This window comes from Enterococcus sp. AZ119, from assembly GCF_050546175.1.
GTDB classification, from domain to species: Bacteria; Bacillota; Bacilli; order Lactobacillales; family Enterococcaceae; genus Enterococcus; species Enterococcus faecalis.
This window is the reverse complement of the sequence record NZ_CP172951.1, coordinates 1,383,547-1,441,217: the sequence shown is the minus strand read 5'-3', so window position 1 is coordinate 1,441,217 and position 57,671 is coordinate 1,383,547. Positions and strand designations below refer to the sequence as shown.

General features: G+C 38.1%; 60 protein-coding genes and 1 tRNA gene (2 of these 61 only partly in view). 51 read left to right on the top strand and 10 right to left on the bottom strand.

Annotated features, from left to right (window positions below):
• The 7 genes from IGL37_RS07015 to IGL37_RS06985 all read left to right on the top strand — a co-directional run.
• Positions 1 to 429, top strand: the 3' portion of a protein-coding gene (locus IGL37_RS07015) for a distal tail protein Dit (protein WP_002357387.1). Its footprint begins 333 nt before the window's first position; the window shows 429 of its 762 coding nt (coding positions 334–762); its start codon lies off the left edge, out of view; it ends in the stop codon at positions 427 to 429.
• Positions 426 to 2,693 (top strand): phage tail spike protein, encoded by a 2,268-nt coding sequence (locus tag IGL37_RS07010; protein WP_002381843.1) that lies wholly within the window; start codon positions 426 to 428, stop codon positions 2,691 to 2,693. Before IGL37_RS07015 ends, IGL37_RS07010 begins: the two co-directional genes overlap by 4 nt.
• Positions 2,693 to 4,165: a BppU family phage baseplate upper protein gene (locus IGL37_RS07005; RefSeq protein ID WP_002357389.1), complete on the top strand. Its 1,473-nt coding sequence runs from the start codon at positions 2,693 to 2,695 to the stop codon at positions 4,163 to 4,165. Before IGL37_RS07010 ends, IGL37_RS07005 begins: the two co-directional genes overlap by 1 nt.
• A 63-nt stretch (positions 4,166 to 4,228) precedes the next feature.
• Positions 4,229 to 4,627 carry a phage holin family protein gene (locus IGL37_RS07000; protein WP_010773973.1) on the top strand — a complete coding sequence of 133 codons (399 nt, stop codon included), beginning with the start codon at positions 4,229 to 4,231 and terminating at the stop codon, positions 4,625 to 4,627.
• Positions 4,624 to 4,806: a hypothetical protein gene (locus IGL37_RS06995; RefSeq protein WP_002357391.1), complete on the top strand. Its 183-nt coding sequence runs from the start codon at positions 4,624 to 4,626 to the stop codon at positions 4,804 to 4,806. The genes IGL37_RS07000 and IGL37_RS06995 overlap by 4 nt, the downstream gene beginning before the upstream one ends.
• On the top strand, positions 4,793 to 5,620 hold the full coding sequence (locus IGL37_RS06990) for a lytic exoenzyme target recognition domain-containing protein (RefSeq protein WP_010773972.1): 828 nt from the start codon (positions 4,793 to 4,795) through the stop codon (positions 5,618 to 5,620). Before IGL37_RS06995 ends, IGL37_RS06990 begins: the two co-directional genes overlap by 14 nt.
• A gap of 212 nt (positions 5,621 to 5,832) precedes the next feature.
• Positions 5,833 to 5,906 (top strand) — tRNA-Ile (locus tag IGL37_RS06985).
• 41 nt (positions 5,907 to 5,947) lie between these two features.
• Here the strand turns inward: IGL37_RS06985 and IGL37_RS06980 are convergent.
• Positions 5,948 to 6,196 (bottom strand): hypothetical protein, encoded by a 249-nt coding sequence (locus IGL37_RS06980; RefSeq protein ID WP_002357393.1) that lies wholly within the window; start codon positions 6,194 to 6,196, stop codon positions 5,948 to 5,950.
• A 223-nt stretch (positions 6,197 to 6,419) separates the two neighbouring features.
• Here IGL37_RS06980 and IGL37_RS06975 point away from each other — a divergent pair, with 223 nt between their 5' ends.
• The 9 genes from IGL37_RS06975 to ybaK all read left to right on the top strand — a co-directional run bounded on the left by IGL37_RS06975 (position 6,420) and on the right by ybaK (position 14,203).
• Positions 6,420 to 6,599 (top strand): hypothetical protein, encoded by a 180-nt coding sequence (locus tag IGL37_RS06975; protein WP_002365741.1) that lies wholly within the window; start codon positions 6,420 to 6,422, stop codon positions 6,597 to 6,599.
• Positions 6,596 to 7,258: a YdeI/OmpD-associated family protein gene (locus IGL37_RS06970; RefSeq protein WP_002371904.1), complete on the top strand. Its 663-nt coding sequence runs from the start codon at positions 6,596 to 6,598 to the stop codon at positions 7,256 to 7,258. Before IGL37_RS06975 ends, IGL37_RS06970 begins: the two co-directional genes overlap by 4 nt.
• Positions 7,258 to 7,725: a DUF1801 domain-containing protein gene (locus IGL37_RS06965; protein WP_033917923.1), complete on the top strand. Its 468-nt coding sequence runs from the start codon at positions 7,258 to 7,260 to the stop codon at positions 7,723 to 7,725. The genes IGL37_RS06970 and IGL37_RS06965 overlap by 1 nt, the downstream gene beginning before the upstream one ends.
• A gap of 10 nt (positions 7,726 to 7,735) precedes the next feature.
• On the top strand, positions 7,736 to 8,629 hold the full coding sequence (locus tag IGL37_RS06960; protein ID WP_002357396.1) for a deoxyribonuclease IV: 894 nt from the start codon (positions 7,736 to 7,738) through the stop codon (positions 8,627 to 8,629).
• A gap of 193 nt (positions 8,630 to 8,822) precedes the next feature.
• Complete coding sequence (locus IGL37_RS06955) at positions 8,823 to 9,041, top strand: YneF family protein (RefSeq protein WP_002357397.1); 219 nt, start codon at positions 8,823 to 8,825, stop codon at positions 9,039 to 9,041.
• Positions 9,042 to 9,238: 197 nt separating this feature from the next.
• On the top strand, positions 9,239 to 10,990 hold the full coding sequence (locus tag IGL37_RS06950; protein ID WP_033917924.1) for an ABC transporter ATP-binding protein: 1,752 nt from the start codon (positions 9,239 to 9,241) through the stop codon (positions 10,988 to 10,990).
• Positions 10,990 to 12,774 (top strand): ABC transporter ATP-binding protein, encoded by a 1,785-nt coding sequence (locus tag IGL37_RS06945; protein ID WP_033917925.1) that lies wholly within the window; start codon positions 10,990 to 10,992, stop codon positions 12,772 to 12,774. The genes IGL37_RS06950 and IGL37_RS06945 overlap by 1 nt, the downstream gene beginning before the upstream one ends.
• A 155-nt stretch (positions 12,775 to 12,929) precedes the next feature.
• Positions 12,930 to 13,691: a type I 3-dehydroquinate dehydratase gene (gene aroD, locus IGL37_RS06940; RefSeq protein ID WP_080296908.1), complete on the top strand. Its 762-nt coding sequence runs from the start codon at positions 12,930 to 12,932 to the stop codon at positions 13,689 to 13,691.
• Positions 13,688 to 14,203, top strand: coding sequence for a Cys-tRNA(Pro) deacylase (ybaK, locus tag IGL37_RS06935; protein ID WP_002382387.1), 516 nt, complete (start codon positions 13,688 to 13,690; stop codon positions 14,201 to 14,203). The genes aroD and ybaK overlap by 4 nt, the downstream gene beginning before the upstream one ends.
• Before the next feature lie 129 nt (positions 14,204 to 14,332).
• Here the strand turns inward: ybaK and IGL37_RS06930 are convergent, their stop codons facing one another.
• Positions 14,333 to 14,740: a ribonuclease HI family protein gene (locus IGL37_RS06930; protein WP_010820864.1), complete on the bottom strand. Its 408-nt coding sequence runs from the start codon at positions 14,738 to 14,740 to the stop codon at positions 14,333 to 14,335.
• A gap of 100 nt (positions 14,741 to 14,840) precedes the next feature.
• On the opposite strand from IGL37_RS06930, the gene IGL37_RS06925 reads away from it, so the two are divergent.
• Complete coding sequence (locus IGL37_RS06925) at positions 14,841 to 15,302, top strand: EbsA family protein (protein WP_002357403.1); 462 nt, start codon at positions 14,841 to 14,843, stop codon at positions 15,300 to 15,302.
• A gap of 104 nt (positions 15,303 to 15,406) precedes the next feature.
• Here the strand turns inward: IGL37_RS06925 and IGL37_RS06920 are convergent, their stop codons facing one another.
• The gene (locus IGL37_RS06920) at positions 15,407 to 15,613 is read right to left on the bottom strand and encodes a cold-shock protein (RefSeq protein ID WP_002357404.1); all 207 of its coding nucleotides are present in this window, start codon (positions 15,611 to 15,613) and stop codon (positions 15,407 to 15,409) included.
• 178 nt (positions 15,614 to 15,791) lie between these two features.
• Between IGL37_RS06920 and IGL37_RS06915 the strand changes: the two genes are divergently transcribed.
• The 16 genes from IGL37_RS06915 to IGL37_RS06840 all read left to right on the top strand — a co-directional run bounded on the left by IGL37_RS06915 (position 15,792) and on the right by IGL37_RS06840 (position 33,331).
• Positions 15,792 to 17,462, top strand: a complete 1,671-nt coding sequence (locus IGL37_RS06915) for a formate--tetrahydrofolate ligase (protein ID WP_002384453.1) — start codon at positions 15,792 to 15,794, stop codon at positions 17,460 to 17,462.
• Between the two features lie 104 nt (positions 17,463 to 17,566).
• Positions 17,567 to 18,271: a CBS domain-containing protein gene (locus IGL37_RS06910; protein WP_002360173.1), complete on the top strand. Its 705-nt coding sequence runs from the start codon at positions 17,567 to 17,569 to the stop codon at positions 18,269 to 18,271.
• Positions 18,272 to 18,276: 5 nt separating this feature from the next.
• Entirely contained in the window at positions 18,277 to 18,753 is a 477-nt protein-coding gene (gene lspA, locus IGL37_RS06905; protein WP_002360174.1) for a signal peptidase II, read from the top strand.
• A complete protein-coding gene (locus tag IGL37_RS06900; RefSeq protein ID WP_002357408.1) occupies positions 18,740 to 19,645 on the top strand; it encodes an RluA family pseudouridine synthase in 906 nt (301 codons plus the stop codon). Before lspA ends, IGL37_RS06900 begins: the two co-directional genes overlap by 14 nt.
• 338 nt (positions 19,646 to 19,983) lie before the next feature.
• Positions 19,984 to 20,523, top strand: a complete 540-nt coding sequence (gene pyrR / locus IGL37_RS06895) for a bifunctional pyr operon transcriptional regulator/uracil phosphoribosyltransferase PyrR (RefSeq protein ID WP_301280621.1) — start codon at positions 19,984 to 19,986, stop codon at positions 20,521 to 20,523.
• A gap of 16 nt (positions 20,524 to 20,539) precedes the next feature.
• Positions 20,540 to 21,820, top strand: coding sequence for a solute carrier family 23 protein (locus tag IGL37_RS06890; RefSeq protein WP_002357410.1), 1,281 nt, complete (start codon positions 20,540 to 20,542; stop codon positions 21,818 to 21,820).
• Between the two features lie 13 nt (positions 21,821 to 21,833).
• Positions 21,834 to 22,760 carry an aspartate carbamoyltransferase catalytic subunit gene (locus IGL37_RS06885; protein WP_002357411.1) on the top strand — a complete coding sequence of 309 codons (927 nt, stop codon included), beginning with the start codon at positions 21,834 to 21,836 and terminating at the stop codon, positions 22,758 to 22,760.
• 8 nt (positions 22,761 to 22,768) lie between these two features.
• The gene (locus tag IGL37_RS06880; protein WP_002364044.1) at positions 22,769 to 24,052 is read left to right on the top strand and encodes a dihydroorotase; all 1,284 of its coding nucleotides are present in this window, start codon (positions 22,769 to 22,771) and stop codon (positions 24,050 to 24,052) included.
• Between the two features lie 2 nt (positions 24,053 to 24,054).
• Complete coding sequence (locus IGL37_RS06875; protein ID WP_002360175.1) at positions 24,055 to 25,134, top strand: carbamoyl phosphate synthase small subunit; 1,080 nt, start codon at positions 24,055 to 24,057, stop codon at positions 25,132 to 25,134.
• Positions 25,134 to 28,316, top strand: coding sequence for a carbamoyl-phosphate synthase large subunit (carB, locus tag IGL37_RS06870; RefSeq protein WP_002361908.1), 3,183 nt, complete (start codon positions 25,134 to 25,136; stop codon positions 28,314 to 28,316). The genes IGL37_RS06875 and carB overlap by 1 nt, the downstream gene beginning before the upstream one ends.
• A gap of 107 nt (positions 28,317 to 28,423) precedes the next feature.
• Complete coding sequence (locus IGL37_RS06865; protein ID WP_002397350.1) at positions 28,424 to 29,215, top strand: dihydroorotate dehydrogenase electron transfer subunit; 792 nt, start codon at positions 28,424 to 28,426, stop codon at positions 29,213 to 29,215.
• Positions 29,212 to 30,150 (top strand): dihydroorotate dehydrogenase, encoded by a 939-nt coding sequence (locus IGL37_RS06860; protein ID WP_010710300.1) that lies wholly within the window; start codon positions 29,212 to 29,214, stop codon positions 30,148 to 30,150. The genes IGL37_RS06865 and IGL37_RS06860 overlap by 4 nt, the downstream gene beginning before the upstream one ends.
• A complete protein-coding gene (gene pyrF / locus IGL37_RS06855; RefSeq protein WP_002357417.1) occupies positions 30,140 to 30,853 on the top strand; it encodes an orotidine-5'-phosphate decarboxylase in 714 nt (237 codons plus the stop codon). The genes IGL37_RS06860 and pyrF overlap by 11 nt, the downstream gene beginning before the upstream one ends.
• A gap of 1 nt (position 30,854) precedes the next feature.
• A complete protein-coding gene (gene pyrE, locus IGL37_RS06850; RefSeq protein ID WP_033917927.1) occupies positions 30,855 to 31,487 on the top strand; it encodes an orotate phosphoribosyltransferase in 633 nt (210 codons plus the stop codon).
• 182 nt (positions 31,488 to 31,669) lie between these two features.
• Positions 31,670 to 32,383: a carbonic anhydrase gene (locus IGL37_RS06845; RefSeq protein ID WP_002382382.1), complete on the top strand. Its 714-nt coding sequence runs from the start codon at positions 31,670 to 31,672 to the stop codon at positions 32,381 to 32,383.
• Between the two features lie 18 nt (positions 32,384 to 32,401).
• Complete coding sequence (locus IGL37_RS06840) at positions 32,402 to 33,331, top strand: LysR family transcriptional regulator (RefSeq protein ID WP_002361904.1); 930 nt, start codon at positions 32,402 to 32,404, stop codon at positions 33,329 to 33,331.
• A gap of 48 nt (positions 33,332 to 33,379) precedes the next feature.
• Here IGL37_RS06840 and IGL37_RS06835 read toward each other — a convergent pair whose 3' ends face one another.
• Positions 33,380 to 34,426 (bottom strand): GntR family transcriptional regulator, encoded by a 1,047-nt coding sequence (locus IGL37_RS06835; RefSeq protein ID WP_002414039.1) that lies wholly within the window; start codon positions 34,424 to 34,426, stop codon positions 33,380 to 33,382.
• Positions 34,427 to 34,582: 156 nt separating this feature from the next.
• Here IGL37_RS06835 and IGL37_RS06830 point away from each other — a divergent pair, with 156 nt between their 5' ends.
• The 4 genes from IGL37_RS06830 (at position 34,583) to IGL37_RS06815 (ending at position 40,915) form a co-directional block, all read left to right on the top strand.
• On the top strand, positions 34,583 to 35,872 hold the full coding sequence (locus IGL37_RS06830; RefSeq protein ID WP_002357422.1) for a glycoside hydrolase family 125 protein: 1,290 nt from the start codon (positions 34,583 to 34,585) through the stop codon (positions 35,870 to 35,872).
• Between the two features lie 11 nt (positions 35,873 to 35,883).
• Complete coding sequence (locus IGL37_RS06825) at positions 35,884 to 38,574, top strand: alpha-mannosidase (RefSeq protein WP_033917928.1); 2,691 nt, start codon at positions 35,884 to 35,886, stop codon at positions 38,572 to 38,574.
• 161 nt (positions 38,575 to 38,735) lie between these two features.
• Positions 38,736 to 39,914, top strand: a complete 1,179-nt coding sequence (locus IGL37_RS06820; RefSeq protein ID WP_033917929.1) for a pyridoxal phosphate-dependent aminotransferase — start codon at positions 38,736 to 38,738, stop codon at positions 39,912 to 39,914.
• A gap of 110 nt (positions 39,915 to 40,024) precedes the next feature.
• Complete coding sequence (locus IGL37_RS06815) at positions 40,025 to 40,915, top strand: phosphate ABC transporter substrate-binding protein PstS family protein (RefSeq protein WP_002357425.1); 891 nt, start codon at positions 40,025 to 40,027, stop codon at positions 40,913 to 40,915.
• Positions 40,916 to 40,956: 41 nt separating this feature from the next.
• On the opposite strand, the gene pnpS is transcribed toward IGL37_RS06815, so the two are convergent.
• Both pnpS and IGL37_RS06805 read right to left on the bottom strand, forming a co-directional pair.
• Positions 40,957 to 42,732, bottom strand: coding sequence for a two-component system histidine kinase PnpS (gene pnpS, locus IGL37_RS06810; protein ID WP_033917930.1), 1,776 nt, complete (start codon positions 42,730 to 42,732; stop codon positions 40,957 to 40,959).
• Positions 42,729 to 43,439, bottom strand: coding sequence for a response regulator transcription factor (locus tag IGL37_RS06805; protein ID WP_002360193.1), 711 nt, complete (start codon positions 43,437 to 43,439; stop codon positions 42,729 to 42,731). The genes pnpS and IGL37_RS06805 overlap by 4 nt, the downstream gene beginning before the upstream one ends.
• Before the next feature lie 162 nt (positions 43,440 to 43,601).
• Between IGL37_RS06805 and IGL37_RS06800 the strand changes: the two genes are divergently transcribed.
• The 3 genes from IGL37_RS06800 (at position 43,602) to ffh (ending at position 45,911) form a co-directional block, all read left to right on the top strand.
• A complete protein-coding gene (locus tag IGL37_RS06800) occupies positions 43,602 to 44,066 on the top strand; it encodes a DUF523 domain-containing protein (RefSeq protein WP_002357428.1) in 465 nt (154 codons plus the stop codon).
• Positions 44,067 to 44,149: 83 nt separating this feature from the next.
• Positions 44,150 to 44,488, top strand: a complete 339-nt coding sequence (locus IGL37_RS06795) for a putative DNA-binding protein (protein WP_002357429.1) — start codon at positions 44,150 to 44,152, stop codon at positions 44,486 to 44,488.
• A gap of 4 nt (positions 44,489 to 44,492) precedes the next feature.
• Positions 44,493 to 45,911, top strand: a complete 1,419-nt coding sequence (ffh, locus tag IGL37_RS06790; protein WP_002360194.1) for a signal recognition particle protein — start codon at positions 44,493 to 44,495, stop codon at positions 45,909 to 45,911.
• 74 nt (positions 45,912 to 45,985) lie between these two features.
• Here ffh and IGL37_RS06785 read toward each other — a convergent pair whose 3' ends face one another.
• Entirely contained in the window at positions 45,986 to 46,741 is a 756-nt protein-coding gene (locus IGL37_RS06785) for a MerR family transcriptional regulator (protein ID WP_002357431.1), read from the bottom strand.
• 117 nt (positions 46,742 to 46,858) lie between these two features.
• Entirely contained in the window at positions 46,859 to 47,413 is a 555-nt protein-coding gene (locus IGL37_RS06780; protein WP_002366757.1) for an NADPH-dependent FMN reductase, read from the bottom strand.
• A 139-nt stretch (positions 47,414 to 47,552) separates the two neighbouring features.
• Between IGL37_RS06780 and IGL37_RS06775 the strand changes: the two genes are divergently transcribed.
• From IGL37_RS06775 to IGL37_RS06735, 9 genes are all read left to right on the top strand, one after another.
• Positions 47,553 to 48,356 (top strand): GNAT family N-acetyltransferase, encoded by an 804-nt coding sequence (locus IGL37_RS06775; protein ID WP_033917931.1) that lies wholly within the window; start codon positions 47,553 to 47,555, stop codon positions 48,354 to 48,356.
• 146 nt (positions 48,357 to 48,502) lie between these two features.
• Positions 48,503 to 48,778 (top strand): 30S ribosomal protein S16, encoded by a 276-nt coding sequence (gene rpsP / locus IGL37_RS06770; RefSeq protein ID WP_002357434.1) that lies wholly within the window; start codon positions 48,503 to 48,505, stop codon positions 48,776 to 48,778.
• 11 nt (positions 48,779 to 48,789) lie between these two features.
• Positions 48,790 to 49,035: a KH domain-containing protein gene (locus tag IGL37_RS06765; protein WP_002357435.1), complete on the top strand. Its 246-nt coding sequence runs from the start codon at positions 48,790 to 48,792 to the stop codon at positions 49,033 to 49,035.
• 119 nt (positions 49,036 to 49,154) lie between these two features.
• The gene (locus tag IGL37_RS06760; protein ID WP_002357436.1) at positions 49,155 to 49,721 is read left to right on the top strand and encodes a hypothetical protein; all 567 of its coding nucleotides are present in this window, start codon (positions 49,155 to 49,157) and stop codon (positions 49,719 to 49,721) included.
• A gap of 214 nt (positions 49,722 to 49,935) precedes the next feature.
• Positions 49,936 to 50,877: a ribonuclease Z gene (gene rnz, locus IGL37_RS06755; RefSeq protein ID WP_002361891.1), complete on the top strand. Its 942-nt coding sequence runs from the start codon at positions 49,936 to 49,938 to the stop codon at positions 50,875 to 50,877.
• A complete protein-coding gene (locus IGL37_RS06750; protein ID WP_002357438.1) occupies positions 50,878 to 51,666 on the top strand; it encodes an SDR family NAD(P)-dependent oxidoreductase in 789 nt (262 codons plus the stop codon). It abuts the gene before it with no gap.
• Between the two features lie 16 nt (positions 51,667 to 51,682).
• Positions 51,683 to 52,150: a LapA family protein gene (locus IGL37_RS06745; protein WP_002357439.1), complete on the top strand. Its 468-nt coding sequence runs from the start codon at positions 51,683 to 51,685 to the stop codon at positions 52,148 to 52,150.
• Positions 52,151 to 52,304: 154 nt separating this feature from the next.
• Positions 52,305 to 54,617, top strand: coding sequence for a single-stranded-DNA-specific exonuclease RecJ (gene recJ / locus IGL37_RS06740; protein ID WP_033917932.1), 2,313 nt, complete (start codon positions 52,305 to 52,307; stop codon positions 54,615 to 54,617).
• Between the two features lie 2 nt (positions 54,618 to 54,619).
• Entirely contained in the window at positions 54,620 to 55,132 is a 513-nt protein-coding gene (locus tag IGL37_RS06735; RefSeq protein WP_002357441.1) for an adenine phosphoribosyltransferase, read from the top strand.
• Between the two features lie 105 nt (positions 55,133 to 55,237).
• Here the strand turns inward: IGL37_RS06735 and IGL37_RS06730 are convergent, their stop codons facing one another.
• Positions 55,238 to 55,435, bottom strand: coding sequence for a hypothetical protein (locus IGL37_RS06730; RefSeq protein WP_002360203.1), 198 nt, complete (start codon positions 55,433 to 55,435; stop codon positions 55,238 to 55,240).
• A gap of 193 nt (positions 55,436 to 55,628) precedes the next feature.
• Positions 55,629 to 56,282 (bottom strand): PAQR family membrane homeostasis protein TrhA, encoded by a 654-nt coding sequence (gene trhA, locus IGL37_RS06725; protein WP_002357443.1) that lies wholly within the window; start codon positions 56,280 to 56,282, stop codon positions 55,629 to 55,631.
• Positions 56,283 to 56,413: 131 nt separating this feature from the next.
• Between trhA and IGL37_RS06720 the strand changes: the two genes are divergently transcribed.
• Together IGL37_RS06720 and IGL37_RS06715 are read left to right on the top strand one after the other, a co-directional pair.
• A complete protein-coding gene (locus IGL37_RS06720; protein WP_002357444.1) occupies positions 56,414 to 57,256 on the top strand; it encodes a DegV family protein in 843 nt (280 codons plus the stop codon).
• A 103-nt stretch (positions 57,257 to 57,359) separates the two neighbouring features.
• A protein-coding gene (locus IGL37_RS06715; protein WP_002380349.1) for an SGNH/GDSL hydrolase family protein crosses the window boundary here: on the top strand, positions 57,360 to 57,671 show its start. The gene runs 588 nt beyond the window's last position; 312 of the gene's 900 nt are visible here — the first part of the coding sequence; the start codon lies at positions 57,360 to 57,362; its stop codon lies off the right edge, out of view.

Sequence of the window (57,671 nt, the reverse complement as noted above, 5' to 3'; positions counted from 1 at the left end):
GTAGATGCAGCAGACAAAACAAGAAGTTGGTTAGATGTTGATTTTGTTTTTAAGTGCCAGCCGTTCGTTTTTCGTCTTGATGGTGATGATGAAAGAGATATAAAAAGTGGAGGTGGTATTAGGAATCCAGAAGCTTTTTCTAGTCTGCCAATTATAACTTTCAATAAAACTAGTAGTACACAAGATAGTAATATTTATATTAATGGCCAACAATTCAGGATTGCAAAAGAAGCTGGAACAGGAAAAATTACGCTAGATTGCGAAGAAGGCATTGCTTATAAAGATGGTGGCCTTAATATCACAAAATATTGCTTTTTAAATACAGATGGTTATAACCCAATCACTCTGCCCCCAGGCGAAAGCATTATCAATTATACCTATATCACTGATTTTAAAATTAAGCCAAAATGGAGGACTTTAGCCGTATGAGCACGATTATTTTACATGATAAGAAAAATAACAATTGGAACTCCCTAGGCATAGGTCCTTTACAAGATGCAATAAATCCTCTTTCTACAAGGGAACGTAATGGTATTTATGATATGACATTCCAGTATCCAGTGGTAGGGAATTTGTTTCATGAGCTGAAAGTAGGAAGATGGATAGTCGCTGATGCTGGACCGACATTGGTCGCTAAAAGTCAACGGTTTGAAATTGCACAAATTACAAAACCAATCAAAGGGATTGTCACTGTTTACTGTGAGCATTATCGCTATAAATTGTTGCGCACAATGGTAAAAATCGGTTCCAAATATTCTAATATTTCGGCACAAACAGCATTGAATCAATTAAGAAGTCAGATGGAGCCTAAAAGTGATTTTACTTTTTACAGTGATGTGGGGACTACATCTTCAATTGATTTTACAGACCCCGCAAAATATAAAAATGCGCAAGAAGTTTTAGGCGGTGTCGCTGGTTCAATTTTAGATAATTTCGGTGGGGAATATCTTTTTAATAATAATCAAGTTCGCTTGTTAGCAAAAGCCGGTACCGATACGAATGTAGTCATTGCCTACGGTAAAAATTTAACAGATATTAATCAAGAGGAATCCATTGAAAATACGTATACTTCAATATATGGCTGGGCTAAAATTGGTAATGGCGATGATGAAAAAGTAATCACTCTACCAGAAATATATATTGATAGTGACTATGTCAGTAATTATACGGAACGTAGAATACAAATGGTTGATTTTAGTGATAAAGAGCCAAAAGATGTTGAAGCTTTACGCGGCATGGTTAAATCGTTTATTAAGTCTAATAATGTGGGGATTCCTCGTGTGAGTATAAAAGCTAGTTATGTAGACTTAGCGAGTTCCGTCTCAGATGAACAACTTAAAAGCCTTGAGGTTGTAGATTTATGTGATTGGGTAACGGTTGCGTTTAATCAATTAAACATTAATACAACGGCACAAATTGTAAAAACTGTGTGGAATATTTCTTTAGATCAATATGAGTCAATCGAATTAGGTGAAGCGAGAACTGATTTTGCTAAGGTAATTGAAGACTCAAAAGAAAATATTAATGATTTGTCAGACAAAATAGATTGGCTTGAACAAGCGCAAAAAGAAGCATCTGATATTATCAAAAATCCAGGAAAAGGTCATGTGCTCATATATCCGTCGCTTGCAGATCCTCAAGAACTATTAATTATGGATACGACAAGTATAAATACTGCTAGAAAAGTCTGGCGATGGAATATTGGAGGGCTGGGATTTAGCTCAACTGGATATAACGGTAACTATGAGTTAGCAATGACAAATAATGGGCTAATTGTTGCAGACAGGATGGCTACAGGAACATTGAGAGCTATTAACATTATAGGTGTGACAATTACAGGTAGTGACATTACAAGTGAAAGTGGCTATAACAAAATTATAATGTCAAAGGGAGCTATCAAGAACTACTATAATAATGTTTTAAAATCAACAATGGATGCTAACAAATTTTCAATATATGATTCTAGAGAAATTGAATTGATGCAACTAAATTCTGATGGTGTGCGATTTAACAAAGAAGGCACTTTAAATAAGTTAGGAGGTCTGGGTAGAGCATTTTCTACTTCTTTAGGCAAAGAAGAAATCCATATTTATTCTGAACCAGGAGTGTTAGCAAGTGTCGGAGCAAAAAAAGTCTCAGGGAACGATGTTGCGAGACATTTTACAGTTTTTGACGCAGGGGTTCAAATATCAAATTTAAACATGGGTGGAAGTTATGTTGGAGGATCTGGAGAAATAAAAAATTCAACATTGGTAAATACTAGTGTTAGTACAAAATTTACAGTGAATAACAATGTTAACTTAGGATTTTACTCTAATTTAAACATGAATGGTTTTTCAATTCTAAATCAATCAGATGTTCGGCTAAAGGAGAATATAACAGATACGAAGATTGATGGTATCAAAGAAACCAAAAAGTTAAACTTTGTGGAATTTGATAGAAAGCAAAACTATAAAAGTAATAATCCAATAGAACAGCCTTCTAATAAAAGAGAACTTGGGCTAATTGCTCAATATTCACCATTTTTAAGTGTTAAACATAATGAAGACCACTATTTAAGTTTAGATATGAATAAACAAGTGATGCTTAACAGTTTAACTAATAAACAGCTTATTGAAAAAATTGAACAATTAGAAAAAAAAATAAACAAGCCTAACAAGAATAGAAGAAAATATCATAGAGGAGGGATTTGATGGCGAATAAGATATTAAATCTCGATTTTTCAAAGGATCCAATCATGCCACCGATTATTTATGGACGCGTCGGCGATGAAAAAATGCAAACAATTACTGTGAAAATTTCTCGACGAGATGAGATACCAGATTTATCGGGTGGAATCATTACCTTTGAGGGAGAACCTGCAGGCGGAAAAGTGAAAGTTTTTGATTCTGAAAACGTCTCTTCTAATAACGCTGGATTGCAAAAAGGAACATTTGAATACACGTTTCCTAGTGCAGCGTTTAGCGTAGAAGGGACGTACAAAAGGGCATATTTTTCGTTTCAAAAAGATGGGAAAAGAGATACTACGGGAGACTTTAAAATCATTGTTAAAGGAAATGCTGACATTGATGCCGGAGAAGCTGAAACAATTATTACTGAATACAATAAACTTGTAAAAGCTTTGAATGAAGCATATCAAGCTACACTAAATAAAATGAATACTGATTATGATGATGTTGAAAAACGTATTGAAGCGATCAAGGTAGATTTAAATACGCTAAAAAAACAAATAACAGATATATTGGTGGATGCAGAAGGTCGCATTTCAGCCATTGGGAAGTCAGTAACAGATGAAGTTGATGCAGCACTTGAAAAGTTTAAAGAGGGAAACTTCTATACGAAACAGGAAGCTGATAATAGATTTTTAAGTAAAACGGAAAACCTTGACATTCAAAATAAAAAGTTAACTAATGATGATGGTTCAGGTCTACCTTTGCCAAAGGGAGTAACTTCATTTAAAGAATTATCAGGTTATGCTGGTTTTTATTATCTAAATGCTACAGTTGCGGGAACAATGACTGACAAAGCAGATTTGCCACCTGAATTTAAATATTCTGCTCTATATGTTTATCAACATGCCATTGCGGGCACTGCAGGATCTATGTATCAAGAAATTAGAATGAATTCGTTAGCAACACCTTTAATTGCATTTAGAACGACTTCTCCTAATTCTTCTCAAAATAGTCCGTTCAAAGTTTTGGCTACTACAGATAGTGTTGTTAATTTATCGAATAATCAAGAAATCGCAGGTGTAAAGAATTTTTCAGACGGACTACAAATATCAGGTAAGAATTTAACCGATTCTTTAATGGAAATGTTATTAAACGTAGGGAAAAAAATCTGGGAAGGCGCAGCCTATCTAAATGAGACTCAGTCTGTGAAACCAAGTATACCTTTAGACAAATGTTTTACAGGTTGGGTCGCATTGTACCAACCCTATGATAGTAATACGGGAAAAGCGCAGCCATGGGATTTGAATTATATGTTTATTCCCAAAACTCATGCGGTGGATTATTCGGGTGTGGCTATTGTTCATCATTTGGAGACTTTAAATGGTGCGAAATTCAATAAGTATATTTATGTAACAAATACAGAAATTAAAGGACATAAGAATAATGGAACTGCAGCGAAAGATTATGTGATTACAAAACTTTATTCTGTGTAATAAGAATATGAATAAGCCGTTTAGCGAAAGCTAGGCGGTTTTTATTATTGGAAGGTGGAACTTATGACGATGTTTGATTACTTTAGACATTTTTTAGAAACAGAAGACACGAAAATTTTATTCATTTTAGCATTAATTTGCACGGCGATGGTCATTGACTTTTTTACAGGAACCTTTGCGGCAAAAATCAACCCAGATATTGAATTTAAATCAAAAATAGGCATTAACGGCATTTTACGAAAACTAACGAGTATTTTCCTACTCGTATTTTTTATTCCATTGTCGGTTATTGTGCCCGGGGGTGCAGGAGTTGCTTTATTATACACGCTTTACCTTGGTTACTTATTAATGGAAATAAAATCCATCATGGAAAACTACCAAAAGATAGGCGGAAAAACGGATTTATTTCAGCGGTTTATTGACAGTTTTAAACCATCAGATAGAGAGGACGATGACAAATGACACTAACAGAAAAAGCGCAAGAGATCGTTTTGGTGTTAGAAAAAGAAGATCTTTCAAATCAAACAAAAAAAAGAATGGCTGTCGCAAAAATGAATGAGTGGGCATTGGCTACAAAAACAGAAGTAACAAATGAAGAAATCGAAAAAGAGATAGAAGGTGCTTACAATGGGCTTAAATAATCAATTGAGTGTGGAATGGTTCTTAGAGAGAGTCGGAAAAATAACCTATTCTATGGTTGGTTCTCGTAATGGAGCTGATGGAACAGCGGATTGTTCAGGATCAATGACGCAGTCTATTAAAGATTCTGGAGGAGTAAACTATGACTACTTGTATTCAACGGTAACACTAGGAAACTATTTAGATAAAAACGGGTATCAACGTATTTCGGTGAATCAAGATTGGCACGCACAAAAAGGAGATGTTGTTCTCATGAGTTGGGGAGCTGATATGTCTTCAAGCGGCGGAGCTGGCGGCCACGTTGGTGTCATGATGAACGCTACTGATTTTATTAGTTGTGATTATTGGACCGGAGGACAACCAGGAACAGCGATTACTCAGCATAATTGGGATGAGTATTATGCGGCTACCAAGCCAAATTACATTGAGGTTTGGCGATTTCAGAACAATCAACCCACTCCACCAGTTCCTCCAGCACCTAAGCCAACTAAGCGACGTTATGGATACCGAGTAGATGACTTACAGTTCGTGAACGGACTTTGGCAAGTAAGAAATGATGTGTTGGGACAGCCAGATTTTGACTGGACAGAAAACGGGATTAACGTTGCCTATATTGATAAAATCAATCCAGCAACAGGAGAGAATACACCGGATCAAGAATTAAAAGTCGGCGACTACTTTTCTTTTCAACCGTCATCCGTAGGGATTATTACCGAACAACACTCTTTGAATGGAAAAACAATTTCACATGTGCAATTCCCTGACGAGTTTATTTGGTTGTACACAGAAAGTGTTGAAAAATTAATTTATGGATAAAAAATTCTTGTCTGAAAGTAAAAATAATAGTATATTAGACCTACAATAAAGGAGTCATTCACTTAAACCGTCCTTGCCAAGGGACGGTTTTTGTTTTACAGAAAAAATCCTATATAGTATGATTTATTCAGTGATGACATTCACTATTGAATCTCAATTAATGGCAAAATCTCCCACCATCATACGACAGATTGTGGGCGATTTTGTTTTCAGGACCATTAGCTCAGCTGGTTAGAGCAAACGGCTCATAACCGTTCGGTCACAGGTTCGAGTCCTGTATGGTCCATAACGAAAGCCTCGCTCCTAGATAAGAGTGAGGCTTATTTTTTATGCATTTACTAAAGATTTTCTTACAAGCATTTTATCAATTACAAGTTGATTTCTTTTATTCAAATGACCATAGACAGCTAGTTCAGATTGTTCAGGTAACATTAGTAGCGTATTTGCCAGTTCGTATTTGGAGACGATACAGTTTATAGTTTCGTCCTGTGTTACTAATGAGAATCGAACTAGCATTTTTGGGTGCATACTTAACATTCTAATCTTTTCAACTACTCCTACATAATTAGTTTTCATGATATCGTCCTCCTATTGATCTTATTATACCGAATGTATGTTCTTATTGTCTATCATTTTACAAAACTGTAATATTTGACTACCATTTGAATACCATAATGGTGTGAAAAGTTGTGGAACATTTGTAGTTGAATAAAACATAAACGGCTTTGTATCAGCGTTTATTTGTGTTTTAGTGAGTAATTTGTACTTGTGATTTATTTCTTGTTAAAATACTAAAAAAATGAAAGCTTGGGACGAAGGTCGTTTAGACAACAGGTTCCAAGCTTTCGCTTTTAAAAAAGATAAATTGGGATTAATTCTGTTACAAAAAACTCTTTTTTACTATTGGGCATATTCAATTACAGATAACTTGTGCTATGCTAGAATAAAAAGTGCAGTCGCTATAAGGAGTAGGTTATGAAATCAATTGTCGAAAAGTTAAACTTAACGAAGTATCAGCAACTAGTTATTTTAAATAGACCACAGGGAGAGTATCTATCTGAATTTGCTTCAGCCGCGCAGCAATTACCCTCAGAACCAGTTGAGCTGATTTTTGCATTTGTGAAAACGATGGCGGAATTTCAAGAGATTGTTTCAATGGTGATTGAAGGTCAACATTTAGTAGAAAATGGGTTGTTATATGTGGCTTATCCGAAAAAAGGCAATAAAATGTATCCAACCTTTGTCCACCGAGATGAAATTTTTCCAACATTACAAGTAAACGAGGCAGATGGGTATATTAAAGGCTCAACCTTAAAATTTAATCGCATGGTTAGTTTAGATGAGACTTTTACGGTTGTCGGCATGAAGAATGTTCTTAAAAAGCCAGCGAAGAATCAGACCAGTTCTGCTGTTGGGGATTATGTTCAATATTTACCAGAAATTGAAGCGTTGGTACAAACAGAACCAGCTGCTGCAGCGACATTCGCTGCATTAACGCCTGGTTATCAAAAAGAGTGGGCGCGGTATGTATTTAGTGCAAAGCGAGCGGAGACACGGAAAAAGCGGCAAACTGAAATGTTAGTCATTTTAAAAGAAGGCTATAAAACCAAAGCGCTTTATCAGCAAAGGAAGAAATAATGGCGCAGTCAATTGAAACAGTTACAGCATACATCGAAACAGTTGAACCAAACTGGCGAATTGCTTATCAGCAAGTATTAGATGTCGTTTCGCAAAATTTGCCAGCAGGATTTGAATTAACAATGCAATATGGCATGCCAACCTTTGTTGTGCCGCTTTCAGTATTTCCAGAAGGCTATCTTAACCGTGGTGATGAACCGTTACTATTTATCAGCTTAGGCGCTACTAAAAGGCAAGTAGCTTTATATCACATGGGATTAATGGGAAATGAAGCCGTCCGAAGTTGGTTTCAAGAAGCCTATCAGGAACAAGTGTCAACAAAGCTAAACATGGGGAAAAGTTGTCTTCGCTTCACTAATCCTAAGCGAATACCCTATGAACTAATTGGCGAATTAGTAACAAAAATCACGCTAGAAGAATGGCTGCAACAGTATCAACACTACCAAAAGAAAAAGAAGAATTATTAGGAGGAACCACATGTTATTAGGATCACACGTTAGTATGAGTGGCAAGAAAATGCTATTAGGCTCTGCCGAGGAAGCGGCTAGTTATGGCTCAACAACCTTTATGATTTATACAGGTGCGCCACAAAACACGCGTCGGAAACCGATTGAAGAAATGAATATTGAAGCTGGGCAAGCTTTTATGAAGGAACACAATTTAAGTAATATCGTCGTTCATGCCCCGTATATTATTAATTTAGGTAATACAATTAAAACGGAAAATTTCGGTTTTGCCGTAGACTTTTTGCGTCAAGAAATTGAGCGAGCACAAGCGTTGGGAGCAACGCAAATCACGTTACACCCAGGTGCGCATGTTGGTGCAGGTCCAGAAGCCGGCATTAAACAAATTGTTAAAGGTCTAAACGAAGTCTTGTGGAAAGAGCAAATCCCTCAAATCGCTTTAGAAACCATGGCTGGTAAAGGAACCGAAATCGGCCGTACGTTTGACGAACTAGCTGCGATTATTGACGGAGTTACGCTAAATGATAAGCTTTCTGTCACTCTGGATACTTGCCACATTAATGATGCAGGGTATAATGTAAAAGATGATTTTGATGGCGTATTAGTTGAATTTGATAAAATTATCGGATTGGATCGTTTAAAAGTTATTCATGTGAATGATTCTAAAAATCCTATGGGCTCACATAAAGATCGTCATGCCAATATTGGCTTTGGCACTATTGGTTTTGAAGCTTTAAACGGTGTGGTTCACCATGAAAAATTAACTGCTTTACCAAAAATTTTAGAAACACCTTATGTCGGAGAAGACAAAAAAAATAAAAAGGCCCCTTACGGCTTTGAAATTGCGATGTTAAAAAATCAAACATTTGATCCAGAATTATTAGAAAAAATTCAAGGACAAAACTAAAGCAACAATCGCTCTTAAAGGTCCTATTGACATTTAAGAGCGTATATTTTTAACTTTTAATCACTATTTTGCAAAAAAATCAGACTTTTTTCATTATTTAAGAGAAATCCCGCAAAAAGAACTTTTCTTTTTTTGCTATTTCTAGTAAAATAATTCATTGAGAGCAAAACTATACGGAGAGGAGAGAGTTTCAATGGCAACAGGTTGGGTAGTATTAATCGCAGTAATCGCTTTATTAGTAGGCGCTGCAGGGGGCTTTTTCCTTGCACGCAAATATATGCAAGATTATTTCAAAAAAAATCCTCCCGTTAATGAGGATATGTTACGCATGATGATGGCATCAATGGGTCAAAAACCGTCAGAGAAAAAGGTTAGACAAATGATGCAACAAATGAAAAACCAAGGAAAATAGTAAAGGTTATTCAGGTAATCATGAATAAGTGTAAAAACGGGCTGATTTTCAGTCCGTTTTTTTGTTGTTTTGCGGGAGAATAGGATAATCTAGGAGGAAAAGAGCGAAACGTTTAATCAAAAACAACAATAACGAAGAAACCTTCTAGCTCGAAAGTAGTCTTCGTAGAACAACAAAGTAAAAGGAGGGACAACTGAATGTCCATATTCAAAAAATTAGGCTGGTTTTTTAAGCAAGAGAAAAAAAGTTATATTATTGGGGTTTTCTCATTAATGATGGTCGCTCTTGTTCAATTAGTCCCGCCCAAAGTTATTGGCGTCGTTGTAGATGAAATCGTTAACAAAGAAATTCGCTTAACGAAAATTATCGTGTGGGTTGCACTCTTGATTGGTGCTGGGCTTGCCCAATATCTTTTTCGCTATATTTGGCGGATGCATATTTGGGGGAGTGCGGCTCGTTTGGAAAAAGAGCTACGGACTCAATTATTTCATCATTTCACAAAAATGGATAGCATCTTTTATCAGAAATATCGGACAGGTGACTTGATGGCGCATGCAACCAATGATTTAAATGCCATCCAAAATGTGGCTGGAGCTGGGATTTTAACGTTTGCCGACTCTGTGATTACGGGAGGAACAACGATTATCGCAATGGTTCTATTTGTCGATTGGCGCTTAACATTAATTGCTTTATTACCGCTGCCTTTATTAGCCGTCACTTCACGAGTTTTAGGTTCTAAGTTGCATGATGCCTTTCGAGATTCACAAGCTGCTTTTTCAGCGATTAATGATAAAACACAAGAAAGTATCACTGGAATTAAAGTCATTAAAACATTTGGGCAAGAAAAAGAAGATCTTGCTGATTTTACAGAGAAAATTGATGATGCTATCGTCAAAAATAAACGAACGAACTTTTTAGATGCACTATTTGATCCGTTTATTACGCTGATTATTGGTGTTTCTTATGTTTTGACAATTATTATTGGTGGTCGTTTCATCATGGAAGGAACGATTAGTTTAGGTCAGTTGGTCTCTTTCATTGCCTATATTGGGATGCTAGTTTGGCCAATGTTTGCGATTGGGCGCTTATTTAATGTGTTAGAACGTGGGAATGCTAGTTACGATCGTGTGAACGAATTATTACATGAAAAAACGCATATTATCGAACGAAAAGATGCCATCAAAACAATGGCGCAAGGGACAATTTCAATGAAGATTGATTCTTTTTCTTATCCAAAAGAAGAGACGGTGGCGTTGGAAAATATCCAATTTTCGTTGCAAGAAGGAGAAACCTTGGGGATTGTTGGCAAAACAGGCGCTGGTAAAACCACTATTTTGAAATTGTTGATGCGTGAATATGACCAATACCAAGGAACGATTTCCTTTGGAAAACATAACATTAAAAATTACACATTAGATGCATTGATGGGTGCAATGGGATACGTGCCACAGGACCATTTTCTCTTTTCCATGACGGTACGAGATAACATTCGTTTTGCTAAACCACACTTGGAACAAGCAGCAGTTGAACAAGCGGCAGCATTAGCATTTATTAACCAAGAAATTAAAGCATTCCCTGAAGGCTATGACACAATGGTTGGGGAACGTGGCGTTTCGCTTTCTGGAGGACAAAAACAACGGATTTCTATTGCACGGGCCTTGATTGTTGAACCAGAATTGTTAATTTTAGACGATGCCTTATCTGCAGTCGATGCGAAGACTGAAGAGGCGATTTTATCAAATCTAAAAGAAACGCGCCAAGAAAAAACCACTATTATTACAGCGCATCGTTTAAGTAGTGTCATGCATGCAAAAGAAATCTTAGTGTTGGATGAAGGGAAAATTATTGAACGGGGGACACATCAGGAGTTACTGACTCAGAAGGGTTGGTATCAGCGGATGTGGGAAAAACAGCAATTAGAAGCGAAAATTGAAGGGAGTGAGAGTTAATGGAAGAAAAGTATCAATCCGAATGGTCCAGAGAGTTACCGCTGAAAGAACAATTAACGATTGTTCAGCGTTTGTTTCGTTTTGCCAAACCGTTTCGACGCATGTTTTACACAGCTATTCTCTTTGCATTTGGCTTATCAATTATCAATATTCTTTTGCCTAGAGTCATTCAAGTTTTTATGGATAATTATTTAACGCCTAAAACGGCTACAATGCAAGTGATTCTAACTTTTGCTGCTATTTATTTCTTTGGTGTCATTGTCAAAAGTATTGTTTGGTTTTTCCAATGGTATTTGTATTCGATGGCTTCTTTAAAAACGTATCAATATATACGAGTGAAATTATTTGAAAAATTACACACTTTAGGTATGCGTTATTTTGATCAAACACCAGCGGGTTCGACGGTGTCTCGTGTTACAAATGACACAGAAACATTGTTTGAATTCTGGTATGTATTCCTAATGGTGATTACAGGAATTTTTGCCGTAATCTCGTCATTTTTTGCAATGTTTCAACTCAGTCCAGAAATTTCATTTTATTGTCTAATTTTCTTGCCAATTTTATTAGTTGTAATTTGGTATTACCAAAAATTTAGTTCAAAATTATATCGCAGTATGCGGGAAAAATTAAGTCAATTAAACACCAAACTAAATGAATACATCTCTGGTATGCAAATCATTCAACAATTTCGCCAAGAAAAGCGTTTGGAAAAAGAATTTGAGGAAACCAATGATGATTATTTAAAAACACGAGTAGCAATGATTCGTATGAATTCGTTATTATTAAGTCCTATCATTAATTTGTTGTATACGTTGGCGATTGCATTGGCCTTAACTATGTTTGGCATCGATGCTTTACATTCTCCTGTAGAAGCGGGGATGATTTATGCTTTTGTAACGTATGTCCAAGCTTTTTTTAATCCGATGACACAAATGATGGACTTCCTAAGTATCTTTACAGATGGGATTGTCGCAGGTAGTCGTATTTTAAAAATTATGGATACGGAAGAATTAACGCCGCAACAATCAGTAGGTGCGAATGGGGAAATTATTCGCGGGAAAATTGAATTTCGCAATGTTACTTTTTCTTATGACGGCAAAAACGAAGTATTGAAAAATATTAGCTTTGTCGCAAATCCCGGGGAAACCGTCGCTTTAGTCGGTCATACAGGAAGTGGTAAAAGTTCAATTATTAATGTACTCATGCGTTTCTATGAATTTTATGAAGGGCAGATTTTAATTGATGATCGTGACATTCGTGATTTTCCCATGACAGAATTACGGGAAAAGATGGGCTTAGTATTACAGGACGCTTTCATGTTTTATGGAGATATTGCTGGAAATATCCGTTTACTGAATCCAACTATCACAGATGAACAAATTAAACAGGCTGCGGAATTTGTTCAGGCGGATAAATTTATCCACACGTTACCCAATACCTATCATGCGAAAGTCATTGAACGAGGAGCTAGTTATTCTAGCGGACAACGTCAATTAATTTCGTTTGCACGAACGATTGTGACTGATCCCAAAATTTTAGTTTTAGATGAAGCAACCGCTAATATTGATACAGAAACAGAAGGATTGATTCAAGAAGGATTAGCCAAAATGCGTCAAGGGAGAACGACAATTGCGATTGCGCATCGCCTTTCGACGATTCGTGACGCAAACTTGATTTTAGTTTTAGACAAAGGGCAGATTGTAGAACGAGGAACGCACGAAACGTTACTGGCAGAAGGTGGCCTTTATGCGGATATGTATCAGTTACAAAGTACGGAAGTTTAACGTAACAACAGAAAGAGTTAAATAACCTAAACAAAGGCATTTAGTGTTAGGAAATTCCTAATTCTAGGTGTCTTTGTAGCTCTTTAAATTGCAAAAAAGAAGAGAAATGGTATGATATGAAGAGAGAAAAACAAACGAGGAAGTTAGGTGGAACTGTGAAGCCAGTTATAGTCAAAAATGTGCGAATAGGTGAAGGGAATCCCAAAATTGTGGTGCCCATTGTTGCTCCAACAGCCGAGGATATTTTGGCCGAAGCAACGGCGAGCCAAACACTAGATTGTGATTTGGTGGAATGGCGTTTAGACTATTATGAAAATGTCGCTGATTTTTCCGATGTATGTAATCTTTCACAACAAGTAATGGAACGGTTGGGGCAAAAACCGTTATTGTTAACTTTTCGTACACAAAAAGAAGGCGGCGAAATGGCTTTTTCTGAGGAAAATTATTTTGCTTTGTATCATGAATTAGTGAAAAAAGGTGCCTTGGATTTATTAGATATTGAATTATTTGCGAATCCGCTGGCGGCAGATACGTTAATTCACGAAGCTAAAAAGATGGGGATTAAAATTGTTCTCTGTAATCACGACTTTCAGAAAACACCGTCGCAAGAGGAGATTGTCGCGCGGTTACGCCAAATGCAAATGCGTCAGGCGGATATTTGTAAAATAGCTGTGATGCCACGAGATGCGACAGATGTACTTACGTTACTTTCAGCAACCAATGAAATGTACACCCATTATGCATCCGTCCCAATCGTTACTATGTCAATGGGACAGTTAGGGATGATTAGTCGCGTAACAGGTCAACTGTTCGGGTCGGCACTAACTTTTGGCTCAGCCCAGCAAGCGTCTGCACCAGGCCAACTATCCGTACAAGTATTAAGAAATTATTTAAAGACATTCGAACAAAACAAGTGATTCAGAAGGTGAAAAAAGTGGCAAAGAAAAAAACACAACAAAAAACGAATGCGATGCGCATGGTGGAACAACATAAAGTACCATATAAAGAATATGAATTCGCTTGGAGTGAAGATCATTTAAGTGCAGAAAGTGTCGCTGAAAGTTTAGGTATTGAAAAAGGACGAATTTTTAAAACCTTGGTTACAGTAGGTAATAAAACAGGTCCAGTCGTGGCTGTCATTCCTGGTAATCAAGAATTAGATTTGAAAAAATTAGCGAAAGCTAGTGGCAACAAAAAGGTAGAAATGCTTCACTTAAAAGATTTAGAAGCAACCACAGGCTATATTCGTGGGGGCTGTTCACCAATTGGGATGAAAAAACAATTTCCCACCTATTTGGCTGAAGAAGCTCAACAATATTCTGCAATTATTGTTTCTGCAGGCAAACGTGGCATGCAAATTGAATTAGCTCCTGAAGCAATCCTTTCGCTAACCAATGGACAATTTGCGGAAATAACGACAAAAGAATAAGTGGCTATAAGAAGAAGTCGAGACAGAACCGTTTATCTGTTTTTAAACGTGGAGCAAAAATCACTAGGGATTTTTGCTCCACGTGTTTAATTATCAAATTAATAAAGGAAAAGCATTAAGTAGACAGTGCTACTTTTTATTGGGATAAAATTTTTGTAATGCTTGCCGTGCGAGCATATCGGCCGCTTTGTTTTGACTTTCAGGTAGCCATTTGATTAAGAGCAAAGGGAAATTCTTTTCTAGTTGTTGATATTCTGCTAAATAAGGCTGGTACTTTTCATTTTTAGCATATTTTTTTTCAATTGTTTGGACAACAATTTTACTATCTGAGTGGAGAAGAACGGTTTGTTGATTGTCTTCATTGGCAATCGCTTGTTTTAAAGCTTCAATCAGCACTTTAAATTCGGCTTCGTGATTACTAACAATGCCTAAAGGCACATGCAATTGTTGCCGCGATTGGTCGGTGAGGTAAACGATACCGCCGCCAGATTCACCTGGATTGCCTTTTGTTGCAGCATCTACATAAATTCTTAACATAAAATTACTCCTAATTTCTTTTTGTTCTTAAAAAAAGTATGTTACTATTATAACATATTTAAATTTAGCGGCGTTGATCCAGAAGTAGTGAGGGCACTTTATGAAAAAACAGAAATTCTATTGGCAGCCAGAATTAGCATCAACAATTATTTACTGGTCTTGCACATTTTGTATATTATTTATTAGTTTAATTTTAGCATTGGAAAATAATGGTCCTTACTTGATTAGTAATCTGGTGATGGTTCCATTTTTTGTGTTTGCGTATCTAGGAATTGCGCGGTCTTTTAACATGACAGAAACATCTTTAATTGTCAGAGATGTTTTATGGTTCCGCAAAAAAGCACTTCCGCTTTCTCAGATAGAAAAAGTAACCTACAATGAAAAAAGCATCGAAATTTTTTCCTCAGAATTTAAGGAAGGCTCAAAAGTCTTTTTAATGAAAAAGAAAACGATTCCGTTATTTCTTGAGGCACTTAAGGTAAAAAAGCCTGAATTGAAGGTAGCAGAAGATCATTCTTTGGGCCTTCATAAAAAAGAAGAAAAAAACAAGAGTGAGTCATAAGTCGAAACGACTGGTGACCCACTCTCAAAATCTTAAAATAATCAGCTGAAACAAACGCTACGTTTACTTACTTTTTGGAGCAAAGCGTTGTTGGTTCAGCTTTTTTAGTTATCTATTTTTTTGACATGTGCTGCTTGTAGCCCACGATTGCCTTCCATTATCTCGAACTCTACAGATTGATTCTCATCAAGTGATTTGAATCCGTCACCTTCTATAGCAGTGAAGTGGACAAAAATCTCATCTTCTTCGTTGTAAACGATAAAACCATAACCTTTTCTGTTATCGAACCATTTGACAATTCCTTTTTGCATCCAATTCACGCTCCTTTTAGATTTGTAAAGACACTTTCATTATACGAGAAAAGGCTACCAAACGTCAATGGTTGGGTTGTTTAAAAAAGGTTATTCTAGCCATTCTATTCAATACAAGCTATAATTTAAAAGAAACAATGTGTCACAAAGACGATAAAGAATTGAAAAGGGGTCCGTTATGAAGACAGATATTAACATTGCACAAGCAGCAACATTAAAACCTATTCAAGAGATTGCCGAAACAATCGGTCTTTCAGAAGATTCGCTCGAACTTTATGGAAAATACAAAGCGAAAATAGATTTTCCAACGCTTCAATCCTTAGAAGCGCAACCAGAAGGTAAATTAATCCTCGTTACATCGATTAATCCAACACCAGCAGGAGAAGGAAAGTCAACCGTGACCATTGGTTTAGGAGATGCATTAAATCAAATCAATAAAAAAACAGTTATTGCCCTAAGAGAACCATCATTAGGTCCTGTGATGGGGATTAAAGGTGGCGCAACAGGTGGTGGTTACGCACAAGTATTACCAATGGAAGAAATTAATTTGCATTTTACTGGTGATATGCATGCGATTACGACAGCCAATAATGCCTTAGCTGCGTTACTAGATAATCATTTACAGCAAGGAAATGAATTAAAGATTGATTCTCGACGGGTGATTTGGAAACGGGCAGTGGATCTAAATGATCGTGCGCTCAGACAGGTCGTTGTTGGTTTAGGCGGTCCTTTCCAAGGTGTACCAAGAGAAGACGGTTTCGATATTACTGTGGCGAGCGAAATTATGGCGATTCTTTGTTTAGCGCAAAATTTAACGGACTTAAAAGAACGCTTAAGTCGGATTATTGTCGCCTATAATGACCAAAGAGAGCCGGTGACGGTTAAAGATTTAAACGTGGCAGGTGCCCTGACTTTATTATTAAAAGACGCCTTAAAACCTAATTTAGTTCAAACGATTGAAGGAACTCCAGCTTTTGTTCACGGTGGTCCTTTTGCCAATATCGCTCATGGATGTAACAGTATTTTAGCGACAAAAACAGCTTTGCATCTAGGGGATTATGTCGTAACAGAAGCAGGTTTTGGTGGCGACTTGGGTGGCGAAAAATTTTTAGATATTAAAGTACCTTCTTTAGGAAAAGCACCCGATGCCGTTGTGATTGTGGCAACGATTCGCGCGTTGAAAATGCATGGCGGTTTGGCGAAAGATCAGTTAGCAGAAGAAAATTTACCAGCGTTACAAAAAGGCTTTACCAACTTAGAAAAACATATTCAAAACATGCAACGTTATGATGTACCAGTAGTTGTTGCAATTAATGAATTTACACAGGATACAGAGAAGGAAATTCAACTGTTGAAAGAAGCCTGCCAAGCGTTAGGCGTGCCCGTCGAGTTAACAAGTGTTTGGGCGCAAGGTGGCGCAGGTGGCACGAATCTAGCGAAAACAGTAGTAGCAGAGATTGAAGCCAATACAAAGCAGTTTCAACCTTTATATAACCCTCGCCAAACAATTGAAGAAAAAATTCAAGCCATTGTACAAACGATTTACGGCGGGGAACAGGCGATTTTTTCTCCGAAAGCGCAAAAACAAATCGCAGATTTTACAAAAAATGGTTGGGATCAATTACCAATTTGCATGGCGAAGACACAGTATTCACTTTCTGACGATCCTCAAAAATTAGGACGGCCAGAAGGATTTACGATTACAATTCGTGAACTAGTTCCAAAAATCGGTGCGGGGTTTATCGTGGCGTTAACGGGTGACATTTTAACGATGCCTGGCTTGCCGAAAGTTCCTGCTGCGTTAAATATGGATGTGGACGAAACGGGTCAAGCGAGCGGTCTCTTTTAAAGCCGCTCTTTCCTGAGACCTATTTTTAGTATATACTTGAAAGTAGCTCAATAAAAAATAATGACGGAAATTTATTGCGTAGTTTATTATAAGGAGCAACGACTATGGGGGAACGAGCAGATACATTTTTAGCACACTTTAATCGCATTGAAAAGTGGATGAGAGAGAGACTGAACAATCCTGTCAATATGGGATTCAGTGAAATGACAAGACGTCTTTCCCGAAAAGAAAAAGGACAGATTGCTCAATTTGAAGAGGATTTGCTTCAAATGGCTCAGTTAAGAAATGCCATCGTTCATGAGCGAATTGCTGATGATTTTGTAATTGCAGAGCCAAACGAATGGGCAGTTCAACGAATTGAAACGATTGAACAAGCTTTAACAAAACCAGAAAAAGTAGTGCCTAAATTTGCGAAACGTGTTACAGCTTTTGAAATCACCACTTCTTTAGAAACGTTATTAACGATTATTGCAAAAAAACAATATTCCCAATTTCCGATTTATGAAAAAGGTGTATTTAAAGGATTAATCACGGTTCGAGGGATTGGTGTATGGTTTGCCATTGAGAGCACCAAAGGCGAAGTTCACATTGCCAACCGAACGGTGCGAGAATTGTTGGCATCAAATTATAAACGCAGCAACTATCAATTTGTTTCAATTGAAGCAACCGTTTTTGAAGTTGAACAAATGTTTCGGGAGCAGCCACGCTTAGAAGCTGTGCTTATTAGTAAAAGTGGCCATCCTAATGGTGAGTTAGTAGGCATTGTTCGACCAAGAGATTTAGCAAGTATTCATAGAGAAAAGGAATGACGCGATTGTTAGTAGTATATTTTTTAATCAGTGCCTTATTAGTAGGGCTTGACCAATGGAGCAAATATTTGACGGTCCAAAACATTTCTTTGGGTGAAACAAAAGAATTCATTCCTGGATTTTTGTCGCTGACCCATTTAAGAAATACCGGAGCCGCTTGGAGCTTATTAGAAGGAAAGATGATATTCTTTTATGTCATCACAGTAATTGTTAGTGTCGTGATTATTTATTTATTAATTAAGAATTATAAAAAAAGTATCTGGTATTCTGTAGGTTTATCTTTTGTCTTAGCAGGTGCCATTGGGAATTTTATTGATCGTGTACGTTTAGGCTACGTGGTGGACATGCTCCAAACGGATTTTATGAATTTTCCTATTTTTAATGTTGCAGATAGTACGTTAGTGGTCGGCGTTATTTGTATATTTATTTATTTGATTTTAGATGAAAAAGCAGCAAAGGAAGGCAAAAATGGAACAAATTAACGTAACGATTCAAACAGAAAAAGGCCGGATTGACAAAGTATTAAGTGAACATTTACCCAATCATTCCCGCTCGCAAATTCAACAATGGTTAAAAGAAAAACACGTAACAGTTAACGGTGAAACGGTCCGCGCAAATTACAAAGTTACAGCAGGCGATGAAATTGTTGTAACAATTCCTGAACCAGAAGTGCTAGATATGGTAGCAGAGGATATTCCTTTGACCATTGTTTATGAAGACAATGATGTGATTGTTGTCAACAAACCTCAAGGCATGGTCGTTCATCCTTCGGCAGGGCATCCCAAGGGTACATTAGTGAACGCGTTACTTCATCATGCGGATCACTTATCGGCGATTAATGATGTGGTGCGACCGGGAATTGTTCATCGAATTGATAAAGATACTTCGGGGCTATTGATGGTGGCTAAAAATGATCAAGCCCATGAATCATTAGCGAAACAGCTAAAAGAAAAAACATCATTACGTAAATACGTTGCCTTGGTCCACGGTGTTATTCCTCACGATAAGGGAGAGATAAATGCGCCTATTGGTCGTTCCAAGGTTGACCGCAAAATGCAAGCGGTCATTGAAGGCGGTAAAGAAGCAGTCACGCATTTTACTGTTTTAGAGCGTTTTGATGCATTTACCTTAGTTGAATTACAACTAGAAACAGGCCGGACACATCAAATCCGTGTTCACATGAAATATATCGGTTATCCATTAGCTGGAGATCCATTATATGGACCGAAAAAAACATTGCCTGGCAATGGACAATTTTTACATGCGAAGTTATTAGGCTTTACACATCCTACTACAGGTGAACAATTAGTCTTTGAAGCACCTTTACCAGAAGTTTTTGAAAAAACTTTACACCAATTAAGAAATAATCATTGATTTTTTTCTGAAGAAGAGGTAAACTCTTTTTTAAGAAGAAAAATAACTAAATAACTGTAACCTTTAAGTTTAGTCCCGTGAGGCTAAGAAGGAATCATGCAAAAGAACACTAGGTGCGCTTAGTTAGTAAGTTGTGTGGGCTACATGGTACCCTTGTACCTTTTTAAACTGTAACCAACATCCTCCTATCCTCATACGGGTAGGAGGATTTTTTGTTGGAAAAAATAACAGGACAATTTCAATAAAAATCCACTTATTTTTCAGCTGCTCAATTGAAGGAAGAATCGCTGACCCCAAGACAGCGAGGACGTAGATAAAAAAGAAATGAGGAGGAAATTATTATGCCAAAGAAAGAAGTTGTTGACGCAGTCACAATGAAACGAGCGCTTACTCGAATCTCGTATGAAATTATTGAAAGAAACAAAGGAATTCAAGACATTGTTTTAGTAGGAATTAAAACGCGTGGGATATACATTGCACAACGTCTAGCCGAACGCTTAAAACAATTAGAAGATATTGACGTGCCAGTTGGTGAATTAGATATTACTTTGTATCGTGATGATGTGAAAGATATGGAGGAACCTGAATTACATTCTTCTGACGTACCAGTCTCAATTGAAGGTAAAGAAGTTATTTTAGTGGATGATGTCTTGTACACGGGCAGGACCATTCGTGCTGCGATGGACGCTGTTATGGATTTAGGTCGTCCGAGAAAAATCTCTTTAGCAGTCTTAGTAGATCGTGGGCATCGGGAACTACCGATTCGTGCCGATTATGTAGGAAAAAATATTCCAACATCAAAAACTGAGGAAATTATTGTGGAAATGGAAGAGCGTGACGGCGCAGATCGTATTATGATCAGTAAAGGAAACGAATAAAAAGGAGTGAACAACGTTGTCAGAAAAAGAATTTCGAAATGAGGATGCAGTCTTAGATATTAAAGACAGACCGCAAGCTTTTCACTGGGTTGGCCTAAGTTTACAACATTTATTTACGATGTTTGGTGCAACGGTTTTAGTACCAATCTTAGTGGGAATTGACCCAGGGATTGCGTTAGTCAGTTCAGGATTAGGAACAATGGTCTATCTGATTACTACAAAAGGAAAAATCCCCGCCTATCTTGGCAGTAGCTTTGCTTTTATTGCAGCGATGCAGATGTTAATGAAGAGTGATGGTTATCCAGCCATTGCCCAAGGTGCTATGACAACCGGCTTGGTATACCTAATCGTTTCATTAATCATTAAAAAAATTGGTTCCGACTGGTTGGATAAAATTTTACCGCCTATCGTTGTAGGACCTGTCGTGATGGTTATCGGTTTAGGCTTGGCAGCTAATGCCGCAAATAACGCAATGTATAACAACAACGTTTATGATTTTAAATATATTGCCGTAGCCTTAATTACTTTAGGCTTAACCATTTTTTACAACATGTTTTTCAAAGGCTTCCTAGGATTAATTCCAATTCTTTTGGGAATTGTCAGTGGGTACCTAGTCGCTTTAGCTTTCGGAATTATTGACTTAACCCCTATTAAAGAAGCTGCGTGGTTTGCTTTACCGAATTTTGAAGTACCTTTTGTTCAATATGAACCGAAATTGTATTTAAATGCCATTACAACAATGGCACCAATTGCTTTTGTAACAATGACAGAACATATTGGTCATTTAATGGTCTTGAATAAATTAACCAAGCGCAACTTTTTCCAAGACCCAGGCTTATCTAAAACTTTAATGGGAGATGGCTTAGCGCAAATTGTAGCAGGTTTTGTTGGTGGACCGCCAGTTACAAGTTATGGTGAAAATATCGGCGTGTTGGCAATTACAAGAGTACACAGTGTCTTCGTGATTGGTGGAGCCGCGGTGTTCGCTGTAGCTTTAGGCTTTGTTGGAAAATTAAGTGCCTTGATTCTAAGTATCCCAGGACCAGTTATTTCAGGAATTAGTTTCGTCTTGTTCGGTGTGATTGCCGCAAGTGGTTTGAAAATCTTAATCGATAATAAGATTAATTTTGATAAGAAAAAGAATTTATTGATTGCTTCAGTAATTTTAGTCATCGGCATTGGTGGCTTAGTCTTCAAAGTAGGAACCTTTGAATTGTCTTCAATGGCATTAGCAACCGTCTTAGGAATTGTTTTGAATTTAATTTTACCGGAAAACGCACGTAGCGAAGAACAGTAGGAGGACTGGACGAATGATTATTACATCTGAACGAATTAGTTTAAAACATCTTTTAACTGCTGAGGCTTTAACCGACCGTGAAGTCATGGGGTTAATCCGTCGCGCAGGAGAATTTAAACAGGGGGCAAAATGGCACCCAGAAGAACGTCAATATTTTGCAACAAACTTGTTTTTTGAAAATAGTACTCGAACACATAAAAGTTTTGAGGTAGCTGAGAAAAAATTAGGCTTAGAAGTGATTGAGTTTGAAGCAAGTAGAAGTTCTGTTCAAAAAGGAGAAACGTTATACGACACAGTACTAACGATGTCGGCAATTGGTGTAGATGTAGCAGTCATTCGTCATGGTAAAGAAAATTATTACGATGAATTGATTCAAAGTAAAACGATTCAATGTTCTATTATTAACGGTGGGGACGGGAGTGGACAACACCCTACACAATGTTTATTGGATCTGATGACTATTTATGAAGAATTTGGTGGATTTGAAGGCTTGAAAGTGGCGATTGTGGGAGATATTACACATTCTCGCGTTGCTAAATCAAATATGCAGTTATTAAACCGTTTAGGCGCTGAAATTTATTTTTCAGGTCCAGAAGAGTGGTACGATCATCAGTTTGATGTCTATGGACAATATGTGCCATTAGATGAAATTGTTGAAAAAGTCGATGTGATGATGTTGCTTCGCGTGCAGCACGAACGTCATGATGGTAAGGAAAGTTTTTCAAAAGAAGGCTATCATTTGGAATATGGTTTAACCAACGAACGGGCAACTCGTTTACAGAAACACGCAATTATTATGCATCCAGCGCCAGTCAATCGGGATGTTGAACTGGCAGATGAATTAGTGGAAAGTCTGCAATCAAGAATCGTCGCGCAAATGAGTAACGGAGTCTTTATGCGCATGGCAATTTTGGAAGCAATTTTACATGGAAAGGCCTAGGTGGAGAAATGAAGACGTTAATTAAGAATGGAAAAATCATCAAAAAAGAGAATCAATTGATTGAGGCAGCACTTTGGCTAGAAAATGGTGTGATTCACGCAATCGGAGAATCGTTTGACGAAGCAGATTTTGAGCAAGTGTTTGATGCGAAAGGGCAACTAATCACGCCAGGCTTGGTGGATGTGCATGTTCACTTTAGAGAACCAGGCTTTACGTATAAAGAAACGATTAAAACGGGTAGTAAAGCTGCTGCTCGCGGTGGTTTTACTACGGTTTGCGCAATGCCCAATTTGAATCCAGTACCAGATACGGCTGAAAAATTAAGTGAGGTTTACGACTTAATTCAAAAAGATGCAGTCGTGAAAGTTTTACAATATGCCCCCATTACAGAAGAGCTACGGAGTGAAGTTTTAACCAATCAGAAGGCCTTAAAAGAAGCGGGCGCCTTTGCATTTACGAATGATGGTGTTGGTGTCCAAACGGCAGGAACGATGTACTTAGCCATGAAAGAAGCGGCTGCATTAAATATGGCACTTGTTGCGCACACGGAAGATGAATCTTTATTATTTGGTGGTGTGATGCATGAAGGAGAAGTTTCTAAGAAATTAGGCCTACCAGGGATTTTAAGTGCAACGGAAGCTTCACAAATTGCTCGGGATATTACTTTAGCAAAAGAAACAGGCGTTCATTATCATGTTTGTCATGTTTCAACAGAAGAAAGCGTGCGCGTTATTCGAGATGCTAAAAAAGCAGGGATTCACGTAACAGCCGAAGTTTCGCCGCACCATTTAATTTTAGTCGATGAGGATATTCCTGGTGACGAAGGGTTTTGGAAAATGAACCCGCCATTACGTGGTTTAGCAGATCGACAAGCATTGATTGACGGCTTGTTAGATGGCACGATTGACTGTATTGCTACCGACCATGCGCCCCATGGTTTAGAAGAAAAACAACAATCATTTTTAAACGCACCTTTTGGTATTGTCGGTAGTGAAACGGCCTTCCAATTGATTTATACGAACTTTGTCGAAACAGGCATTTTCACATTAGAACAAGTGATTGATTGGATGGCAGTGAAACCGGCAGAAATTTTTGGATTAAACGCAGGAACACTAACAATTGGTGCACCAGCAGATATTGCAGTTTTTGACTTAGCAACAGCTGCACCAATTGATGCAGAAGCATTTGAATCAATGGCTGTCAATACACCATTTACAGGGTGGACAGTCAAAGGAAAGACACTTATGACATTTGTTGACGGAGCATTAGCTTGGTCGGAGGAGGCGCAGTAGGTTTGAAAAGGTTATTGATTTTAGAAGACGGAACAGTATTTGAAGGAAAAGCGTTTGGTGCAGAAGGCAATGTAGTAGGAGAAGTTGTTTTTACTACTGGCATGACAGGTTACCAAGAAGCAATTACTGACCAAAGTTTTAATGGACAAATGATTACTTTTACGTATCCATTAGTTGGAAATTACGGGGTCAACCGAGATGATTATGAATCCATTGCACCAACCTGTAAAGGTGTCATCGTTAAAGAGCATGCGCGGGTTGCTTCAAATTGGCGTCAACAAATGACCTTGGATGAATTTTTAAAGCGCAAAGGGATTCCGGGAATTTCAGGAATTGATACCCGTGCGCTGACTCGTAAGTTACGATCAGCTGGAACAATGAAAGGGAGCATCATTGATGCCGTGGATGATTTGCCGCATGCATTTGATCAATTAAAAGCGACAGTCATGCCGAAAAATCAAGTGGCACAAGTCTCCACCACTAAGCCTTATCCGAGTCCAGGTATTGGGCGTAATGTAGTCGTCGTTGATTTCGGGTTGAAACATAGTATTTTGCGAGAATTATCAAAACGGCAATGCAACTTAACTGTGTTGCCTTATAATACAACGGCCGAAGAGATTTTAGAATTAAGTCCCGATGGTGTCATGTTGACAAATGGGCCTGGAGATCCCAAAGATGTGCCTGAAGCTATTGAAATGATTCAAGCAATCCAAGGAAAAGTTCCAATTTTCGGCATCTGCTTAGGTCATCAGTTATTTTCATTAGCAAATGGTGCGGATACGTATAAGATGAAGTTTGGACATCGCGGTTTGAATCATCCTGTACGAGAAATTGCAACAGGACGCATTGATTTCACTTCACAAAATCACGGATATGCCGTGGATGAAGCAACAATTGATCCAGAAAAATTACTTGTGACCCACGTGGAAGTCAATGATGGAACGGTTGAAGGCGTGCGTCATCGAGATTATCCTGCTTTTACTGTGCAATATCACCCAGATGCGGCTCCAGGACCGCACGATGGTCTTCATTTATTTGACGAATTTATGGAATTAATGGATGCATGGAAGGAGCAAAACTAATGCCAAAACGAACGGACATCAAGAAAATCATGGTGATTGGTTCAGGACCAATCATTATTGGACAAGCAGCAGAATTTGACTATGCAGGCACACAAGCCTGTTTAGCGCTAAAAGAAGAAGGGTATGAAGTTGTCTTAGTAAACTCAAATCCAGCGACTATCATGACCGATAAGGAAATCGCGGATCATGTTTATATTGAACCGATTACTTTAGAATTTGTTTCAAGAATTTTGCGAAAAGAACGTCCTGATGCTCTTCTACCAACATTAGGTGGTCAAACTGGATTAAATATGGCGATGGAATTATCGGAATCAGGAATTTTAGATGAGCTAAATGTAGAATTGCTAGGAACAAAGCTCAGTGCGATTGACCAAGCGGAAGACCGTGATTTATTTAAACAATTGATGGAAGAATTAGAACAACCGATTCCAGAAAGTGAAATTGTCAATACGGTGGAACAAGCCGTGGCTTTTGCCAAACGAATTGGCTATCCAATTATCGTTCGTCCCGCATTTACTTTAGGTGGAACAGGCGGCGGCATGTGTGATACAGAAGAAGAACTCCGTCAGATTGCCGAAAACGGTCTGAAATTATCACCAGTTACACAATGTTTAATTGAAAAAAGTATTGCTGGTTTTAAAGAAATTGAATATGAAGTAATGCGTGATTCGGCTGATAATGCGATTGTGGTTTGTAACATGGAAAACTTTGATCCTGTCGGCATTCACACTGGGGATTCGATTGTTTTTGCTCCGAGTCAAACTTTATCAGATTATGAATACCAAATGTTACGAGATGCGTCCTTGAAAATTATTCGTGCATTAAAAATTGAAGGTGGCTGTAATGTTCAATTAGCTTTGGACCCGCATAGCTTTAATTATTATGTGATTGAAGTTAATCCTCGTGTTTCTCGCTCATCTGCACTTGCTAGTAAAGCCACAGGGTATCCCATTGCGAAGTTAGCTGCAAAAATTGCTGTTGGTTTAACATTAGATGAAATGAAAAATCCAGTTACTGGAACCACTTATGCCGAATTTGAACCGGCTTTGGACTATGTTGTTTCCAAAATTCCTCGTTGGCCTTTTGACAAATTTGAAAAAGGTGCTCGAGAACTAGGAACGCAAATGAAAGCAACCGGGGAAGTCATGGCAATTGGCCGCAATATTGAAGAATCCTTATTAAAAGCAGTTCGTTCTTTAGAAATTGGTGCTTATCACAACGAGTTAGCAGAACTAAGTCATGTCAGTGATTTGGAATTAACGAAGAAAATGGTCCATGCGCAAGATGATCGATTGTTCTACTTATCAGAAGCCATTCGCAGAGGATATAGCATTGAAGAATTACAAAGTTTAACGAAAATTGATTTATTCTTCTTGGATAAACTTTTACACATTATCGAAATTGAAACGACCCTTGAAAGTCACGTGGACAACGTAGCTGTCTTGAAAGAAGCCAAACAAAATGGCTTTTCTGATCGGAAAATCGCAGCACTTTGGGGACAAACAGAACAAGCCATCGCTGACTTCCGCAGAGCCAATCAAATTGTGCCCGTCTATAAAATGGTGGATACGTGTGCTGCAGAGTTTGAATCACATACGCCTTATTTTTATAGCACGTATGAAGTGGAAAACGAAAGCAATGTTTCGAAAAAGCCTTCTGTACTAGTATTAGGTTCTGGTCCCATTCGCATTGGTCAAGGGGTCGAGTTTGATTATGCAACGGTTCATTCTGTCAAAGCGATCCAAGCGGCTGGTTATGAAGCAATTATTATGAATAGTAATCCTGAAACAGTTTCAACAGATTTCTCTGTTTCTGATAAATTATACTTTGAGCCATTAACTTTAGAAGACGTCATGAATGTGATTGATTTAGAAAATCCGATTGGCGTGATCGTCCAATTTGGTGGACAAACAGCGATTAATTTAGCTGAGCCGCTCACAAAACAAGGCGTTAAAATTCTTGGAACAACGATTGAAGATTTAGATCGTGCGGAAAATCGTGATTTATTTGAACAAGCTTTGCAAGAGTTAGAGATTCCTCAACCACCAGGAGATACGGCCACAAGTGCAGAAGAAGCAGTCGTGATTGCTGATCGTATCGGCTATCCCGTTTTAGTGCGTCCAAGTTATGTTTTAGGTGGTCGTGCAATGGAAATTGTCGAAAATCAAAAGGATTTGGAAGATTATATGCGACATGCAGTCAAAGCTTCTCCAGAACATCCTGTCTTGGTTGATAGCTATTTATTGGGACAAGAATGTGAAGTTGATGCCATTTGTGATGGTGAAACAGTACTAATTCCAGGGATTATGGAACATATTGAACGAGCTGGCGTGCATTCTGGTGATTCAATGGCGGTTTATCCACCGCAGTATCTTTCTCAAGAAATTCAAGCAACGATTGCCGATTATACAAAAAAACTGGCACTTGGTTTAAACTGTGTAGGCATGATGAATATTCAATTTGTTATTCATGAAAATCGTGTTTATGTGATTGAAGTGAATCCTCGTGCGAGTCGAACAGTTCCTTTCTTAAGTAAAATCACAGGGATTCCGATGGCCCAAGTTGCTACAAAAGCGATTCTTGGTGAGAAACTGACTGACCTAGGATATCAAGATGGGTTATACCCTGAAAGTAAACAAGTTCATGTGAAAGCTCCTGTATTCTCCTTTACGAAACTACAAAAAGTAGATACGTACTTAGGGCCTGAAATGAAATCAACTGGGGAAGTTATGGGTAGTGATTATTATTTAGAAAAAGCCTTGTATAAAGCCTTTGAAGCATCTGGCTTGCATTTGCCAAGTTATGGGGCTGTACTTTTCACCATTGCTGATGAAACAAAAGAAGAGGCGTTAGAAATTGCTAAGCGTTTTTCAGCAATTGGCTATAGTTTAGTCGCAACGGAAGGAACCGCTGACTTTTTAGCGAAGCATCAGTTGCCTGTTAAGAAAGTGACGAAAATTTCTAATCCTGAAGGGGAAACCGTGCTGGATGTCATTCGCAATGGGAATGCGCAAGTGGTAATCAATACCATGGATAAAAATCGTTCCAGTGCCAACCAAGATGGGTTTTCAATCCGTCGGGAAGCAGTCGAACATGGGATTCCGTTGTTTACCTCACTTGACACAGCGAATGCGATTTTAAAAGTTTTAGAATCAAGAGCCTTTACGACAGAAGCCATTTAAGCAAAAATCTGGAACAATCGTCTGAGGAGGACTGTTCCAGATTCTTTTACGAAGAAATAGAAAATCATTTATAGGGGAATCAGAGAATAAAGGAGTGAAGGATACTGATGCAGAGAAAGCAAGAAATGATGACCATTGTAGCTCAAAAACAGTTAGCGCCACGGATTTATCAGTTAGACTTACAAGGCGAGTTAGTGAAAGAGATGACACGACCTGGACAGTTTGTGCATATCAAGGTTCCGCGTGCAGATTTACTTTTGCGGCGACCGATTAGCATCAACCAAATTGATCATTCGAATGAAACCTGTCGTTTGATTTATCGAGTCGAAGGCGCTGGAACGGAAGTGTTTGCTGCCATGAAGGCTGGTGAACAATTAGATATTTTAGGTCCTTTAGGAAACGGCTTTGATATAACTACCGTAGCAGCTGGTCAAACTGCTTTTATCGTTGGTGGAGGAATCGGGATTCCCCCATTGTATGAATTATCAAAACAACTCAATGAAAAAGGCGTGAAAGTGATTCATTTTCTTGGTTATGCATCAAAAGAGGTTGCTTATTACCAACAAGAATTTATGGCATTAGGAGAAACACATTTTGCCACAGATGACGGCTCGTTTGGCGCTCATGGCAACGTGGGCCGTTTATTGTCAGAAGCGTTAGCAAAAGGACGGATCCCTGATGCAGTGTATGCTTGTGGTGCGAATGGTATGTTAAAAGCAATTGATTCTTTATTTCCAACACATCCACACGTTTACCTTTCTTTAGAAGAACGGATGGCCTGTGGAATTGGGGCTTGCTATGCCTGCGTTTGCCATAAAAAAGGAGACACTACTGGAGCAAAAAGTGTCAAGGTCTGTGATGAAGGTCCGATTTTTAAAGCAAGTGAGGTTATCTTATGATGAAAAATCCTTTAGCCGTTTCAATTCCAGGTTTAACATTAAAAAATCCAATTATTCCCGCCAGTGGTTGCTTTGGGTTCGGGGAAGAATATGCTAACTATTATGACCTTGATCAATTAGGTTCAATTATGATTAAGGCAACAACGCCCCAAGCACGATATGGAAATCCCACACCACGTGTAGCTGAAACACCTAGTGGTATGCTAAATGCCATTGGATTGCAGAATCCAGGCTTAGACGTGGTTATGCAAGAAAAATTACCAAAATTAGAAAAATACCCTAACTTACCGATTATCGCAAATGTTGCAGGTGCTTGCGAAGAGGACTATGTGGCTGTTTGCGCAAAAATTGGGCAAGCGCCTAATATCAAAGCAATTGAACTGAATATTTCCTGTCCCAATGTGAAACATGGCGGCATAGCTTTTGGTACAGATCCAGAAGTTGCTTTTCAATTAACACAAGCAGTCAAAAAAGTCGCCTCTGTTCCGATTTATGTTAAACTATCACCAAACGTAACGGACATTGTGCCGATCGCCCAAGCAATTGAAGCAGGGGGCGCAGACGGCTTTTCTATGATTAATACATTGCTCGGGATGCGCATTGACTTAAAAACGAGAAAACCTATTTTAGCCAATCAAACTGGTGGACTATCTGGCCCAGCCATTAAACCTGTTGCTATTCGCTTAATCCGACAAGTCGCCAGTGTTTCTCAGTTGCCAATTATTGGAATGGGCGGTGTTCAAACAGTGGACGATGTCTTGGAAATGTTCATGGCAGGTGCTAGCGCTGTCGGGGTTGGTACGGCCAACTTTACAGATCCATACATTTGTCCGAAGTTGATTGACGGATTACCTAAGCGAATGGAAGAGTTAGGCATTGAATCGTTGGAACAATTAATTAAAGAAGTGAGAGAGGGGCAGCAAAATGCACGATAGACCAATTATTGCGTTAGATTTTCCCACGCAAAAAGAAGTGGCTGTTTTTTTAGAAAAATTTCCTAAGGAAGAAGCCTTGTTTGTTAAAGTGGGGATGGAACTTTTTTACGCAGAAGGACCAGCGATTGTTCGCTGGCTTAAAGAACAAGGACACGATGTTTTCTTGGATTTAAAATTACATGATATTCCGAATACTGTGGAAAAAGCGATGACAAATTTAGCAAAATTAGGCGTTGCCATTACCAATGTCCATGCAGCAGGGGGCGTTCGAATGATGCAAGCAGCTAAGGAAGGTCTAATCAAAGGGACTCAGCCAGGCGCTAAGGTTCCTGAGTTAATTGCTGTAACCCAGTTGACTTCTACTAGTGAAGAAGAGATGCACCATGATCAATTAATCAACGTTCCTTTAGAGACAAGTGTCATTCATTATGCTAAATGTGCGGAAAAAGCGGGTCTGGATGGCGTGGTTTGTTCAGCATTAGAAGCACGTGGTATTCAAGAAGCAACCAAGCAGACGTTTATTTGCTTAACACCTGGTATTCGTCCAGCAGGAAGTGCAGTAGGTGACCAACAACGGGTCGTTACGCCGCAACATGCTCGCGAAATCGGGTCCACATATATCGTTGTTGGCCGACCTATTACCCAAGCAGAAAATCCTTATGAAGCCTATCAAGAAATCAAAAAAGACTGGAGCGGAAAGTAACATGACAAAAGTAGCAAAAAAGATTGCCAAAGATTTATTAGAGATTGAAGCGGTATTTTTAAACCCTAATGAGCCTTTTACTTGGGCTAGTGGCATAAAAAGCCCGATTTATTGTGATAACCGTATCACGATGAGTTATCCTGCTGTGCGTAAAGAAATTGCAGAAGGCTTAGCGGCAAAAATTAAAGAGACTTTCCCAGAAGTCGAAGTGATTGCTGGGACAGCTACCGCAGGGATTCCACATGCGGCATGGGTAGCCGATATTTTAGGATTACCAATGGTTTATATCCGCAGTAAAGCCAAAGACCACGGCAAAGGGAATCAAATTGAAGGCCGAATTTCTGAAGGACAAAAAATGGTAGTTATCGAAGATTTAATTTCAACCGGCGGTAGCGTGTTAGAAGCGGCAGAAGCGGCGGAACGTGAAGAAGCAACGGTTTTAGGCGTTGCGGCAATCTTCACTTATGAGTTACCCAAAGGAACGGCAAATTTTGCAGATAAACAGATGACGTTACTAACGTTAACCAATTATTCAACTTTAATTGATGCTGCATTAGAAGCAAATTATATCGAAGAAAAAGATGTTACCTTATTACAAGAATGGAAAAAAGATCCTGAAAACTGGGGCAAATAACCGTTGAACTAAAGACGGTTCTTGTCGTCTGATTTTTAGTGTCATTTTCAGTAACCAGATTTAACGGTAGGAGAACTTAGGTCATTTGCCGAGGAGCGTAATGATCTAAGTTCTTTTGTTTGACGTAGAAAAGATGTTAGGATAGAGTTTTAACATGAGTTTTACCTGATTACTATGTGGAAATGAAGGAAGAGTGTATGAAAAAAATAAAAAATATGGACGTTGAATGGAGCTATACAGGCAACGATGGACCAGAACATTGGCATACGCTATGTGACTGGTTTGCAGAAGGTGCTAAGTTTGCTTATCAATCGCCAATTGCTTTAGAAAAAGAAAGTGCTGAGACAGTAAATTCTCAGATTACGTTTCATTATAAAAAAGAAGAATTCACTGAAAAGGAATTCAAAAATACGTTTCATTTTGTACCACCAAATACGGAAAGTTACGTAATGTTTGAAAATGTTGCGTATCATTTAACCGATATCCATTTTCATATGCCTAGCGAACATTTGCTATCGGGAAAGCAGTATCCGCTAGAATTCCATTTGGTTCATATGAACGATGCTGGCGAAAATTTAGTTGTCGGTTGCCTGTTTACCATCACAGAGGAAGAAAATCGTTTTTCAGAAGCGAATCATCCGATGGACTGGGAAAACGGCACGCACCAACAATGGTTTAATCCGTCAATCTTTTTACCAGAGGAGCGTCTACACTACCATTATGTAGGCTCGTTAACAACACCGCCAACTAAGGGTCCAGTGAAATGGTTTGTATTTGATACCATTCAAAAAATGGATCAAGCCTTTTTAAATAAGATCAAGGAAGGCATGTTGGCCTTTAACAATCGGCCCCTTCAGCCGTTGAATGGGCGTAAGATTTATTTTTCAAATGATTAGTGTGTGGAGGAAAAAGTGTTGAATATTCAACAAATGAAGTATGTTGCTGCCATAGCTAACAATGGGAGTTTTCGGGAAGCAGCCAAAAAACTATTTATTACACAACCTAGCTTGTCAAATAGTATTCGAGAATTAGAAGAAGAACTAGGTATTTCCCTCTTTTTACGTACCAATAAGGGCGCTTTTTTAACAGAAGAAGGAATGGTTTTTTTAGAACAAGCAGAGAAAGTCTTAGTTCAAATGGAGTTATTGGAAAATCGCTATCGCGAGACAGTGACCAGCGAACGATTCTCCATCTCTTCGCAACATTACGATTTTTTAGGTGAGGTAATTGCCAAAGTTCTTAAAAAGTATGGGGATCAATATAAAGATTTTCGTGTCTTTGAAACCACAACCTTAAAAGTAATTGAAGACGTCAAAGGATTTCACAGTGAGTTGGGGATTATTTATTTAAATGAACAAAATAGTGTCAGTATTGAACGGTATTTAGAACAAGCTAATCTAGCCTACGAGGTAATTAGTACCTTTAATACACACATTTTTTTAGGTAATCATCATCCTTTAGCCAAGCAAAAAGAAATTCATTTAGAGGAATTAGTTCCCTATCCACAAGTTCGCTTTAATCAAGAAGGAAGCAATTTTTCCTATTTTTCTGAAGATTTAGTTGAAATTCCTGAACAGGAATCGGTCATTCATACTACGGATCGTGGAACCTTGATGAATTTGTTGGTAGAAACCAATGCTTATGCTTCTGGTTCAGGTGTCGTAACGGGTTTTACGAAGAAAGAAATTCGGTTAGTGCCATTGGCGCCAGCTTTGGAAAATCGTATTTGTTTACTCTTTCCCAAAAATCGGGAAATCAGTCCGATTGGTCGCTACTTTATCAAAGAACTAAAAGCGTTGTTTAAAAAAGAGGTAGATACCAAAACGTTTAGCACTAAGGAATAAAAAGAAGGGACTATCAGTGATTTGACTGATAGTCCCTTCTTTTTTTGCTCATTTTGAAACAGTAGCAATGGTTTCTCTTTCAATTAATGTGACAGGCACTTGAATGTCTTCTATGATTTGAAGGTCTTGTTGCATCGTTTGTAATAACACTTCGCCAGCTAGTTTTCCCATTTCTTTAAAGTCTTGCGCCATGGTTGTTAATGGAGGTTCGACAAATGCTGCTGCTTGAATATCGTCAAAACCAATAATCGATAATTCTTCTGGTACATGAATACCTAGGTTTTTACAGTTTCGTAAACAATGTAACGCGCTGAAGTCATTATCGCAGACCACGGCTGTGAGTTGGTGCGCCTCAAAATACTGTTTAAAGTTGTGTTCATCTAAGAGATTTGTTTCTGTGATTGCTGTATGAAATGCCAGATGGGCTTCTTTTAAAGCTTGGAGATAACCTAAATAACGTTGCCGAACGGATTGTAGGGCCGGACTTCCTGAAAGGATATATCCAATTTTCGTATGTCCTAAGCCAATTAAGCGTTCGGTTGCTGTTTTACCACCAGCAAAGTTGTCTGATTGAATGGTTGCAAAAGGCAAATCATGGATCTTTTTATCCAAGACAACGACTGGAAAATTCATCAAAGCCAACTCGAACAGTAAGTCGAGGTAGTCATTACTAGTAGCAGCATAATAGACAAGCCCGGCAAACTCATTCACAATGTCCGCAGCATTTTTCTCTCTCAAAAAATTAGGCGAGGTCATAAAGACTTCTAAACCAGCAGCTTGAATAGTAGGGGCTAAACCGCTATAGAAATTTCCTACTGATAAATCGTCTGCAAAAGGCAATAAAAAAAGAACTTTATTTAAAGAGGTATGGAGAGGGTGCTTTGGTGCTTGCACAAAACTTCCTTTTCCTTGGTGACGTTGGATTACGCCTTGCGTTTCCAACTCAGTTAGCGCTCGTTTGGACGTAATTCTACTGACGTTAAACTGAGCCGATAATTCTTTTTCGGTAGGCACTTGCGCTCCAACAGGCAATCGCCCAGAATCAATTTCATTTTGTAAATAATCAATAATTTGTTGATATAATGGTTGCTTCATTCATTTCACCTCACAATAAGATATATCTTATTTATAGTTTACCATAAATTAATTGGTTTTAAAATGAAAAAAATGATCGAAATCACTAGACAAATTGAAATGTAAACGCTATAATTCAATTGTTAAATGATATATCAAATTTAAGAGGTGACGAGAATGGTTTATACAGAAGTTCCAAAATCCGTAGCAACATTTATGGAGACAATTACAGAAAAATGCGGTGAAGCACATCAAGATTGGGCAAAAAACTTTCAGGCGGCCTTTGCCAATACTTTACTAACAACAGTGAAACGTCAAGAAGATGGTACTACCTTTTTATTAACAGGCGATATTCCAGCAATGTGGTTGAGAGACTCAACAGCGCAAGTTCGTCCCTATTTAGTGATTGCGAAAGAAGACGAAGACCTTGCTCAAATGATTGCTGGGTTGGTTAAGCGCCAGTTTCGTTATATTTGCATTGATCCTTATGCCAATGCGTTTAATGAAACAGATAATCATGCAGGCCATCAAACTGATAAGACCGAAATGAATGGCTGGATTTGGGAACGGAAATATGAAATTGATTCATTATGTTACCCGGTCCAATTAGCCTATTTACTTTATAAAAATACTGGGATGACCGAACAATTTAATTCAGATTTTGTGGAAGGCGTCAAAAAAATTCTCAACGTTTTCACAACAGAACAAGATCACGCACAGTCACCTTATTTATTTGAACGAGATACGTGGCGTCAAGAAGATACGTTGGTTGAAGCAGGGAAAGGAACACCAGTTGGCAAAACAGGGATGACATGGTCAGGCTTCCGTCCTAGTGATGATGCCTGCCAATATGGTTACTTAGTTCCTTCTAACATGTTTGCAGTCGTAATTTTAGGCTATATTCAAGAAATTTTCTCTGATGTTTTAGAAGATGCTACGATTGTGGCGATTGCTAAAAAATTACAAGAAGAGATTGAAGAAGGCATCCAAACATTTGGACGAACAAAAAATCAAAATAACGAAACGATTTATGCGTATGAAGTGGATGGCTTAGGCAATGCAAGCGTGATGGATGACAGTAATGTTCCCAATTTAGTAGCAGCCCCTTATCTGGGTTATTGTTCAACAGAGGATGAACAATATTTAACAACCCGTCAAACCTTATTAAGTAAAGAAAATCCTTACTTCTATGAAGGTAAATACGCGAAAGGGATTGGTAGCTCGCATACACCAGAAAATTACGTGTGGCCGATTGCTTTAGCAATGGAAGGAATGACAACCAAAGATAAAGCAGAAAAAGAACGGATTTTAGATTTATTAGTTGCCACAGATGCGGGGACTCATTTGATGCATGAAGGTTTTGACGTAGATAATCCTGAAAATTATACAAGAGAATGGTTTTCATGGGCTAATATGATGTTTTGTGAATTAGTTATGGATTATTTTGACATCCGAGTGGAAAAATAGGAGGAAAAGTGATGACAAAGAAAAAAGTCTATATTGTTTCCCATAGTCATTGGGATCGTGAATGGTATCTTCCTTATGAAGAACATCATATGCGCTTAATTGAATTAGTGGATAATGTATTAGATTTAATTGAAAATGATCCAGAGTTTAACAGTTTCCATTTAGATGGACAAACGATTATCTTAGACGACTATTTACAAGTTCGCCCAGAGAAAAAAGAAGCCGTGAAAAAAGCTGTCCAAGCAGGCAAACTAAAAATCGGACCATTTTATATTTTACAAGATGACTTTTTAATTAGCTCTGAATCCAATGTTCGAAACATGCTGATTGGGCATTTAGAAAGTCAAAAATGGGGAGCACCAGTTCAATTAGGTTACTTCCCGGATACATTTGGGAATATGGGTCAAACACCTCAAATGATGCAATTAGCAAATCTGCCTGCGGCTGCCTTTGGACGTGGGGTGAAACCGATTGGCTTTGATAATCAAGTCTTAGAAAGCGACTATAGCTCACAATATTCTGAAATGTGGTGGGAAGGTCCTGATCAAACGAAAATTTTCGGCTTGCTTTTTGCGAACTGGTATAGTAACGGGAACGAAATTCCTTCAGAAAAAGAAGCGGCAATCGCTTTTTGGAAACAAAAATTGGCTGATGTGGAACGTTACGCTTCCACAAACCATTTATTAATGATGAATGGGGTCGACCACCAACCGGTACAAAGAGATATTACTAAGGCCATCGCTTTAGCCAATGAACTATTCCCAGAATATGAATTTATTCATTCCAATTTCGATGACTATTTGAAAGCTGTTCAAGAGGAGTTACCAGAAGATTTAGGAACAGTAACAGGCGAATTAACGAGTCAAGAAACGGACGGCTGGTACACATTAGCCAATACTTCTTCTGCTCGCGTCTATTTAAAACAGTGGAACACAAAAGTCCAACGCCAATTAGAAAATATCGCAGAACCTTTAGCAGCGATGGCTTACGAAGTAACTGGCGACTACCCACATGACCAATTTGATTATGCTTGGAAAACATTGCTTCAAAACCATCCGCACGATAGTATTTGTGGCTGTTCTGTCGACGAGGTTCACCGAGGCATGATGACTCGCTTTGAAAATGCCAATGATGTCGGGCATTTCTTAGCAGATGAAGCAACACGACAATTAACAGAAGCAATTGATACAAGTGTTTTCCCAGAAAAAGCGCACCCGTTTGTTTTATTTAATACTAGTGGCTATCAGAAAACGGAGGTTGTCACTGTGGAAGTGGAGATTGAACGATTGCCATTTTATACAGGAAAACCTGAAGATCTTTATCATGAATTAAAACAAAAAGCCACCCCAGATTATCAAGTGATTGATCCAACTGGAAAAGCCGTTGCAAGCCGTATTGTCAAAGAAGATGTTCGTTTTGGTTACGATTTACCTAAAGATGCTTTCCGTCAACCGTACATGGCTAAATACTTAACGGTCGAATTATCTGTCAAAGAAATGGCGCCATTCTCTTGGGATAGCTTTGCATTGATTCAAGGAAAAACGAAAGCTTTTGAAGGAAGTCTTTTGGCTCAACCAGCAATAAATGAAATGGAAAACGAATTTATTCAAGTGAAAATTGAAAACAATGGTAGCTTAACCATTGCTGACAAAAAAACAGGAGAAACATTTTCAAAATTGTTAACATTTGAAGATACTGGCGACATTGGGAATGAATATATCTTTTTCAAACCGACCGAAGACCAAGGAATTACAACCGAAAATGTAACGGCTGAAATTACGAATAAAGAAAATTCCCCTGTAAAAGCAAGTTATCAAATTAAACAAACCGTCATGTTACCAGTTTCAGCAGATGAACGATTAGAAGAAGAACAAAAGGCTGTTCGTGAGTTTAGAGAACGCCAAGCACAACGTTCAACGACGCTTCGCCCGTTCGAAATAACGACAGTGGTTACAATGATCAAAGAAAGTAACCAATTATTCTTTGAAACAACCATTAATAATCAAATCAAAGATCATCGTTTACGCGTGCTTTTCCCAACTGGCATGGTCACAGAAACACACGAAGCGGATAGTATTTATGAAGTCGTGACACGACCAAATCAAGTAAGCGACGCATGGGAAAATCCAACAAACCCGCAGCACCAACAAGCGTTTGTGAATGTTCATGACCAAAATAAAGGCGTGACTATCTTCAATGAAGGCTTAAATGAGTATGAAGTATTGGCAGATGGAACCATTGCGGTCACATTAATTCGTTGTGTTGGCGAACTAGGTGATTGGGGCTATTTTGCGACACCAGAAGCACAATGCCAAGGAGAATATACCTTTAAATATGGTTTGTCATTGCATGGAAAACCAGAAGAACGCTTTGCTACGTATCAACAAGCCTATAGTGCACAAATTCCTTTTACTGCAGCTACTACTACGCGTCATGAAGGTAAACTAGCACCGAACCATGTCTATTTGACAACGGCAGAAGGACCAATTGGTTGGACAGCCGTTAAACGTCAAGAGCAAACAAATCATTTAGTCGTTCGTGGCTTTAATCTAACAGCGCAAAATATTCCTTGTGAACTTCACAAAGAGACACAACCAGCGACTTGTTTAACAAATGTATTAGAAGAACCGTTGACACCAGCGATAGAAGTTGATGCACCATTACGTCCGTTTGAAATTCGGACATGGCGTTTCGAAAAATAAATAAATAGGAGAACTTTGTTGAAAAGGACAAAGTTCTCCTATTTTCTTCTCTGTCGTTTTTTTGAGATATTTATAATAAAAATCTAGCGAAACAATGAGAAAATCATTCATTTTACGGTCAATTTGTGCTACTATAACGTCAACTGAAGGAGTGAAGCTAAATGGATTTAACCAATCGTTTTAATCGTCAAGTAAATAAAATTGCTGTTTCTTTAATTCGTCAATTTGACGAACAAGTCTCAGGAATTGAAGGTATTTTAAAATTAACGCTAGGAGAGCCGGATTTTAACACACCTGAGCATGTCAAAAAAGCAGCCAAAGAAGCAATTGATGCGAATTTTTCTCATTATACAGGGATGTCTGGTTTATTAGATGTCCGTGAAGCAGCCGCTTATTTTATGAAAGAAAAGTACCATTTGACTTACCAGCCTGGGACAGAAATTTTAGTAACAGTTGGAGCAACAGAAGCGATTTCAGCTTCGTTATTAGCAATTTTAGAACAAGGTGACAAAGTGCTATTGCCAGCACCTATTTACCCAGGGTATGAACCAATTATTACATTGGCGGGGGCGGAACCGGTATATTTGGATACACGAGGCAACGATTTTGTCTTGACCCCTGAAATGATTGAAGCGGCAATGGCCGAGCATGGGGAACAAGTCAAAGCAATTATTTTAAATTATCCTAGCAACCCAACTGGTGTCACCTATAACCGCCAAGAGTTGCAAGCAATTGCTGATGTTCTAAAAAAATACGACATTTTTGTGGTTAGCGATGAAATTTATAGTGAGTTAACTTATGATGAGAGTCATGTTTCGATTGCTGAAATGTTACGTGACCAAACGATTTTAATTAACGGTTTGTCGAAATCACATGCCATGACAGGCTGGCGGATTGGCTTTATTTTTGCACCAGCGATTTTAACAGCGGAGATCATTAAAGTTCATCAGTATTTAGTTACTGCGGCTGCAACTGTGTCTCAAAAAGCGGCTGTTCGTGCCCTAATCGAAGGAATGCATGATGCTGAAATTATGAAAGAAGAGTATCGGAAACGGCGCGATTTTGTTTATGAACAGATGACTCAATTGGGGTTTGAAGTTGCGCGTCCAAATGGCGCCTTTTATATTTTTGCTAAGATTCCTACTGGTTATGAACAAGATTCTATGAAATTTTGTATTGATTTAGCGCAAAAAGAAGCAGTAGCGTTGATTCCAGGTATTTCTTTTGGTCCAGAAGCAGAAGGATACGTCCGAATTAGTTATGCATCCGATATGGATAAATTAACAACGGCCATGGAACGAATTGCACATTACATGGCGACACAACGCGTAACGCACTAGCCTTTATAGATTCTTTACACACCTTTACCTTTTATTTACATTTAATTGAAACAGAATTAACAGAGTCTTGGTAGACTAAACTTGTAACTAATTGAAAAGGAAGTGCAAAGATGAAAAAACGTGTAATTGCAGCAACTATGCTGAGTCTAGGGTTATTATTAACTGGGTGCGGAGCTCAAGGAGGCACAACTGAAAAATCCAGCGAAGCGGATAGTAACAAACCAGTTAAAATTGTCGCTGTTGGTTCCACCGCTTTACAACCGTTAGTAGATGCTGCGAAAGATCAATTTACACAAGAACATCCCAATTATACAGTTTCTGTCCAAGGTGGCGGCAGCGGAACAGGACTTTCGCAAGTTGCAGATGGCGCAGTGACCATTGGAAATTCCGATGTGTTTGCCGAAGAGAAAGATGGCGTGGATGCCTCTAAATTAGTTGATCATCGGGTGGCCGTGGTTGGTATGGGACCAGTGGTCAACAAAGAAGTCGGCGTGAAGAATTTAACGAAGCAACAATTGATTGATGTCTTTACTGGCAAAGTCAAAAACTGGAAAGAAGTGGGCGGCAAAGATCAAGAAATCGTCGTAATAAATCGCGCAAACGGAAGTGGCACCCGAGCAACATTTGAAAAATGGGGCTTAGATGGAGCTAAACCAGTTCAATCACAAGAACAAGATTCTTCGGGAACAGTTCGTAAAATTGTTGAACAAACACCAGGAGCAATCAGCTATTTAGCTTTTTCTTATATGGATGATTCCACCGTTGCCTTAAGCATTGATGGTGTTGAACCAAAAGAAGAACACGTGAAAGACAATTCATGGAAAATCTGGTCTTATGAACATATGTATACAAAAGGGGAGCCTAATAAAGAAGTAAAAGCCTTCTTAGACTATATGGTCACCGATGATGTTCAAAAGACAATTGTCAAAGACTTAGGTTATTTAGCCATCACAGACATGCAAGTAGAACGTGATGTAAATGGAAAAGTAACTGAAAAATAAACAAAAAAACTCAGCCAATAAACAGGATTGGCTGAGTTTTTTTAGGCTTCTTTTTTTGTTAAAGGCAAGGTGATTGTAAAAGTGGTCCCTAAGCCTAAGTGACTATCAATGGCGATTTTACCGCCTAATAATTCTGTGTAATTTTGGACAATAGCTAGACCTAGACCGGTGCCACCAGAATGACGGCTACGTGCTTTATCGACACGATAGAACCGTTCAAAGATCCGTTCTTGGTCTTTTTGACTAATGCCAATGCCAGTATCTTGAACAGATAAACGTAATTGCTGATTTTCTATAGCATAATAAATAGTAATCTGACCATTTTCTTGGGAATACTGAATGGCATTTTCAATTAGATTCTTCACGATTGGATAAAACAATTCGTATTTGGTGAAAAACTGGCTCTCTGGCAGACCATGAACGACTGTTTTCAGCTGTTTTGCTGCCAATTGTTGCTGATAAGAACCGAGAATTTCTGTAATAAATTTTTCTAAAGTAATTTCTTGTTCTGCATAAGGAATTGTCGCGCTGCCCCGAGAAAGTTCTAAAATTTCTTGAATTAATTGTTGCAGACGCTGGGCATCTTTTTGCATGATGTGCAAAAATTGATTAAGGACTTCCGGATCTTCTTTGGCACCGTCTATGAGTGTCTCGGTAAAGCCCAAAAGAGAAGTGACAGGCGTTTTTAATTCATGAGACACGTTTGATACAAAATCTTTTTGCATTTTTTCTAGTTGGCGAACGCGCGTTAAATCATAGGCAATTCCTAACACTTGATAATCATTGGCGCTTTGATCATCCAAGTAACGAAGAGAAAGATCTAATCGTAAAGGTGTTGGTCCTTGTGTCACAGTGATTTCTTGATGTAAACTGTTTTTTTCAGCGACGACTTGATGGATTAAATGAATCAAATCGGCGTCTTGAATCACTTCGAGATAATTGCTTTGCATATTTTTAGCAGAGAGTCCTAACATTTCCTGCATTTTAGGGTTCAACAGACGAAGCCGTCCTTGCGTATCAATGATAAAGACACCAATCATCAACTCATCTAAAAGTTCGTGAAATTGCTCATCCGCAGACGTATACGCTTTATACGTTTGACTTACTTGTTGACTCAGTAGGTTAATAGTTTCGTAAAGTTCATTCCATTCAGAAGATTGCTGGATAATGGATCGATTTTCATCTGGATGTTTAAGCATTCGTTTCAGAATCGGTAAGACAGTCACTAGCGGTTGATTTTTTTGCCGTAACAATAAAAAGATAAACAAGGTAATTAGTAGGAACAAGATGCCAAATGTAAAGATAATATAGCGACGAAAAGATTGAATATTTTTAGAAAATAGCGCGGTTTGTTCCGAAATCCGAATAATGCCAACGATTTCTCCTGATTTTAAAACAGGCGTGGCAACGTACAGAAGTTCTTTATTTAACGTTTTACTCTTTCGTAAAGCTGAACCATAGGTAGCTCCTGATAGAACCGCAGCGATTTCAGGTCGTTTTTTGTGCGACTCTAGCGGTTCATTTTGGCTGCTGTCAAAAAAGACGGTACCATTTTTTTGCAACAAAGTTACCCGTTCTTCTGCATCATCTAACGCATGGGTGACAAGGAGTTGTTGTTGGTTTGTCAGTTGCCCTTTTTCGAAAACGGAAGGGGGCAACTGGTCTGTTAAAAGGGTATTTTTTCTTCTTAAATAGGTTTCTTGCTGAGCAACCATTTCTTTTTGAAAGAAAAAATTGGTCGCTGCAATACTCCCGACAAATAATAAAAGCATGACTGCCGCAACTAAAAAATATTCAATCCGCAGTCTCTTTTTCATCGTTTTGGCTCCTGAAAACGGTAGCCAAAGCCACGGACAGTTACTAAGTAAACGGGCCGTTTGGGATCGGGCTCGATTTTATCACGTAAATGACTAATGTGGACATCGACGATGCGACTTTGTCCAGCGAAGTCATATTGCCAAATTCGTTCCAACAAGGTTTCCCGATTAATGACCCGATCTTTGCGTTTCATAAAGTAAACGAGTAATTCAAATTCTTTCGGTGTTAGTTCAATGGGCTGATTGCGCACAAAGACTTCATAATTTTGTTCATCCACACGAATCTCGCCAATCACAAGCGGAGCTTTAGGTGTGTCCTCTTGAAGCGGTTCGGTCGTGGTAGGTTTTAAACGACGAAAAATAGCTTTCATGCGTGCTAGGACTTCTCTGGGACTAAAAGGTTTTGTTAAATAATCATCTGCCCCAATTTCTAAGCCGATGATTTTATCTACTTGTTCATCTTTGGCAGTTAAAATCAAAATAGGCGTGTCAATTTTTTCTCGACGAAGTGCTTTGGTAATTTCTAAGCCATCCATACCAGGAAGCATTACATCTAAAATTATAAAATCATATTGATTAGACAAAGCTAATTCGAAGCCGTTTTTACCATCTTCGGAAGTAGTCACCTGATAGCCTTCTTTTTCCAAATTAAAGGTTAACAAAGTTAAAATCGATGGTTCATCATCGACGACAAGAACTTTTTTCATTTACATAACTCCTTCAAGAAATTTCTGAAAATAAGTGTATATTTCACTATTGTTAGTTTAACATATTTTTAGAGGAAGAACGTACTTTAAAGTAAGCGAGAATGCTACTTTTGAGAAAAGTCAACTCATGGTATAATAGAGAAATGAAATGAGGAGAAGCGAATGATTGGTATTAGTAGTTGCTTAGGTGGGATTTGTTGCCGTTACGATGGAAAATCTCAAGAACAAGAAGCGTTAAAACAACTTGTAACTAATGGAAAAGCAATAATGATTTGTCCCGAAGTTTTAGGAGAGTTGCCTATTCCACGTCCGCCAGCAGAAATCATTGGCGGGGATGGCTTTGATGTTTGGGCGAATACTGCTTATGTATATACGGATAACGGGGAAGATGTGACTGAGGCATTTAAAGCAGGGGCACAACGCGCGTATCAAAAATTAAAAACTCAACAAATTACAACCTTGATTTTGAAAGAAAAAAGTCCCAGCTGTGGCAGCCAGCTGATTTATGATGGACAATTTTCTGGCATTAAAAAAGCTGGAGTTGGAGTCGCAACTGCTTATTTTATTCAACAAGGAATGACCGTTTATTCTGAAGAAACATGGCAACTTGCGGACATTTCTTTTTAAAAGGTAAAAACTTAGTAAAAAAAGATTGACTATTCCCTATGAAATCGGTAACCTATAAGGGATTGAAGATGGGAGCACGGCTCATGGAAATGGAAAAAACAAACCGCATGAATGCGTTATTTGAATTTTATTCGACATTATTAACGGAAAAGCAGATGAATTATATGGAGCTTTACTATGCTGATGACTTTTCTTTAGGAGAAATTGCGGAAGAATATGAGGTTAGTCGCCAAGCGGTTTATGATAACATTAAACGAACCGAAAAAATTTTAGAAGAATACGAAAAAAAGTTACATCTTTATTCAAACTATGTTGTACGGAAAGAATATCTTGAACAACTACAGCAGTATGTTCAAGAAACTTATCCCAAAGATAGTGAAATCAAAAAATATATTGAACAAATTCAAGAAATAGAGGAATGAAACTATGGCTTTTGAGAGTTTAACAAACCGCCTACAACAGGCAATGAGTAAAATCCGTCGTAAGGGAAAAGTTTCCGAAGCCGACGTAAAAGAAATGATGCGAGAAATCCGTTTGGCTTTATTAGAAGCCGACGTTAATTTACAAGTGGTCAAAGATTTCACAAAACGCGTCAGAGAACGGGCAGTAGGAGTCGAAGTATTAGAAAGCTTATCACCAGCCCAACAAATTGTAAAAATTGTTGATGAAGAATTAACGAAAACGTTAGGTTCAGAAACGGTTGAACTGAATAAATCTCCAAAAATCCCGACAGTGATTATGATGACAGGGTTACAAGGGGCTGGTAAAACAACTTTTACTGGTAAATTAGCAAAACACTTAATGAAAACTGAAAACGCTCGTCCGCTTTTAATCGCTGGTGACGTTTATCGTCCAGCAGCGATTGATCAGTTGAAGGTTTTAGGTCAACAATTAGAAGTTCCCGTTTTTGATATGGGAACAGATGCTAATCCAGTGGAAATTGTTCGTCAAGGGTTAGCATTAGCAAAAGAAAAGAAAAATGATTATGTCTTAATTGATACGGCCGGCCGTTTACACATTGATGAAGCTTTAATGGACGAATTGAAACAAATTAAAGAGTTGGCTAATCCCAATGAAATTCTGTTAGTTGTTGATGCGATGACGGGGCAAGATGCTGTCAACGTTGCAGATAGTTTTAATGAACAGCTTGGAATTACTGGGGTTGTTATTACCAAAATGGACGGCGATACTCGTGGGGGGGCTGCGCTGTCAATTCGGGCAGTAACGGGCGCTCCGATTAAATTTGTCGGTTCTGGTGAAAAATTAACTGATTTAGAAATTTTCCATCCCGATCGTATGTCGAGTCGTATCCTAGGTATGGGGGACATGTTGACGCTAATTGAAAAAGCGCAACAAGATTACGATGAGAAAAAAGCAGAAGAACTTGCTCAAAAAATGAAAGAAAACAGTTTTGACTTTAACGATTTTATTGAGCAATTGGATCAAGTTATGGGCATGGGACCGATTGAAGACTTATTAAAAATGATCCCTGGAATGAGTAACATGCCTGGTATTGAAAATGTCAAAGTCGATCCAAAAGATGTGGCACGGAAACGGGCGATGGTTTTATCAATGACCCCTGCAGAACGTGAAAATCCTGATCTATTAAATCCTAGTCGCCGCCGCAGAATTGCAGCTGGTTCAGGAAATAGTGTGGTTGAAGTCAATCGTATGATTAAACAATTTAAAGAATCCAAAAAAATGATGCAACAAATGTCCAAAGGGGATATGAACATTCCTGGTATGGATCAAATGCTAGGTGGCGGCGTTAAAGGCAAGCTAGGTAAAATGGCCATGAATCGTATGATGAAGAAAAACAAAAAGAAGAAAAAGAAAAAAAGATAAACAGGCTTTAGTTAATTATCGTAAGAAACAGAAAGTGCGCCATCAGTCTCTTCGACTGATGGCGCACTTTCTGTTTAAGCGTAGTTTTGGATAATTGCGTTTAACGCTTCGGCAAAACCAGCGCCGTGTTGTTCATAATATGACGTAAATCGTTCATCGCCAACATACATAAGGCCTAACCCTTTGTGTGCTTCTGGCGAATAGCTTGACCAAGAGTACATTAACCAATCTTTGTGTAATTGGAAAATTTCTTGCGCAAGTTGACTAGTCAACTTGGGTGATTTTTGATACATGGCTAACTTAGAAAATAAATCTTTTTCCACGTTCTGCATTGCTTGCATGTCTTTTTCCGTCAAGTTTAAATATTTTTTGTTGGCTTGTTCAATCGTTTCGTTGCCATATTTTTCCCGAATTTCTTTACCATATTTTTCTTCGTTTTCTTGAACTTTTTGTTGTTTGAATGCTTCGAATTTTTGCTGATCTGACATGTTTATCTCTCCTTTGTAATGGTGTAAGGTTTGTTGAACAGAGGCTAAAAGACGATCAATTTCATTGCGCTTTTCCAATAGTTTTTGTTGATGCTCGTATAAAGCCTGTTCAACATTAAAGTCAGGTTGCTCCAAAATTTCTTTAATTTCATCTAGTTTCAGATCCAATTCACGGTAAAAAAGAATTTGTTGCAAACGATTCACCTCGGCTTGCCCGTAAATTCGATAACCAGAAGAATTAATTCTGGCTGGTTGAAGAAGACCAATTTCATCATAATATCGTAACGTCCGTGCACTGACGCCAGATAGTGAAGCCATTTTTTTAATTGTATATTCCATCATTCATTCCTCCTGACAAAATCTATCATAAACCTTTACGTAACGAGAGGGTCAAGTAAAAAAATAAAAAAAGTGAGACAACCTGTAAAAAGTTGCCTCACTTTTTCTCGATTGATTCAATTAGGCAGTTAAGCGATTAAAGAAATCCACGTAAGCATCTACAATTGATTGTAAGAAACCAACAGTGCCATCAATAATTTTACCATCTTCACCAATTAAGTTCGTAATACCGCCAATATAGGCTTCAGGTTGTTGTAAAGTTGGAACATTTAAGAAGACTAATGATTGTCTTAAATGATGGTTTGCACCAAATCCGCTAATTGCACCTGGTGAAACACTCACCACAAGTCCGGGTTTTTTATCCCAAACGCTTTCGCCATACGGACGTGAACCGACATCCAATGCATTTTTTAAAACAGCTGGTACTGAACGGTTATATTCTGGTGTTACAAACATCACGCCATCTACTTGTTTAACTTCTTCACGGAATGTTGTCCAAGCTTCGGTGGGGGTTCCTTCATCATCCAAATCTTGATTGTATAATTCTAAATCACCTATGTTAATGAAAACAGGTTCGAAATCAGCTGGAAATAAGTCCGCCATTGTTTTTGCTACCAATTTGTTAAATGAATCTTTTCTTAAACTCCCTATAAAAATACCAATTTTTTTTGTCATGTAAATCCCTCCATTTTTTTTACTTACTTTATGATAGTACTTTTTCAAAAAAAGCGCAAACGTTTTATCCTTGTACATTGTTGAACTTCGTAACTTCACGTATAATAGCTAGTAAAAGGATGAGTAAAGGAGCAACTGCTTGAATAAAAAAATAAATTGGCGCCGACAGTTAACACAGTTGGAGAAACAAACATTGACTGAATTAAAAAACAAGGAATTGATTAAACAAGGAACTTTTTATAAATTGGAACAAACATTTCCTGAGGAATCAGCTTATACTTATTATGGTTTATACAGGAAGGAACAAACCATACAAGCGTATATCGTAGGGTATTGTTTTGATGGGGAAACCTTGGAAGCGACGATTGTTGCGCCAAATGTAGGGCCATTTTTTGAAGAACTTGTTCAAGAACTCGAAAAGCAAGCAGCTTTGTGGGGAATGAAAGAAGTCTTTCTCGTGATGGACGACAAGCAATCTGTTGGCCTGAATTATTTTAATAGACAAGGAATTGTGCCAGCTTTTTCAGAACAGTATCTGGTTTTTCAAAGAGAAACTTACTCACAGGATTTGGCGAAGCTGACACTTCTCCGACCACAAGTGGCTGATTTGCATTCCTTGGCTAGGTTACTAGAAGGTACGCCTTTGCCGGAGGACCTTCAACGAACACTTATTTATAAAGAAAACAATCAACTTTTAGCCACGCTACGTTTGGATCATTTTGAAAACGAATGGGGGATTTATGGTTTTGTTGTGACAAAAACGCAACGAGGTCGCGGTCTTGGCCGTCAAGTGTTACAGTCTGCGCTCCGAATGATTTTAGAAAATTCAGCTTCAGCGACTATTTTTTTAGAAGTTGAAACAGAAAATCAAGCAGCGCTTCATCTCTATCAAACAGAAGGCTTTCAAGTGAGAAACCAGTACAACTATTATCAAATTTTGTAAAAATTCTTCATTATTTCGTTTGTTTTCCTGCAAATTGGCTAAAAAAATTGGAAAAAAGTAAAGGTGTCAAGAAAAAACTCTTTACAGGTTGTTGTTAATCTGTTAAACTAACTCTTGTGATTAAGTTAATGGAGGTGTATTTAATAATGGCAGTTAAAATTCGTTTAAAACGTATGGGTTCTAAAAAGAGTCCTTTTTACCGTATTGTAGTAGCTGATTCTCGTTCTCCTCGTGATGGACGTTTCATCGAAACTGTAGGTACTTACAACCCTTTGAAAGACCCAGCAGAAGTAGTTTTAAAAGAAGATTTAGTTTTAGATTGGTTATCTAAAGGTGCGCAACCTTCTGATACAGTTCGTAACATCCTTTCAAAAGAAGGCGTTATGAAAAAACATCATGAAGCTAAAAACGTTAAGAAATAAGGTGATTGAATATGGCAGATGTGAAAGAGTTAATTTTAACTATTGTCCGTCCGTTAGTCAGTCAACCTGAAGCAGTCTCATTAGAAATTGAGGAATCAACTGATTTCCTCGAGTATAATTTGACTGTGGCCAAAGAAGATATTGGACGTATCATCGGTAAACAAGGGCGTGTTGCAAAAGCAATTCGGACAATTGTTTATAGTGTACGTATCGATGGTCCGAAAAAGGTCCGTTTAAATATTCTTGATGGTAAATAAGCATTAACAAGGAGGTAGCCTAGCTATCTTCTTTTTTTTACATAACCAAAAAGTTTTCATTGCTAGAGACAGGCCTTTCTTGCTAAAATAGATGTATCCAGAATAAAGGAGCGATTTGTATGGCAAAACGAATTATCATTATGAACTTTGATATTGAAAGTAAATCGTACCAAGCATTTTCCGAAATAAAAAAGATGCAGGCAGAAAGACAGCTTAAAGGTGAGCAAATGGCGGTTGTTACGCATGTTAATGATGGCCAGCATCAATTTAAAATCAATGATTTTATCGATTTTACAGGCAACAATCATACATCAAAAGATAGCATGATTGGAATGCTAGTAGGCATATTAGGTGGTCCTCTGGGCATTCTTTTTGGCTGGTTTGCTGGAAGTATGTATGGTGCAAGCAAAGACGCCAAAGAAATTCAAGAAGCACAAACGGTTTTTGAACATGTGATTCAAAAGATTGATGAAGGACAAACGGGATTGTTATTAATTGCAGAAGAAGAAGACAACCGTCCACTCAATCAGTTGGTTATGTTTGACTTAGGTGGCGAAATCACGCGGCTTGATTTAGAGGAAGTCCAACAAGAAATTAACGATGCGAACGAAGTTGCAAATGAAGCGAAACAATCGTGGCAAGCAAAAAAAGAACAACATAAAGAAGCGACATCGAAAGAAGAATAAGGAGCAAAGACTGTTTTCTGAATAAAGGGAAACAGTCTTTTAAAATACTAAGAAATCACGGTTTTTTATGGTAGTTTGCTAATTTTTTGTTATTTTATCGTAAAATACGGTAAAATAAGAAGAAAACTTTGAGAAAATAGATAAATTATTATTTGCTAAAGGAGCAAACTTCTTCTAAAATAAAAAGGAAGTTTAAAAGAAAGTATGGTAGCAGATGGAAATACAATTTTTAGGAACTGGCGCTGGTGTACCAGCAAAACATCGCAATGTCACAGGAATTGCGTTGAAATTATTAGATGAACGAAATGCAGTTTGGCTCTTTGATTGTGGTGAAGGGACGCAATTGCAAATTTTAAAAAGTAGTATTCGCCCAAGAAAAATTGAAAAGATTTTTATTACACATTTACATGGGGATCATATTTTTGGTTTACCTGGTTTGTTAAGTAGTCGTTCTTTTCAGGGCGGGACAGAACCTTTAGAAATCTATGGACCAGTTGGGGTTGCTGACTTTGTCAAGACTTCTTTACGGGTCTCGCAATCGCGGTTGTCCTATCCACTGAAATTTATTGAATTAACGAAAGAAAATGACGTTATTTTTAAAGATAAACAATTCACTGTTCGCTGTAATATCTTGGACCATGGCATCACGAGCTTTGGCTATCGAATTGAGGAAGCAGCGCATGAAGGAGAATTACAAGTAGAGAAACTTCAAGCTTTAGGGATTCCTTCTGGACCATTGTATGGCAAACTCAAACGTGGTGAAACGATTGTTTTTGATGGACAGGAAATTAATGGACAAGCGTTTGTGGGAGAGCGTAAACCTGGGCGAATCGTGACGATTTTAGGAGACACTCGCAAAACCAAAAATAGTGTAACTTTAGCACGACGAGCGGATGTTTTAGTCCATGAAAGTACGTTTAATAAACACGAAGCAAAAATGGCAAAAGCCTACTTCCACTCAACCAGTCAACAAGCAGCTGAAGTTGCAAAAGAAGCGCAAGTAAAACAACTTATCTTAACGCATATTAGTGCCCGTTATTTAACCAAAGAGGCCTATCAGCTTCAAGAAGAAGCCCAAGAAATTTTCCCCAATACAAAAATCGTGAAAGATATGGATATCATTGAGATTCCATTTGCCAATGAAGGAGGAGCTTAGATGGATTTAACAAATAAAGTCGTTGTCGTAACTGGAGGTTCAGCTGGTTTAGGTGAACAAATTTGTTATGAAGCAGCTAAACAAGGAGCGGTCGTCGTTGTCTGCGCCCGCAGAATTAATTTGATTGGTAAAGTTCGCGAGCAGTGTGCTGTTTTAAGCGGACGAGAAGCATTTTCTTATCAATTAGATATTGCCGATCCAGAAAGTGTTGAACGTGTGGTTGAAGCTATTTCAGCAGAAGTTGGTCCTATAGATGTTTTAGTCAACAATGCTGGTTTTGGCTTGTTTGAAAATTTTGTTGAAATTGACTTGGCTGTTGCACGCCAAATGTTTGATGTCAACGTTCTAGGAATGATGACGTTTACTCAAAAAGTAGCTATTAAAATGATTGAAGCTGGGCAAGGACATATTATCAACGTTGCTTCAATGGCTGGGAAGATGGCTACAGCTAAATCAACCGTTTATTCTGCAACAAAATTTGCTGTGTTAGGTTTTTCAAATGCTTTACGTTTAGAATTGAAACCGTTGGGTGTAGCAGTAACGACTGTCAATCCAGGACCAATCCAAACAGAATTCTTTGATAAAGCGGACCCGACAGGCACATATCTAGCTGCGGTGGATAAAATTGTTTTGGACCCTACGAAATTAGCGAAAGAAGTGGTTGGGAGTATGGGGACTTCTCGACGTGAGATTAATCGTCCGTTTGTCATGGAAGCAGCTGCCCGCTTTTATACATTGTTTCCACATTTAGGAGATTTCATAGCGGGAAATATTTTAAATAAAAAATAAAGGAGTCGATCAAGTCATGAAAAATCAATGGCGTGTTATTTTGGGCCTTGTGTTGGTCTTAATTGTTGTTATTTTTGCTGTTTTAAATAATCAAGCTGTTCCAGTAAACTTTGGTTTTACTAAAATTAGTGGACCGTTAATCTTAATTATTTTAGGTTCTGCAATTATTGGCGCACTAGTTGGGTTACTAACCTCCACAACCACCATTTGGAACCAACGTAAGGAATTAAAAGCTGTACAAAAAGAGTTGGATATTTATAAAAATGATATGGATAAATTAGTCAAAGAAGAAACGGAAAAAGTTCAACGTTCTTTTGATAATCAATTGGCTGATTTGCAAGCCAAACAAGCGGCAGCACCACAAGTCGCAGAACCAGTGGTCAACGAACAAACATCAAACACAGAAGTAGATGCAACGCCTGTGTCAGGTAGTCGTATTGATCGTTATGTGAAACCTCGTGTGAATGAAGAGGAACAAAAATAAGGAAGAGACTTTATCGCTAAGTTTCTTTTAAAATAAAACTGTGATATCTGCTATTTATCTAACAGATATCACAGTTTTTTTCTCAGATTTAAAAAAATGCTTTCTTTAGTTTTTGGAAAAATTTTGCTATAATTACTTGGTTAGGAGTGACGTCGTGAAAAAATCAAACTATCAATGGCAGTTACAGACAAAGACAGAATTACCTGTAGAATTTATAGAACAATTAAAAAAAGAAGAAATTAATCCATTAATTGGCCAACTTTTATGGCACCGCAATATCCGGACAGAAGAAGCATTACGTAAGTTTCTACATCCGGCTATCGAAGATATTTATGATCCGTTCTTAATGCATGATATGGAGAAAGCGGTAGCCCGCATCCAGCAAGCCGTCGAAGCGGGTGAACAAATCCTTGTCTATGGGGATTATGATGCAGATGGCATCACTAGTACCACGGTTATGAAAGAAGCAATCGAATTAGTCGGTGGCATGGTTCAGTACTTTCTACCGAATCGTTTTCTTCATGGCTATGGGCCTAATAAAGACGTATTTGCTGAACAAATTGAACAAGGAGTCCAATTAATTGTAACCGTTGATAATGGTGTAGCCGGCCATGAAGCAATTAGCTACGCTATGGCTCAAGGGGTAGATGTAATCGTTACTGACCATCATGAATTGCCTGAACAATTACCAGAAGCCTATGCGATTGTCCACCCTAGACATCCACAAGGAGCCTATCCTTTTGGAGATTTAGCTGGTGTTGGCGTGGCTTTCAAAGTCGCTACTGCGTTACTTGGTGAATTGCCAATTGAGTTATTAGATTTGGTAGCAATTGGGACGATTGCTGACTTGGTTTCATTAACCGATGAAAATAGAACGTTTGTCAAAATGGGCCTTCAAATGATTCAAACTGGTGATCGAATTGGTTTAGACGTTTTACTACAAGAAGCGGGTGTGAAAAAGGAAGCTGTTTCAGAAGAATCAATTGGCTTTACCATTGGACCTCGTTTAAACGCATTAGGTCGATTAGGGGAAGCCGCACCAGGTGTTGAATTGATGACTACATTTGATGAAGAACAAGCGCTGGAAATCGCTAAATATATCGATCAACAAAACAATGAACGAAAAGACATTGTAACGACGATTGCCAAAGAAGCCCTGGATTTAATCGACCCGAATGCGCCGGTCCATATTTTAGCGAAACAAGGCTGGCATGAAGGCGTCTTAGGGATTGTCGCGGGCCGCATTATGCAAGAAACGGGGAAACCAACCATTATTTTAGCAATAGATGAATCTGGTACGACCGCTAAAGGCTCTGGACGTAGCATTAGCGCATTGAATCTCTATGAGGCGTTGAACGAAGTGCGTGAGCAATTCACTCATTTTGGTGGGCATCATATGGCAGCGGGAATGACTTTACCTGTTGAAAATATTCCTTTTGTTCAAGAACATTTGGCACACTTTATTGAAAAAAATCAAATTGATATGGCTAATGGACAAGAGTTGCTCATTAGTGAGAGCTTAGCGGTTTCGCAGGCAACGACTACTTTTATTGATCAATTGCGTATTTTGGCGCCTTTTGGGACTGATAATACTGTTCCAACTTTTGTATTTAAGGAAATCACGCCTACGCAAATTCGTCAAATTGGTGCAGATAATGCACATCTGAAATTTCAAATGAATCAAGAAGGGGCACAATTGGATGCAATTGCTTTTCAAATGGGGCCTCAAGCGGATGAACTAGCACAAGGAACCGCCGATGTGGCAGGCCAACTTTCCATCAATGAATGGAATGGTCGTAAGAAACCACAATTAATGGTGACTGATTTTGCTGTATCGGGAAGACAATTATTTGATTTTCGTGGCAAAAATAATCAAACGAAACCAATTCCTTCAGAAGCAACAGCTTATCTTTTGTTTGATGAAAAAAATCAAAAATTCATTTCAGATCCAACCGCTAATATTATTGTTTGGTCAAACCAAGAAGAATTGGTGGAAGCTGTTTCTCAAAATCAAATCGAACAACTGGTTTTTGTCGACTGTCCTGTGGAAGCAATCACGGTTAAAGAAATTGTTGAAGCGACTGAGATACAACGTATATACATGATGTTTATTTCACCAGAAGAAGCTTATTTAAACGGTATGGCTTCACGTGAACAATTTGCAACATTGTATAAATTTATTTTGCAGCAAAAAGAAGTAAATCTACGTTCCCAGCTATCGAAGGTGGCAAATTACTTAAATATCCAAGAAAAATTATTAATTTTCATGATACAGGTGTTTTTTGACTTAGGATTTGTTACAATAGAAAGCGGTGTTTTAAACAGTATTGAGAAACCCGACAATCGACCATTGACTGAAAGTCAAGTGTACCAACAACGATTGAAAAAAATAAAAACAGAAGAATTTCTACTTTACAGTGATTGTCAAACAATACAACAATGGCTGTGGAATGAGGAGGACAAATAAAAATGGATTTAAGAGATTACATTGCAAGCATTCCAGATTATCCTGAGAAAGGGATCGTGTTCCGTGACATTTCTCCATTAATGGCTAATGGGGATGCCTACCGTGAAGCAACGAAACAAATCGTGGATTACGCGAAAGAAAAAAGAATTGATATGGTTGTAGGACCGGAAGCTCGTGGCTTTATTGTCGGCTGTCCAGTGGCTTATGAACTAGGGGTTGGCTTTGCTCCGGTTCGTAAAAAAGGAAAACTTCCTCGTGAAACCATCGAAGTGACTTATGACTTAGAATATGGTTCAGATACATTAACGTTGCACAAAGATGCCATCACACCAGGTCAACGTGTGTTGATTTGTGATGACTTGTTAGCAACTGGTGGTACAATTAAAGCAACCATCGAATTAGTCGAACAATTAGGTGGTATTGTGGTTGGTTGTGCGTTCCTAATTGAATTAATGGATTTACATGGCCGCGATAAAATTGATGGCTACGATATTGTTACCTTAATGGAATACTAATCTAATTTAATTAGAAAGAGCGAAGGATTTAATCCTTCGCTCTTTCTTTGACATATTTATAAAAACGGAGCATAGCTTGGGGGGGACACACCGTTTTATTATTTATTAAGGGAACTTACGATAAACGTATCTTGCTTGCTGTTGTTTACGTGTACGTGTATAACGCTTCTCATCCCATGACATAAACCAAAGAATAAATAACGGCGTCACGATCATAAAAGCAAGACGTAATCCTAATGTTCCCAAAAAAATACCTATAACCAATACAAAAAATAAAAATCCAACACGACGAATTGCTTCCATGTGTATCACCTCTTCATTTGATTCGAACGAGTGTTCGTATTGTTATTATACGAATGTATGTTCGTTTTGTAAAGTCTTTTCTACTAATTTATGTTAAAATAATTCGAAAAGAAGAATAATCCTTTATAATAAAGAGATTTAGGGCAATAAAAGAACACGATGCTTTGAGCATCGTGTTCTTATTGTGCTGTGATTACGTATAAAAGAGAACAGAAAAATACATGAGGATCGCTGCAAGCATGACGAACAAGTGCCAAACCACATGCATAAACCGCACATTTTTCAATGAATAGAAGGCTGCACCTAATGTGTAAGACACACCCCCTGCGACCAATAACGCTGTTCCTGTAAACCCAAGAGATTCATATAACGGACGAGCAGCGATGATACAGAGCCAACCTAAAACAATATAAATAATCGTTGAAATGTTTTTCACTGTTTCTTGTTTATGCAACGTGAGGGATTTATAGACAATACCGACGATGGCGATTAACCAGACTAAACTAAATAAGGTCCAACCTAACCAACCGCCAATACTAATTAAGCAAAACGGCGTATAGCTGCCAGCAATCAATAAGAAAATAGAACTATGATCGAAGACCTGAAAGACCTTTTTGGCTCTTGTAAAAATTAAACTATGAAATAACGTTGAAGATAAAAAAAGTAGAATCAACATGGAGCCATAAATAGCATAAGATACCACGTGAATCGGTGAGCCTAAACGAGCTCCTTTAACAAGTAAAATGACTAAGCCAGCAATACTTAAACCTGCGCCTATGCCATGTGTAACTGCATTCAAGACTTCGTTCACGATTAGGTATTTTTTTGAGAAATGCGTTTTTTCCAATAAATTCACTTCCTTTATTTTAATTTGATGAAAAATTCGGCAGTGTCTGTTATACTATAACTAGATAATTAACCGTTTAATGGTATTCTACCATGAAAACAGGTTCCTTTTAAAGAAAGAGTGATAAATTTATGACAAACGTTAAAATCGTAACGGATTCTTCATGTACGATGGAAAAAAGTCTTAGAGATGAATTAAATATCCATATGATGCCTTTATCAATTATGGTTGATGGCGTTGTTTATCCAGATGATGATCATTTGCCAGGCGAAAAATTTATGGACATGATGGCTAATGCGAAGGCCTTACCCAAAACGAGTCAACCACCAATTGGTGAATTTGTAGAATTATATGATCGCTTAGGTGAAGATGGCAGTGAAGTAATTTCGATTCACATGACAAAAGGCTTAAGTGGAACGGTTGAAGCGGCCCGTCAAGCTAGCAACTTATCATCAAGTAAAGTAACGGTGATTGATAGCGATTTTACAGACCAAGGTTTGTCTTTCCAAGTCATTCAAGCAGCAAAATTGGCACAAGCGGGAGCGGGTGTTCCAGAAATTTTAGCTGAAATTGAACGCGTCAAACAAAATACTAAATTATACATTGGCATTTCAACATTAGATAATTTGGTTAAAGGTGGACGAATCAGCCGTACAACAGGATTATTATCAAACATTTTTAATATGAAAGTTGTCATGGACTTTGAAAATACGGAATTGATTCCTGTAGCGAAAGGCCGCGGCGTTAAAACGTTTAATAAATGGTTTGACGAATTGAAATCAGAATTAAGTAAGATTCCAAATGTTCGACAAATTGGCATTTCTCATGCGGATGGGCTAGAACTAGCAAATGGATTCAAAGAAGGATTACAAGCAATCTTTAAAGACATGGATATTCCCGTATTACATACGAATCCAGTCATTGCAACCCATACAGGAAAAAATGCCTTTGCTATTATGTACTATACAGACTAAGAAATAACGAGGTTGGGTCTCACTCTTAAATGAGTAGACGCAACCTCTTTCTAACAAGAAAAGGAAAATTTCTTGTTAGTTTATTTAAAAGGAAGTGACGAAGATGAAAAAACAAACACAGCATATTTTGCTGACCGTCTTAACACCTATCCTCATTGCGCTAGGTGTTTTTACATTGTTAAGTGTGGCCATCCCCAAAGCAAAGCCACTATTAAAGCAAGAGAAAGTGGCCACAACTGCTCAAAAAAATCAAAAAGAAGTCATTCATTATACAGCAATCGGTGATTCTTTAACTGAAGGAATTGGCGATTTGACGAATAGTGGAGGTTTTGTTCCCATTGTGGCAGATGATTTAAAAGAACACTACAACTTGAACGGTGTTCAAACAGACAATTTTGGGAAAAATGGGGATCGT

Coding starts and splice junctions, on each gene's coding strand:
- IGL37_RS07010 (WP_002381843.1), top strand. CDS start 426: ATGAGCACGATTATTTTACATGATAAGAAAAATAACAATTGGAACTCC.
- IGL37_RS07005 (WP_002357389.1), top strand. CDS start 2,693: ATGGCGAATAAGATATTAAATCTCGATTTTTCAAAGGATCCAATCATG.
- IGL37_RS07000 (WP_010773973.1), top strand. CDS start 4,229: ATGACGATGTTTGATTACTTTAGACATTTTTTAGAAACAGAAGACACG.
- IGL37_RS06995 (WP_002357391.1), top strand. CDS start 4,624: ATGACACTAACAGAAAAAGCGCAAGAGATCGTTTTGGTGTTAGAAAAA.
- IGL37_RS06990 (WP_010773972.1), top strand. CDS start 4,793: ATGGGCTTAAATAATCAATTGAGTGTGGAATGGTTCTTAGAGAGAGTC.
- IGL37_RS06980 (WP_002357393.1), bottom strand. CDS start 6,196: ATGAAAACTAATTATGTAGGAGTAGTTGAAAAGATTAGAATGTTAAGT.
- IGL37_RS06975 (WP_002365741.1), top strand. CDS start 6,420: ATGAAAGCTTGGGACGAAGGTCGTTTAGACAACAGGTTCCAAGCTTTC.
- IGL37_RS06970 (WP_002371904.1), top strand. CDS start 6,596: ATGAAATCAATTGTCGAAAAGTTAAACTTAACGAAGTATCAGCAACTA.
- IGL37_RS06965 (WP_033917923.1), top strand. CDS start 7,258: ATGGCGCAGTCAATTGAAACAGTTACAGCATACATCGAAACAGTTGAA.
- IGL37_RS06960 (WP_002357396.1), top strand. CDS start 7,736: ATGTTATTAGGATCACACGTTAGTATGAGTGGCAAGAAAATGCTATTA.
- IGL37_RS06955 (WP_002357397.1), top strand. CDS start 8,823: ATGGCAACAGGTTGGGTAGTATTAATCGCAGTAATCGCTTTATTAGTA.
- IGL37_RS06950 (WP_033917924.1), top strand. CDS start 9,239: ATGTCCATATTCAAAAAATTAGGCTGGTTTTTTAAGCAAGAGAAAAAA.
- IGL37_RS06945 (WP_033917925.1), top strand. CDS start 10,990: ATGGAAGAAAAGTATCAATCCGAATGGTCCAGAGAGTTACCGCTGAAA.
- IGL37_RS06930 (WP_010820864.1), bottom strand. CDS start 14,740: ATGTTAAGAATTTATGTAGATGCTGCAACAAAAGGCAATCCAGGTGAA.
- IGL37_RS06925 (WP_002357403.1), top strand. CDS start 14,841: ATGAAAAAACAGAAATTCTATTGGCAGCCAGAATTAGCATCAACAATT.
- IGL37_RS06920 (WP_002357404.1), bottom strand. CDS start 15,613: ATGCAAAAAGGAATTGTCAAATGGTTCGATAACAGAAAAGGTTATGGT.
- IGL37_RS06915 (WP_002384453.1), top strand. CDS start 15,792: ATGAAGACAGATATTAACATTGCACAAGCAGCAACATTAAAACCTATT.
- IGL37_RS06910 (WP_002360173.1), top strand. CDS start 17,567: ATGGGGGAACGAGCAGATACATTTTTAGCACACTTTAATCGCATTGAA.
- IGL37_RS06900 (WP_002357408.1), top strand. CDS start 18,740: ATGGAACAAATTAACGTAACGATTCAAACAGAAAAAGGCCGGATTGAC.
- IGL37_RS06885 (WP_002357411.1), top strand. CDS start 21,834: ATGATTATTACATCTGAACGAATTAGTTTAAAACATCTTTTAACTGCT.
- IGL37_RS06880 (WP_002364044.1), top strand. CDS start 22,769: ATGAAGACGTTAATTAAGAATGGAAAAATCATCAAAAAAGAGAATCAA.
- carB (WP_002361908.1), top strand. CDS start 25,134: ATGCCAAAACGAACGGACATCAAGAAAATCATGGTGATTGGTTCAGGA.
- IGL37_RS06865 (WP_002397350.1), top strand. CDS start 28,424: ATGCAGAGAAAGCAAGAAATGATGACCATTGTAGCTCAAAAACAGTTA.
- IGL37_RS06860 (WP_010710300.1), top strand. CDS start 29,212: ATGATGAAAAATCCTTTAGCCGTTTCAATTCCAGGTTTAACATTAAAA.
- pyrF (WP_002357417.1), top strand. CDS start 30,140: ATGCACGATAGACCAATTATTGCGTTAGATTTTCCCACGCAAAAAGAA.
- pyrE (WP_033917927.1), top strand. CDS start 30,855: ATGACAAAAGTAGCAAAAAAGATTGCCAAAGATTTATTAGAGATTGAA.
- IGL37_RS06845 (WP_002382382.1), top strand. CDS start 31,670: ATGAAGGAAGAGTGTATGAAAAAAATAAAAAATATGGACGTTGAATGG.
- IGL37_RS06835 (WP_002414039.1), bottom strand. CDS start 34,426: ATGAAGCAACCATTATATCAACAAATTATTGATTATTTACAAAATGAA.
- IGL37_RS06830 (WP_002357422.1), top strand. CDS start 34,583: ATGGTTTATACAGAAGTTCCAAAATCCGTAGCAACATTTATGGAGACA.
- IGL37_RS06825 (WP_033917928.1), top strand. CDS start 35,884: ATGACAAAGAAAAAAGTCTATATTGTTTCCCATAGTCATTGGGATCGT.
- IGL37_RS06820 (WP_033917929.1), top strand. CDS start 38,736: ATGGATTTAACCAATCGTTTTAATCGTCAAGTAAATAAAATTGCTGTT.
- IGL37_RS06815 (WP_002357425.1), top strand. CDS start 40,025: ATGAAAAAACGTGTAATTGCAGCAACTATGCTGAGTCTAGGGTTATTA.
- pnpS (WP_033917930.1), bottom strand. CDS start 42,732: ATGAAAAAGAGACTGCGGATTGAATATTTTTTAGTTGCGGCAGTCATG.
- IGL37_RS06805 (WP_002360193.1), bottom strand. CDS start 43,439: ATGAAAAAAGTTCTTGTCGTCGATGATGAACCATCGATTTTAACTTTG.
- IGL37_RS06800 (WP_002357428.1), top strand. CDS start 43,602: ATGATTGGTATTAGTAGTTGCTTAGGTGGGATTTGTTGCCGTTACGAT.
- IGL37_RS06795 (WP_002357429.1), top strand. CDS start 44,150: ATGGAAATGGAAAAAACAAACCGCATGAATGCGTTATTTGAATTTTAT.
- ffh (WP_002360194.1), top strand. CDS start 44,493: ATGGCTTTTGAGAGTTTAACAAACCGCCTACAACAGGCAATGAGTAAA.
- IGL37_RS06785 (WP_002357431.1), bottom strand. CDS start 46,741: ATGATGGAATATACAATTAAAAAAATGGCTTCACTATCTGGCGTCAGT.
- IGL37_RS06780 (WP_002366757.1), bottom strand. CDS start 47,413: ATGACAAAAAAAATTGGTATTTTTATAGGGAGTTTAAGAAAAGATTCA.
- rpsP (WP_002357434.1), top strand. CDS start 48,503: ATGGCAGTTAAAATTCGTTTAAAACGTATGGGTTCTAAAAAGAGTCCT.
- IGL37_RS06765 (WP_002357435.1), top strand. CDS start 48,790: ATGGCAGATGTGAAAGAGTTAATTTTAACTATTGTCCGTCCGTTAGTC.
- IGL37_RS06760 (WP_002357436.1), top strand. CDS start 49,155: ATGGCAAAACGAATTATCATTATGAACTTTGATATTGAAAGTAAATCG.
- rnz (WP_002361891.1), top strand. CDS start 49,936: ATGGAAATACAATTTTTAGGAACTGGCGCTGGTGTACCAGCAAAACAT.
- IGL37_RS06750 (WP_002357438.1), top strand. CDS start 50,878: ATGGATTTAACAAATAAAGTCGTTGTCGTAACTGGAGGTTCAGCTGGT.
- IGL37_RS06745 (WP_002357439.1), top strand. CDS start 51,683: ATGAAAAATCAATGGCGTGTTATTTTGGGCCTTGTGTTGGTCTTAATT.
- IGL37_RS06735 (WP_002357441.1), top strand. CDS start 54,620: ATGGATTTAAGAGATTACATTGCAAGCATTCCAGATTATCCTGAGAAA.
- IGL37_RS06730 (WP_002360203.1), bottom strand. CDS start 55,435: ATGGAAGCAATTCGTCGTGTTGGATTTTTATTTTTTGTATTGGTTATA.
- IGL37_RS06720 (WP_002357444.1), top strand. CDS start 56,414: ATGACAAACGTTAAAATCGTAACGGATTCTTCATGTACGATGGAAAAA.